The organism is Actinomadura citrea (assembly GCF_013409045.1).
Taxonomy (GTDB): Bacteria; Actinomycetota; Actinomycetes; order Streptosporangiales; family Streptosporangiaceae; genus Spirillospora; species Spirillospora citrea.
This window is the reverse complement of record NZ_JACCBT010000001.1, coordinates 5,007,777-5,064,027: the sequence shown is the minus strand read 5'-3', so window position 1 is coordinate 5,064,027 and position 56,251 is coordinate 5,007,777. Positions and strand designations below refer to the sequence as shown.

The 56,251-nt window shown below is 74.1% G+C and carries 50 protein-coding genes, 1 pseudogene and 1 riboswitch (2 of these 52 only partly in view); of the genes and pseudogenes, 31 read left to right on the top strand and 20 right to left on the bottom strand.

Annotation, left to right across the window (positions count from 1 at the left end; translation table 11 throughout):
- Together BJ999_RS23710 and BJ999_RS23705 are read left to right on the top strand one after the other, a co-directional pair.
- Positions 1–352, top strand: partial view of an AAA family ATPase gene (locus tag BJ999_RS23710; RefSeq protein ID WP_179835323.1) — the 3' portion only. 518 nt of this gene lie to the left of the window's left edge; 352 of the gene's 870 nt are visible here — the last part of the coding sequence; the start codon falls outside the window, past its left edge; its stop codon occupies positions 350–352.
- A 1-nt stretch (position 353) separates the two neighbouring features.
- A complete protein-coding gene (locus tag BJ999_RS23705) occupies positions 354–1,751 on the top strand; it encodes a vWA domain-containing protein (protein ID WP_179835322.1) in 1,398 nt (465 codons plus the stop codon).
- 6 nt (positions 1,752–1,757) lie between these two features.
- Here BJ999_RS23705 and BJ999_RS23700 read toward each other — a convergent pair whose 3' ends face one another.
- The gene (locus tag BJ999_RS23700) at positions 1,758–3,152 is read right to left on the bottom strand and encodes an MFS transporter (RefSeq protein ID WP_179835321.1); all 1,395 of its coding nucleotides are present in this window, start codon (positions 3,150–3,152) and stop codon (positions 1,758–1,760) included.
- Between the two features lie 91 nt (positions 3,153–3,243).
- Between BJ999_RS23700 and BJ999_RS23695 the strand changes: the two genes are divergently transcribed.
- Together BJ999_RS23695 and BJ999_RS23690 are read left to right on the top strand one after the other, a co-directional pair.
- Positions 3,244–3,738, top strand: coding sequence for a winged helix-turn-helix transcriptional regulator (locus BJ999_RS23695; protein ID WP_179835320.1), 495 nt, complete (start codon positions 3,244–3,246; stop codon positions 3,736–3,738).
- Between the two features lie 74 nt (positions 3,739–3,812).
- Positions 3,813–5,414 (top strand): adenylate/guanylate cyclase domain-containing protein, encoded by a 1,602-nt coding sequence (locus BJ999_RS23690; RefSeq protein ID WP_179835319.1) that lies wholly within the window; start codon positions 3,813–3,815, stop codon positions 5,412–5,414.
- A gap of 22 nt (positions 5,415–5,436) precedes the next feature.
- Here BJ999_RS23690 and BJ999_RS23685 read toward each other — a convergent pair whose 3' ends face one another.
- From BJ999_RS23685 to BJ999_RS23675, 3 genes are read right to left on the bottom strand one after another with little or no spacing between them, the layout of a single operon-like run.
- Positions 5,437–6,171: a hypothetical protein gene (locus BJ999_RS23685; protein WP_229810295.1), complete on the bottom strand. Its 735-nt coding sequence runs from the start codon at positions 6,169–6,171 to the stop codon at positions 5,437–5,439.
- A 51-nt stretch (positions 6,172–6,222) separates the two neighbouring features.
- Complete coding sequence (locus BJ999_RS23680; RefSeq protein ID WP_179835318.1) at positions 6,223–6,867, bottom strand: MBL fold metallo-hydrolase; 645 nt, start codon at positions 6,865–6,867, stop codon at positions 6,223–6,225.
- On the bottom strand, positions 6,867–7,952 hold the full coding sequence (locus tag BJ999_RS23675) for an S-(hydroxymethyl)mycothiol dehydrogenase (RefSeq protein ID WP_179835317.1): 1,086 nt from the start codon (positions 7,950–7,952) through the stop codon (positions 6,867–6,869). Before BJ999_RS23675 ends, BJ999_RS23680 begins: the two co-directional genes overlap by 1 nt.
- A gap of 157 nt (positions 7,953–8,109) precedes the next feature.
- Between BJ999_RS23675 and BJ999_RS23670 the strand changes: the two genes are divergently transcribed.
- Positions 8,110–9,381 (top strand): lipase family protein, encoded by a 1,272-nt coding sequence (locus BJ999_RS23670; RefSeq protein ID WP_218935195.1) that lies wholly within the window; start codon positions 8,110–8,112, stop codon positions 9,379–9,381.
- Here BJ999_RS23670 and BJ999_RS23665 read toward each other — a convergent pair.
- The gene (locus BJ999_RS23665; RefSeq protein WP_229810296.1) at positions 9,374–9,907 is read right to left on the bottom strand and encodes an ATP-binding protein; all 534 of its coding nucleotides are present in this window, start codon (positions 9,905–9,907) and stop codon (positions 9,374–9,376) included. The genes BJ999_RS23670 and BJ999_RS23665 overlap by 8 nt on opposite strands.
- Before the next feature lie 142 nt (positions 9,908–10,049).
- Positions 10,050–10,715 carry an MBL fold metallo-hydrolase gene (locus BJ999_RS23660; protein WP_179835316.1) on the bottom strand — a complete coding sequence of 222 codons (666 nt, stop codon included), beginning with the start codon at positions 10,713–10,715 and terminating at the stop codon, positions 10,050–10,052.
- 204 nt (positions 10,716–10,919) lie between these two features.
- On the opposite strand from BJ999_RS23660, the gene BJ999_RS23655 reads away from it, so the two are divergent.
- A complete protein-coding gene (locus BJ999_RS23655; protein ID WP_179835315.1) occupies positions 10,920–14,729 on the top strand; it encodes a tetratricopeptide repeat protein in 3,810 nt (1,269 codons plus the stop codon).
- A gap of 104 nt (positions 14,730–14,833) precedes the next feature.
- Entirely contained in the window at positions 14,834–15,532 is a 699-nt protein-coding gene (locus tag BJ999_RS23650; protein WP_179835314.1) for a Crp/Fnr family transcriptional regulator, read from the top strand.
- 31 nt (positions 15,533–15,563) lie between these two features.
- On the opposite strand, the gene BJ999_RS23645 is transcribed toward BJ999_RS23650, so the two are convergent.
- On the bottom strand, positions 15,564–16,328 hold the full coding sequence (locus BJ999_RS23645; RefSeq protein WP_179835313.1) for a maleylpyruvate isomerase family mycothiol-dependent enzyme: 765 nt from the start codon (positions 16,326–16,328) through the stop codon (positions 15,564–15,566).
- A 70-nt stretch (positions 16,329–16,398) separates the two neighbouring features.
- On the opposite strand from BJ999_RS23645, the gene BJ999_RS23640 reads away from it, so the two are divergent.
- The 4 genes from BJ999_RS23640 to BJ999_RS23625 all read left to right on the top strand — a co-directional run bounded on the left by BJ999_RS23640 (position 16,399) and on the right by BJ999_RS23625 (position 21,392).
- The gene (locus tag BJ999_RS23640; RefSeq protein ID WP_218935194.1) at positions 16,399–17,190 is read left to right on the top strand and encodes an MBL fold metallo-hydrolase; all 792 of its coding nucleotides are present in this window, start codon (positions 16,399–16,401) and stop codon (positions 17,188–17,190) included.
- A 269-nt stretch (positions 17,191–17,459) separates the two neighbouring features.
- The gene (gene uvrA / locus BJ999_RS23635) at positions 17,460–20,297 is read left to right on the top strand and encodes an excinuclease ABC subunit UvrA (protein ID WP_179835312.1); all 2,838 of its coding nucleotides are present in this window, start codon (positions 17,460–17,462) and stop codon (positions 20,295–20,297) included.
- A gap of 56 nt (positions 20,298–20,353) precedes the next feature.
- Complete coding sequence (locus BJ999_RS23630) at positions 20,354–20,794, top strand: Rieske (2Fe-2S) protein (RefSeq protein ID WP_179835311.1); 441 nt, start codon at positions 20,354–20,356, stop codon at positions 20,792–20,794.
- A 94-nt stretch (positions 20,795–20,888) separates the two neighbouring features.
- On the top strand, positions 20,889–21,392 hold the full coding sequence (locus BJ999_RS23625) for a Rieske (2Fe-2S) protein (protein WP_179835310.1): 504 nt from the start codon (positions 20,889–20,891) through the stop codon (positions 21,390–21,392).
- Here BJ999_RS23625 and BJ999_RS23620 read toward each other — a convergent pair.
- Positions 21,379–22,548, bottom strand: coding sequence for a mechanosensitive ion channel family protein (locus BJ999_RS23620; protein ID WP_179835309.1), 1,170 nt, complete (start codon positions 22,546–22,548; stop codon positions 21,379–21,381). The genes BJ999_RS23625 and BJ999_RS23620 overlap by 14 nt on opposite strands.
- A 169-nt stretch (positions 22,549–22,717) precedes the next feature.
- On the opposite strand from BJ999_RS23620, the gene uvrC reads away from it, so the two are divergent.
- From uvrC to whiA, 4 genes are all read left to right on the top strand, one after another.
- Positions 22,718–24,703: an excinuclease ABC subunit UvrC gene (uvrC, locus tag BJ999_RS23615; RefSeq protein ID WP_179835308.1), complete on the top strand. Its 1,986-nt coding sequence runs from the start codon at positions 22,718–22,720 to the stop codon at positions 24,701–24,703.
- Positions 24,700–25,578, top strand: coding sequence for an RNase adapter RapZ (gene rapZ / locus BJ999_RS23610; RefSeq protein ID WP_179835307.1), 879 nt, complete (start codon positions 24,700–24,702; stop codon positions 25,576–25,578). The genes uvrC and rapZ overlap by 4 nt, the downstream gene beginning before the upstream one ends.
- Positions 25,579–25,630: 52 nt before the next feature.
- A complete protein-coding gene (locus BJ999_RS23605; RefSeq protein ID WP_229810297.1) occupies positions 25,631–26,599 on the top strand; it encodes a gluconeogenesis factor YvcK family protein in 969 nt (322 codons plus the stop codon).
- Between the two features lie 61 nt (positions 26,600–26,660).
- A complete protein-coding gene (whiA, locus tag BJ999_RS23600; protein ID WP_179835305.1) occupies positions 26,661–27,641 on the top strand; it encodes a DNA-binding protein WhiA in 981 nt (326 codons plus the stop codon).
- Positions 27,642–27,825: 184 nt separating this feature from the next.
- On the opposite strand, the gene BJ999_RS43685 is transcribed toward whiA, so the two are convergent.
- From BJ999_RS43685 to BJ999_RS23580, 4 genes are all read right to left on the bottom strand, one after another.
- Positions 27,826–29,676 carry a heparinase II/III domain-containing protein gene (locus BJ999_RS43685; protein ID WP_179835304.1) on the bottom strand — a complete coding sequence of 617 codons (1,851 nt, stop codon included), beginning with the start codon at positions 29,674–29,676 and terminating at the stop codon, positions 27,826–27,828.
- A gap of 78 nt (positions 29,677–29,754) precedes the next feature.
- Positions 29,755–30,969 carry a hypothetical protein gene (locus BJ999_RS23590; RefSeq protein WP_179835303.1) on the bottom strand — a complete coding sequence of 405 codons (1,215 nt, stop codon included), beginning with the start codon at positions 30,967–30,969 and terminating at the stop codon, positions 29,755–29,757.
- On the bottom strand, positions 30,959–32,278 hold the full coding sequence (locus BJ999_RS23585) for a hypothetical protein (protein WP_179835302.1): 1,320 nt from the start codon (positions 32,276–32,278) through the stop codon (positions 30,959–30,961). The genes BJ999_RS23590 and BJ999_RS23585 overlap by 11 nt, the downstream gene beginning before the upstream one ends.
- A complete protein-coding gene (locus BJ999_RS23580) occupies positions 32,275–33,027 on the bottom strand; it encodes a hypothetical protein (protein ID WP_179835301.1) in 753 nt (250 codons plus the stop codon). Before BJ999_RS23580 ends, BJ999_RS23585 begins: the two co-directional genes overlap by 4 nt.
- A 223-nt stretch (positions 33,028–33,250) precedes the next feature.
- Here BJ999_RS23580 and gap point away from each other — a divergent pair, with 223 nt between their 5' ends.
- The 10 genes and pseudogenes from gap (at position 33,251) to BJ999_RS23530 (ending at position 42,778) form a co-directional block, all read left to right on the top strand.
- A complete protein-coding gene (gene gap, locus BJ999_RS23575) occupies positions 33,251–34,255 on the top strand; it encodes a type I glyceraldehyde-3-phosphate dehydrogenase (protein WP_179835300.1) in 1,005 nt (334 codons plus the stop codon).
- A gap of 75 nt (positions 34,256–34,330) precedes the next feature.
- Positions 34,331–35,563: a phosphoglycerate kinase gene (locus BJ999_RS23570; protein ID WP_179835299.1), complete on the top strand. Its 1,233-nt coding sequence runs from the start codon at positions 34,331–34,333 to the stop codon at positions 35,561–35,563.
- 3 nt (positions 35,564–35,566) lie between these two features.
- Complete coding sequence (tpiA, locus tag BJ999_RS23565; RefSeq protein WP_179835298.1) at positions 35,567–36,376, top strand: triose-phosphate isomerase; 810 nt, start codon at positions 35,567–35,569, stop codon at positions 36,374–36,376.
- Positions 36,377–36,515: 139 nt separating this feature from the next.
- On the top strand, positions 36,516–36,758 hold the full coding sequence (secG, locus tag BJ999_RS23560; RefSeq protein WP_089313386.1) for a preprotein translocase subunit SecG: 243 nt from the start codon (positions 36,516–36,518) through the stop codon (positions 36,756–36,758).
- Positions 36,759–36,840: 82 nt separating this feature from the next.
- Positions 36,841–37,212, top strand: a complete 372-nt coding sequence (locus BJ999_RS23555) for an RNA polymerase-binding protein RbpA (protein WP_179835297.1) — start codon at positions 36,841–36,843, stop codon at positions 37,210–37,212.
- 379 nt (positions 37,213–37,591) lie between these two features.
- Positions 37,592–38,527 carry a class A beta-lactamase gene (bla, locus tag BJ999_RS23550; RefSeq protein ID WP_179835296.1) on the top strand — a complete coding sequence of 312 codons (936 nt, stop codon included), beginning with the start codon at positions 37,592–37,594 and terminating at the stop codon, positions 38,525–38,527.
- Positions 38,524–39,768, top strand: coding sequence for an MFS transporter (locus BJ999_RS23545; RefSeq protein WP_179835295.1), 1,245 nt, complete (start codon positions 38,524–38,526; stop codon positions 39,766–39,768). Before bla ends, BJ999_RS23545 begins: the two co-directional genes overlap by 4 nt.
- A gap of 77 nt (positions 39,769–39,845) precedes the next feature.
- Positions 39,846–40,337 carry an Lrp/AsnC family transcriptional regulator gene (locus BJ999_RS23540; RefSeq protein WP_179835294.1) on the top strand — a complete coding sequence of 164 codons (492 nt, stop codon included), beginning with the start codon at positions 39,846–39,848 and terminating at the stop codon, positions 40,335–40,337.
- Between the two features lie 109 nt (positions 40,338–40,446).
- Positions 40,447–41,262 (top strand): annotated as a pseudogene (locus BJ999_RS44055) (EamA family transporter); the annotation flags it as partial.
- A gap of 104 nt (positions 41,263–41,366) precedes the next feature.
- Positions 41,367–41,453, top strand: a riboswitch (ZMP/ZTP riboswitch).
- 53 nt (positions 41,454–41,506) lie between these two features.
- A complete protein-coding gene (locus tag BJ999_RS23530) occupies positions 41,507–42,778 on the top strand; it encodes a serine hydroxymethyltransferase (RefSeq protein WP_179835292.1) in 1,272 nt (423 codons plus the stop codon).
- 3 nt (positions 42,779–42,781) lie between these two features.
- On the opposite strand, the gene BJ999_RS23525 is transcribed toward BJ999_RS23530, so the two are convergent.
- Positions 42,782–43,567 (bottom strand): class I SAM-dependent methyltransferase, encoded by a 786-nt coding sequence (locus tag BJ999_RS23525; protein ID WP_179835291.1) that lies wholly within the window; start codon positions 43,565–43,567, stop codon positions 42,782–42,784.
- Complete coding sequence (locus BJ999_RS23520; protein WP_179835290.1) at positions 43,551–44,615, bottom strand: GNAT family N-acetyltransferase; 1,065 nt, start codon at positions 44,613–44,615, stop codon at positions 43,551–43,553. Before BJ999_RS23520 ends, BJ999_RS23525 begins: the two co-directional genes overlap by 17 nt.
- A 161-nt stretch (positions 44,616–44,776) precedes the next feature.
- On the opposite strand from BJ999_RS23520, the gene BJ999_RS23515 reads away from it, so the two are divergent.
- Genes BJ999_RS23515 through BJ999_RS23505 form a run of 3 tightly spaced genes read left to right on the top strand, consistent with a single transcriptional unit; the run spans position 44,777 to position 47,515 of the window.
- Complete coding sequence (locus BJ999_RS23515; protein WP_179835289.1) at positions 44,777–45,448, top strand: carboxymuconolactone decarboxylase family protein; 672 nt, start codon at positions 44,777–44,779, stop codon at positions 45,446–45,448.
- Positions 45,441–46,028: a GNAT family N-acetyltransferase gene (locus BJ999_RS23510; protein WP_179835288.1), complete on the top strand. Its 588-nt coding sequence runs from the start codon at positions 45,441–45,443 to the stop codon at positions 46,026–46,028. The genes BJ999_RS23515 and BJ999_RS23510 overlap by 8 nt, the downstream gene beginning before the upstream one ends.
- A gap of 50 nt (positions 46,029–46,078) precedes the next feature.
- Entirely contained in the window at positions 46,079–47,515 is a 1,437-nt protein-coding gene (locus tag BJ999_RS23505; protein WP_179835287.1) for an NAD(P)/FAD-dependent oxidoreductase, read from the top strand.
- Here BJ999_RS23505 and BJ999_RS23500 read toward each other — a convergent pair.
- A complete protein-coding gene (locus BJ999_RS23500) occupies positions 47,502–48,296 on the bottom strand; it encodes an isocitrate lyase/PEP mutase family protein (protein ID WP_179835286.1) in 795 nt (264 codons plus the stop codon). The two genes, BJ999_RS23505 and BJ999_RS23500, sit on opposite strands and share 14 nt — an antisense overlap.
- Positions 48,297–48,321: 25 nt before the next feature.
- Positions 48,322–49,053 carry an aspartate/glutamate racemase family protein gene (locus tag BJ999_RS23495; protein ID WP_179835285.1) on the bottom strand — a complete coding sequence of 244 codons (732 nt, stop codon included), beginning with the start codon at positions 49,051–49,053 and terminating at the stop codon, positions 48,322–48,324.
- Positions 49,054–49,127: 74 nt separating this feature from the next.
- Between BJ999_RS23495 and BJ999_RS23490 the strand changes: the two genes are divergently transcribed.
- Positions 49,128–49,673 carry a helix-turn-helix domain-containing protein gene (locus BJ999_RS23490; protein WP_229810298.1) on the top strand — a complete coding sequence of 182 codons (546 nt, stop codon included), beginning with the start codon at positions 49,128–49,130 and terminating at the stop codon, positions 49,671–49,673.
- Positions 49,674–49,675: 2 nt separating this feature from the next.
- Here BJ999_RS23490 and BJ999_RS43680 read toward each other — a convergent pair whose 3' ends face one another.
- Genes BJ999_RS43680 through BJ999_RS23470 form a run of 4 tightly spaced genes read right to left on the bottom strand, consistent with a single transcriptional unit; the run spans position 49,676 to position 53,929 of the window.
- Entirely contained in the window at positions 49,676–51,070 is a 1,395-nt protein-coding gene (locus tag BJ999_RS43680) for an MmgE/PrpD family protein (RefSeq protein WP_179835284.1), read from the bottom strand.
- Complete coding sequence (locus BJ999_RS23480; RefSeq protein ID WP_179835283.1) at positions 51,067–51,885, bottom strand: cyclase family protein; 819 nt, start codon at positions 51,883–51,885, stop codon at positions 51,067–51,069. Before BJ999_RS23480 ends, BJ999_RS43680 begins: the two co-directional genes overlap by 4 nt.
- Complete coding sequence (locus tag BJ999_RS23475) at positions 51,882–52,745, bottom strand: HpcH/HpaI aldolase/citrate lyase family protein (protein WP_179835282.1); 864 nt, start codon at positions 52,743–52,745, stop codon at positions 51,882–51,884. Before BJ999_RS23475 ends, BJ999_RS23480 begins: the two co-directional genes overlap by 4 nt.
- Positions 52,742–53,929: a CaiB/BaiF CoA transferase family protein gene (locus BJ999_RS23470; RefSeq protein WP_179835281.1), complete on the bottom strand. Its 1,188-nt coding sequence runs from the start codon at positions 53,927–53,929 to the stop codon at positions 52,742–52,744. Before BJ999_RS23470 ends, BJ999_RS23475 begins: the two co-directional genes overlap by 4 nt.
- Positions 53,930–54,164: 235 nt before the next feature.
- Between BJ999_RS23470 and BJ999_RS23465 the strand changes: the two genes are divergently transcribed.
- Positions 54,165–55,415 carry an ABC transporter substrate-binding protein gene (locus BJ999_RS23465; RefSeq protein ID WP_179835280.1) on the top strand — a complete coding sequence of 417 codons (1,251 nt, stop codon included), beginning with the start codon at positions 54,165–54,167 and terminating at the stop codon, positions 55,413–55,415.
- Positions 55,412–56,251 carry the 5' portion of a branched-chain amino acid ABC transporter permease gene (locus BJ999_RS23460; RefSeq protein WP_179835279.1) on the top strand. The gene runs 177 nt beyond the window's last position, so the window shows 840 of its 1,017 coding nt (coding positions 1–840); it begins with the start codon at positions 55,412–55,414; its stop codon lies off the right edge, out of view. The genes BJ999_RS23465 and BJ999_RS23460 overlap by 4 nt, the downstream gene beginning before the upstream one ends.

Genomic DNA, 56,251 nt, shown 5'->3' with positions numbered 1-56,251 from the left:
GCTGATCACCTCGAACGCGGCGCGGGAGCTGTCGGAGGCGCTCAAGCGCCGCTGCCTCTACCTGTACCTGGGCTACCCGGCGCCGGACCGGGAGCGCGACATCGTCCTCGCGCAGGTGCCGGGCATCGAGGCGGAGCTGGCCGAGCAGCTCGTCCGCACCGTCGGCACCCTGCGCGACCTGGAGATCAAGAAGGCGCCGTCGATCGCGGAGACCGTCGACTGGGCGCGCACCCTGCTGGCCCTCGGCCTGGACGACCTGGACGAGGCCGCCGTGGGCCGCACGCTCGGCGTCGTCCTCAAGCACGTCTCCGACCAGGAGCGCGCCGCCAAGGAACTCGGGCTGAGCGGCTGACATGGCCTCACTCGTCGACCGGCACACCGGGTTCGTCGCGGAGCTGCGGCGGGCCGGGCTGCCGGTGTCGGTCGCCGAGGGGCTCGACGCCGTGCGCGCCGTGCGGGCCGTCGACCTGCTCGACCGAGAGTCGCTGCGCGCCGCCTACGCCGCGACGGTCGTCAAGCGGCCCCAGCACCGCGCGACGTTCGACACGCTCTTCGACCTGTGGTTCCCGGCGGCCGTCGGAGACGGCGCGGGAGCGGCGCGCGACCCCGAGCGCCCGGCGAGGACGCTCGACGACGACGGACGTCCCGTCCCGGCGGCGCTCGACCCGCAGGTGCGGCGGCGCCGGGACGAGCTCGCCGAGCTGCTCCTGTCCGGGGACGACGCCGGGCTGCGCCGGTTCGCCCGGACGGCCGTCGCCGAGTACGGCCGGACGCCGGGGCAGGAGTCCTGGTTCTCCTCCGGCGTGCTGAGCGCGCTGTCGCCCGAGACCCTGATGGCGCGGCTGCTGGAGTCGGTCCTGACGGGGCGGGAGCGGGGCGGCATGGCCGAGCGCGTCGCGCGCCGGACGTTCCGCGACCGCATCGCCCGCTTCTCCGGCCTCGTCGCGGGCGAGGTGCGGCGCCGCATCGCCGAGGACACCGGCGTCGAGCGGACCGCCCGCATCGCGGTCCGCCCCCCGCTGGAACGGCTCGACTTCGCCGGCGCGACCCGCGCCGAGATGGAGGCGCTGCGCCGCGAGGTGTATCCGCTGGCGCGCAAGCTGGCGTCCCGGCTCGTGCAGAAGCAGCGCCACGGGCGGCGGGGCCGGCTCGACTTCCGCCGCACGGTCCGCGCGTCCCTGGCCAGCGGGGGAGTGCCGCTCACCACCCATCACCGGCCGCGGCGCCCGCACCGGCCCGAGCTGGTGGTGCTGTGCGACGCCAGCGACTCGGTGTCGGCGTTCGCGCACTTCACGCTGCTGCTGACGTTCGCGCTGCGGGAGCAGTTCAGCAAGGTCCGCGCGTTCGCGTTCATCGACGCCACCGACGAGATCACCAAGTACTTCGCGCCGGGCGCGGACATCACCGGCGCGATGACCCGCCTCGCCGCCGAGGCCGACCTCGTGTGGATCACGGGCCGGTCCAACTACGGCCACGCCTTCAAGGTGTTCGACGACAGGTACCGCGACGCCGTCACCTCCAGGACGTCCCTGCTGATCCTCGGCGACGCCCGGTCCAACTACGGGGAGCTGTCCCTGCCGATCGTGCGGTCGATGGCGGACCGGGCCCGGCACGCCTACTGGCTCAACCCCGAGCCGCGCGCCCAGTGGGACACCGGCGACTCCGCCGCGTCCCGCTACGGCGAGCTCCTCCCCATGTACGAGTGCCGGAACCTGACCCAGTTGGCCGCCTTCATCGAGGAACTCGCCTGATGGAGTTCAGGAGGTCCGGGCCCGCTCCCGGATCACCAGGGCGAGGACGGCGTAGGCGAGGGCGGTGACGGCCGAGACGACCATCGCGACGTTCGTGCCGTGCGCCAGCGAGGCCGCGTCGTGCCCGGAACCCGTCGCGATCGCCCCGACGATCGCCACGCCCAGCGACGCGCCGATGTAGCGGGCGGTGTTGTTGGCGCCGGCGCCCATGCTCGCGCGGTCGGCGGGGACGCTCTCCACGGCCAGCCGGGCCAGCATCGCGTTGGTCAGGCCGCTCGCGACGCCGGCGGCGGCGAGGCCCGGGGCGAGCCGCCACCAGTGCGCGTCCGGGCTCAGGCCCGCCAGCGTGAGCTCGCTGACGCCGGCGAGCGCGAACCCGGCGGCCAGCAGTCGCCGGACGGGCAGCCGCGCGGGCAGGCGGTGCGCCTGGAAGGCCACGAGGAACGACAGCCCGGACCAGATGGCCAGCACCAGCGCCGCCGCGATCGGGGACAGGCCCATCACCAGGCTCATCATCGTCGCCAGATAGGTCATGACCCCGATCACGGCGAGCCCGGTGACGAGCGCCCCGGTCACCGAGAGCAGGAACGCCGGCCGCCGGAACAGCGCCAGGTCGACCATCGGCTCCCGCCGCCGCGACTCGACGAGGACGAACGCGGACAGCAGGGCCGCCGCGGCGGCGAACAGCGCGAGGACGCCCGGGGCCGTCCAGCCGGTGCGGCCCCAGGTGATCGCGGCCACCAGTGCCGCCACGCCGAGGCTCATGGTGACCAGGCCCGGCACGTCCACGCCGCGCGGGCGCTCGGCCCGGGACTCGGTGAGCGCGCGGGACGCCGCCGCGGCGAGCACCGCGGACGCGGCGACCGTGGCCCAGTACCACAGCCGCCAGCCGCCGGCCGCGGTCAGCCCGGCCGCCGCGATGGGGCCGAGCGCGATGCCGAGGCCGACCATCGCGCCCCACATGCCGGCGGCCCTCGCCCGCCGCGGCCCCGGCGCGAAGGAGGCGCCGATGATGCCGAGCCCGGTCACCAGCAGGGCGGCGCTGGCCGCGCCCTGCGCGACGCGGCCCGCGATGAACACCGCGGCGTTGGGCGCGAGCGCGCAGGCGACGCTGGAGACGGCGAGCGCCACCGCGCCGATCACGAAGGTGCGCCTGCGGCCGTGGTCGTCGGCGAGGCTGCCCGCGGCCATCAGCGCCGCCGCCAGGCCGAGGCTGATCGAGCTCATCAGCCAGATCTGCGCGGTCCCCCCGGCGCGCAGGCCGCGCGCGGTGTCGGCCAGCGTCGCCGCGGGGGCGCAGTAGTTCATCAGGGCCAGCAGGGTGGCCGCGGCCGGCAGCGTCAGCGCGGCGGCGGTGCCCGGCGCGCCGCTCGCGGCGCGGGGGGTCGCCAGAGTCGTCATGCGGTCTCCAAGTTCATTGAACGAACTCAACGTGGTGACGGTAGCACGAGAGAGTTCAATCATTGAACCCTCCAGTGGGTACTGTGGTGGCATGGCACTCGGCAAGGACTACGCGGCGCAGGACTGCTCGCTGGCCCGCGCGCTGGAGGTCGTGGGGGAGCGCTGGACGCTGCTGATCGTCCGGGACGCCTTCTACGGCGTCCGCCGGTTCAGCGACTTCCTCGTCCACCTGGACATCCCCCGCGCGGTGCTGTCGGCGCGGCTCCAGTCGATGGTCGACGCCGGCGTGCTCGTCAAGGACGGGCACGACTACGTGCTGACGGACATGGGCAAGGACCTGTGGCCCGCCGTCCACGCCCTCGCCCGCTGGGCGGAGGCCCACCTGTCCGCCGAGCCGAGCCGCGTCTTCGTCCACCTCGCCTGCGGCACCGAGATCGGGCCGGACGGGCGGTGCGCGGCGTGCGGGCGGCACGTCGCCCCGGAGGAGCTGGAGATCCACGCCGGGCCCGGCGTCCGCCACCGCACCGACCCGGTCAGCATGGTTCTGCGCAACCCGCACCGAGTGCTGGAGCCGATCCGCACCTGAGTGAGCAATCCCTCGGCGAGGTCGCTCACCGGCGGTGGGGCCCGGGGGGATTCGACCGGATAATCTCCTCGCTCATGAAGACCGAAAGGGCCGAGACCGCCCCCCGCCCCCGGCGCCGGCCGGGAAGCGTGCTCGGCCCCCTGTGGCGCCTGATCGACGGCGGCCCGGACGACACCCGGGCCCAGATCGCCCACCGGGCCAGGGTCCTGGTGCGGATCGCCACCGGGCTGGCGAACCTCGGCGGCGCGCTGGTCGTGCTCGCGTTCGCCGTCGTCGTCCCCGATCCCGTCGGCGAGGTGTCCGAGCGGCTCCGGCTCATCAACCTGATCGTCTTCATCCTCTACGTCACCGCCGCGGTCCCGGTCGGCCTCGTCCTCGGCGAGCGGTTCTTCCGCCGCGTCCGGCGCATGGTCGAGCGGCACGACGAGCCCGACCGGCACGAGCGCTCCCTGCTGCTGTACGGGCCGCTGCGGCTGATGGCCCTGCACCTGACGCTGTGGGGGATCGGGACGGTCGGCTGGGTCGTCATCAACGCCCCCTTCTCCGGCCTGCTCGCCGTCAAGCTGGGCCTGACGAGCCTGCTCGGCGGCCTCACCACCTGCACGGTCGTCTACCTGCTGACCGAGCGGCTGCTGCGGCGCGCGGTGACCACCGCGCTGCGCAGCGAGATGCCGCGCCGCACGGGACTGCCCGGCGTCGTCGCCCGGTCCGTGCTGGCCTGGGGCCTCGGCACCGCCATCCCGATCCTCGGGCTGATCACCCTCGCGGTCGGGTCGTTCGTCATCGCCAGGATCACCGTGCGGGAGTTCGCCGTCGCCGTCCTCGCCCTCGGCGGCATCGCGCTGGTCGTCGGGCTCGGCGTGACCTACGGCGCCGCCCGCGCCATCGCCGACCCCGTCGAGTCGGTGCGGCTCGGCCTCGCCCGGATCGAGCGCGGCGACCTGGACGTCGAGGTCCCCGTCTACGACGCAAGCGAGGTCGGGCTGCTGCAGGCGGGGTTCAACCACATGGCCGCCGGGCTGCGCGAGCACGAGCGGCTGCGCGACCTGTTCGGCCGCCAGGTCGGCGCGGACGCCGCGCGCGTCGCGGTGGAGCGCGGCATCGACCTCGGCGGCGAGTCGCGCGAGGTCGCGGTGATCTTCGTGGACATCATCGGCTCCACCCGGCTGGCCGCCGACCGGCCGCCGGCCGAGGTCGTCCGGCTGCTGAACGACTTCTTCGCCGTGGTCGTCGAGGTCATCGGCGCGCACGGCGGCTGGATCAACAAGTTCGAGGGCGACGCCGCGCTGGCGATCTTCGGGGCGCCGCTCGCGCTGGACGGCGCGCCCGCCCGCGCGCTCGCCGCGTCCCGCGAACTGGCCCGCCGGCTGCGCGAGGACGTTCCGGCGCTGAGCGCCGCCGTCGGCGTCTCGGCGGGCGAGGCCGTCGCCGGGCACATCGGCGCCGAGGAGCGGTTCGAGTACACCGTGATCGGCGACCCGGTGAACGAGGCGGCCCGCCTCACCGACATGGCCAAGACCACCACCGAGCGCGTGCTGGCGGCGGGTTCGATCCTCGCCGAGGCGGGGCCGGAGGAGGCGGCGCACTGGTCGCTCGGAGGCGAGGTCACGCTGCGGGGCCGGACGCAGCCGACCCGCCTCGCCTCGCCGTGCCCGGTCGAGCGCGTCACGTCCTAGGCGCGCCCCGTCACCGGACGTCTCAGGACGGCTCGAGCGTGGCGCCGCGCAGCGTCGTGTAGAACGGCGACCCGGCCAGCCGCGAGCCCTTCTCCTCGCCGATGTAGACGTCGGCGTGGTCCTCGCCGCCGTATCCGGGACGGAACAGGTCGGTGACCGTCCAGCGGGCCTTCCGGAACGCCGTGCACACCTCGTCCCCGATGGCGCGGCCGTTGCCGTCCTTGCCGCAGTCGACGATCGCGAACCGCCGGCCCCGCGCCAGGACGGACCTGTCGGCCGCCGCCGACGCCCACGCCCGCAGCGGGCGCCCCCGCGAGTCGCGGGTGGTGTCGTCCAGCCAGAAGCCGACGCTGTGCGACCAGTTCAGGTACCGGCCCCGCTCGGGCCCCTCGGTGAGGCGCCCGCTGCCCTCGGTCTGGACGACCTTGAGGAAGTCCTTCGGGTAGGAGCCGAGCGGGGTCCTCCCGTGCGAGCAGTGGAAGCGGGCACAGCCGCGCACCGCCTTCCGCTCGCCGTGGTAGAGGCTTTCCAGCGCCGTGTAGTACGTGGTGATGCGCCACCCCGCCGCCCGTCCGAGCGGCGCGGGCCTGCCGGTCGCGGGCGTGGGGACCTCGGTCGCGGGAGGCGGGTCCACGGCGGGCGCGGGGGCCGAAGCCGGAGGCGCGGTCGGCGGAGGCACGTCGGCGCCGCGCGCGCTCTGGCCGCAGCCCGCGACGGCCCCGCACAGCAGGAGCGCCAGCGGTGCCCTGCGCCGCATCGCACCCTCCCGGCCCTGGACGGCTGTCCGCCACCGCGGACACTATCCCGGTCAGTGGCCGCGGGCTATCCATTCCTCAAGATGCGGGGCCTCCGCGCCGACGGTGGTGGACTCGCCGTGTCCGGTGCGGACGGTGGTCTCCGGCGGCAGCGTCAGCAGGCGCTCCCGGATCGAGGCGATGATCGTCGGGAAGTGGGAGAACGACCGGCCGGTCGCGCCCGGTCCGCCGCTGAACAGGGTGTCGCCGGAGAAGACCGTCGCCAGGGCGGGCGCGTGGAGGCAGACCGTGCCGGGGCTGTGGCCGGGCGTGTGCAGGACGGTGAGGTCGGTGCCCGCGACCGTGATGACCTGCCCGTCGGACAGCTCGCCGTCGGGCGAGGTGTCCGGGTGCCGCTGCTTCCACAGCATCAGGTCGTCCGGGTGCAGCAGGACGGGCGCGCCCGTGCGGGCCCGCAGGGCGGGCGCCGCGTCGATGTGGTCGTCGTGCCCGTGCGTGGACACGATCGCCACCAGCCGGCGGCCGCCGAGCGCCCCCGCGATCGCCTCGGCGTCGTGCGCGGCGTCGATGACGATCGCCTCGCTGTCGTCCCCGACGATCCAGACGTTGTTGTCGACGTCCCAGGTCCCGCCGTCCAGCGAGAACGTGCCGGAGGTGACGACGTGGTCGACGCGCGGTCCCGCGGATTCGCCGGCCATCAGAGCACCACCACCGAGCGCAGCACGTCGCCCCGGTGCATCTTGGCGAACGCGGCCTCGACGCCGTCCAGCTGGATCGTCTCGGAGACGAACGCGTCCAGGTCCAGGCGCCCCTGCAGGTAGAGGTCGATGAGCATGGGGAAGTCGCGGGAGGGCAGGCAGTCGCCGTACCAGGACGACTTCAGCGACCCGCCCCGCCCGAACACCTCCAGCAGCGGCAGCTCCAGCCTCATCTCCGGGGTCGGCACCCCGACCAGCACCACCGTCCCGGCGAGGTCGCGGGCGTGGAAGGCCTGCTCGTAGGTCTCGGGACGGCCGACCGCGTCGATGACGACGTCCGCGCCGAACCCGCCGGTCAGCTCCCGCACCGTCGCGACGACGTCCTTCTCCGCCCCGTTCACGGTGTGCGTGGCGCCGAGGGAGGACGCGGTGGCGAGCTTGCGCTCGTCCAGGTCCACGGCGATGATCCGGGCGGCCCCGGCCAGCCGGGCGCCCAGCACGGCCGCCGCGCCGACGCCGCCGCAGCCGATGACCGCCACCGAGTCGCCGCGCCCGACCCCGCCGGTGTTGATCGCCGCGCCGAGCCCCGCCATCACCCCGCAGCCGAGCAGCCCGGCGACCTCGGGCCGCGCCGCGGGGTCGACCCTGGTGCACTGCCCTGCCGCCACCAGGGTCTTGTCGGCGAACGCGCCGATGCCGAGCGCGGGCGACAGCTCCGTCCCGTCCTCGAGGGTCATCTTCTGGGCGGCGTTGTGGGTGTCGAAGCAGTACCACGGGCGCCCGCGCGTGCAGGCGCGGCACTGCCCGCACACCGCACGCCAGTTCAGGACCACGAAGTCGCCCGGCGCCACCTCGGTCACACCCTCGCCCACCGACTCCACGACCCCGGCGGCCTCGTGCCCGAGCAGGAACGGGAACTCGTCGTTGATCCCGCCCTCGCGGTAGTGCAGGTCGGTGTGGCAGACCCCGCACGCCTGGACCTGCACGACCGCCTCACCCGGACCCGGGTCCGGCACGACGATCGTCTCGATCCGCACCGGCTGTCCCTTGCCGGGTGCGACGACCCCGCGTACCCGCTGCGCCATGCTGCCGCCTCTCGTCGTCTCGATCTCCCCCCGACCCTACCCACGCCCCGCCCGCCTTCCTCGTCACTTCCGGCCGGGGGACCCTCTCAGGTAGCGGACGCGAGATCACCTGCTGGCGCGATGCGGGTCCGGGCGGGCGGGCACGAGGCTCACCCCCATGACGAACACCATGACCCGCCTGACCGCCGGGATGCTCGCCGCCGCCGCGATCACGGCCGCCGGCGTCGCCGCCGCGTCCGCCGGGGCGTTCGAGCGCCCGGCCTCCGATCGCAAGGCGGGGGCCGTCGCTCAGCAGAGCGCCGCACGCGGACATCTGGTCTCCGCGACCCACCTCACCACCATGTCCGCGGACAAGGTCCGTACCTGGCTGGCGTCCGATGACTTCGACACCGCGTCCGTCCGCCACGGCGTGGACACCTACCGGCTCGTCTACCGGACGGTCGACACCCGGGGCCGCGCGACGACCGCCACGGGTCTGGTCGCGCTGCCTCGCAGCCGGGACCGCCGCCTCGCCACGGTCTCCTACACGCACGGCACCATGAGCTACAAGCCGGACGCCCCCTCGAAGGCGAAGGACGTCTGGGGCCCCGGCGCGGCCGTCACCTATGCCGCGGCCGGGTTCGCGGCGGTCGCGCCCGACTACCTCGGCCTGGGCGAGGGGCCGGGCGTCCATCCCTGGAAGGACGTGCCGTCGGAGACGAGCGCGTCACTCGACATGCTCCGCGCCGCGCGCCACTTCGCCCCGCGCGCGGGCCGCGCCCTGGACGGCCGGGTCTTCGTCACCGGCTTCTCGCAGGGCGCGTCGTCCGCCCTCGGGCTGGCGCGGGTGCTGCAGGGCGGCGCCGACCCGCACTTCCGCCTCCGCGCAGTGGCCCCGATCAGCGGCGGGTACGACTTCCGGGGCGCGGAACTGCCCGCCCTGCTGAGCGGGGAGCTCCCTGCGAAGCTGTCGGTCGTCTACACGTCGTACCTGCTCACCTCCTGGAACCGCATTCACGGAGGCATCTACACGACCCCCTCGGAGCTGTTCCGCAAGCCCTACGCCGACCGCGTCGAGAAGTACTTCGACGGTACGACGCCCGGGGCCGTCATGTTCGACGGCCTGCCGAACAAGCTCAGCGATCTCCTCACTCCCCGTGGACTTGCGGTGCTGCGCCACCCGTCCGGCACGTTCGCCGAGGCCCTGCGCGTGGACGCGGAGGTCTGCACGGCCTGGACCCCGCGCATCCCGGTCCGCCTCTACAAGATGGCCGGGGACGAGCAGGCCGTCACCGCCAACACCGACCACTGCGCCGCGGAGTTCCGCGACCGCGGCGTCACCGTGCCCGTCGTCGAATTGGGCGACCGGCTCTACGGCGGCTCCCGCCACCTCGGATCCAACCTCGCGGGCACCGCCCGGATCGTCCGCTGGTTCGGCGAGCTCAGCTGAAGTGGATGGCCTGCAGCTTGTCGGCGGCGTCGCGGTCGAGGACGGTGACGCCGGTGGCGGGCGGCAAGGGGGCGCCGCCGCGGGCCCGGGCGATCAGGGGGCGCCAGCGGCGGCAGTGGCGGGCCCACGCGGTGGAGGTGACGACGCGGCCGCGCGCGTACTGGCCGGCGCGGGCGGTCTCCGGCGCGACGTCGATGAGGATCAGGTGCAGCCGCCCGCCGCGGCGGTGGGCCAGCCAGGCGAAGCAGTGCAGGATGTGCGGCCAGGTGCCGCGGGTGTGGGCGACGACGCCGTGCCCGGCGACGATCGCGCGGCCGATGCGCCATACGTGGGTGGACTGGACGATCGGGGTCCGCAGCCGGACGGGCAGCGGCCTGAGGAAGCGCGCCCACCAGTTGCGGGACTGGCGGGAGTCGATCACCCGGACGTCCCCGGCGCGCACCGGGGACGTCTCGTCGCCGCGCAGCCCGTACAGGCGGTTGAGCAGGGTGCTCTTGCCGGCGCCGGGCAGGCCGGCGACCAGCACCAGCGAACCCGCCGGGTAGCGCAGCGCAGGTCCCGTGTTCGCTTCGTTGGGTTGGGGAATGACCGACTCCTGGTCTCGAACCGGAAGTGTGTTGGGGCCAACGAACGTCCCCCACCACTTGTTCCGGCCCGAGCAGGAAGTGTCACCAGCCGCGGGCGCGCCACTCCGGGATAGAGGGGCGCTCCCGGCCGAGCGTCGAGTCCTTGCCGTGGCCCGGGTAGAACCAGGTGGCGTCGGGCAGGCGGTCGAAGACGCGCTCCTCCACGTCCGAGAGCAGTTGCCGGAACCGTGTCGGGTCGCCCCAGGTGTTCCCGACGCCGCCCGGGAAAAGGCTGTCGCCGGTGAACAGGTGCGGGCGGTCGGCCAGCTCGCCGCCGGCGTCGTACAGCAGCGCGATCGAGCCGGGCGTGTGGCCGCGCAGGTGGATGACGTCGAGGGACGCCTGCCCGACCGCGACGGTGTCGCCGTGCTCCACGGGCTCGGCGACCGGCTCGGGGAGGGGGGCGGTGTCGCGCGGGTGGGCGACGACCGGCGCGCCGGTCGCCCGCGCCACCTCGCTCAGCGCCATCCAGTGGTCCTCGTGCCGGTGCGTGGTGACGATCCGCGCGAGGGGGCCGTCGCCGATCAGCTCCAGCAGCCGGGGCGCCTCGTTCGCCGCGTCGATCAGCAACTGCTCGCCGGTCGCGGTGCACCGCAGCAGGTAGGCGTTGTTGTCGTACGGACCGACCGAGACCTTCGTCACCCGCAGCCCGGGCAGCTCGCGGACGTCCGGACGCCCGCCGGCCTCGACGTTACCGGTGTAGGTCATGCGTCCTCCCCGTCGATCGTTCGAAGACCATCTTCCATCATCGGCCCCCGCGATCATCCGCGGCCCGGTCGCACGCCTGGAATGAGTCACCAGACGCAGCCGAACCGTGCGCCGCCGGACGGACTCTCCCCCCTTTTCACCGCACCATGAGAACTGGAAGATCAGGTTCGACGGACGTCGGCGGCGACGGCGGGAGGTGACCGGATGATCGGCGACGACCCGGGCGTCCGGCCGGGCAGCTTCTGGGAGCGGCTGGCCCCCACCGACCGCCAGGCACTGCGCGCCATGGGCCGCCGCACCGACATCCCGCCCGGCGGCATGCTGTGCCACCAGGGGACGGTCGCGCCGGCCGTCTACGTCGTGTTCAAGGCGTCGCCGCGGGCCGCGAGCAACGCGGTGGCCAAGGAGTTCGTGGACTCCAGCGACGGCGACGAGTCGATCATCGACCTGTTCGGCGCGGGCGACATGGTCGGGGTCCTCGGTCCGTGGGGGCATCCGCAGCGCGCCACGGTCGCCGCGCTGGACCACGTCACGGCGCTGCGCGTGGACCGCGGCAAGTTCCGCAGCCTGCTGGCGGCGAGCCCGCAGGTCGCCGAGGCGATGATGCACGCCGTCTCCGAGAGCGTCACCTACGGCGGCCGCCGGCACGCGGTGCGGGCCGCCGACCATCCCCAGCGGCTCGCCTACCACCTGCTGGAGCTGGCGTACCGGTTCGGCGAGCCCGCCCCCGGGCAGGGCACGCGGATCCCCCTGCGGCTCAGCCAGGCGGAGCTGGCGAACTGGGCGGGGATCTCCCGCGAGACGCTGGTGCGCTGGTTCCGGGCGTGGCGGGCCAAGGGCATCCTGGACCAGCGGGCCCGCCCGCTGACGGTCCTCGACGTCGAACGGCTCCGCCGCGCCGCGAGCCCCTGGGGCGACGACTGGCCGGCCGCCGAGACCGAGCGCTCGCCCGAGGACGCGCTGGGGCAGGGCGCCGGGATCGCCGCGCGCGAACCGGTGCGCCTGGGAGCGCCGGCCGGGCCGCCCGCCGTACGCCTCCCCGCCGACAACCCCTACTTCGCCGGGCGCGTGGTCAGCCTCGGCAAGCTCGATCTGCTGGTCGGCCAGTCCGTGTGGCCGCGCGCCGTCGTGGTCCAGGGAATGGCGGGCGTCGGCAAGACCACGCTGGCGCTGCACTGGGCGCACCGGGTCGTCGACCGCTTCCCCGACGGCGTCCTGTTCGCCGACCTGCGCGGCACGTCCCGCAGCCCCGTCACCCCGGCGGAGGCGATGGGGCAGGTGCTGCGCTCGGCGGGCGTGCCCGGCGACCAGGTCCCGCGGACGGAGGCGGAGCTGGCGGCGCAGTGCCGGTCCCTGCTCGGCGACCGCCGGATGCTGCTGATCCTCGACAACGCCGCCCGGCCCGAGCAGATCAGGCCGCTGCTGGCGGCGATGGCCTCCGGGCTGGTGGTCGTGACGAGCCGCCGGCGGCTGCCGGCCCTGCTCGAAGACGCCGACGTCCGGACGCTGGAACTGCGGGAGATGGCGACGCAGGAGGCCGTGGACCTCATCTCCAACGTCCTCGGGGCGGGCGACCCCCGTCTCCGGGAGGAGGACAAGGCCGTCGAGCGGCTCGCCCGCGAGTGCGGCCACCTGCCGCTCGCCCTCGGCGTCATGGCCGGGCGGCTGGCCGAGAACCCCGGCGAGTCGATCGCCGGGACCGTCCGGGAGCTGGCCGCCCGGGACGTCCGGGACGCCGCGCCGTACGGGCCGGGCCTCGCGGGGGCGGGCCTGGGCGACGGCGCGGCGCCCGGCACGTCGGGGACGGCGCTGCTGGCCGTTCTCAGCCCGACGTTCGACGTCGCCTACCGGAGCCTGCGCCGCGGGCAGCGCGAGGCGTTCCGCAGGCTCGGCCTGGTCACCGGCCCCGACTTCACGCCCACCGCCCTCGCCGCCTTGCGCGACGGCACGGTCGGCGAGGCGCGCGAGTGCCTGGAGGGACTGCGCCAGGCGTACCTGGTGCACGACGTGGGGCCGGACCGCTACCGGATGCACGACCTGCTGCGCGACTTCGCCCGCGAACGGGGCCTGCGCGAGGACTCCGACGGCGAACTCCAGGCGGCGCAGCGGCGGTTGCTGGCCGGCTACCTCGCCGAGGCGCGCCACGCGGGGGACGCCATGGCGGCGCGGTCCCGTCCCAGGGCGCATCCGGGGGAGGCGCAGGGACGTCCGTCCGCCGCCGCCGAGCGCGCCGCCGGGCTCGCCTGGTTCGAGGCCGAGCGGCGCAACCTGGTCGCCGCGGTGCACCAGGCCGCCCGGCTCGGCCTGCACCGGACGTGCTGGGAGCTCGCCGACGCGCTGTTCGACTTCCAGGAGTTCCGCCGCTACAGCGAGGACAGCATCGCCGTCCACCAGGCGGGCCTGCACGCCGCCCGCACCGAGGAGGACTGGGCGGCCGCGGCCGTCATGCTCCACAACCTGGCGATGGCGCACTTCGAGCTGGGCGACTCCGTCCAGGCCATCGGATACGGGGAGGACGCGCGGCGCGGGTTCCGGGCCGCCGACCCGCCCGACCGCTACGGGGAGGCCGCCACCCTGGCCACCCTGGCCGACGTCCACGTGGCGCTGGGGCGCTACCTGACGGCGATCGACCACGCGCGGCGCTCCCTCGCCGTCCACGGGGAGCTGCAAGACGACGCGGGAACGGCCAAGGGCCACGACATCCTGGCCAGGGCATACCTGGGCCTCGGCGACTACGAGACGGCTCTGGACCACGCCGCCAAGGCGCTCGATGTCCGCCGCCGTACGCAAGACCAACCGGGAGTGGCCGAGACCCTGCTCACCGTGGCCCAGGTACACCGCCGCCAAGGGAACGTCCACGGCGCGGTCTCGCACGCTCTGGAGGCGCTCGCCATCCGGCAGGAACTCGCCGACATGCACGGCGCCGCGCAGGCGCTGACCGAGCTCGCGCGGATGAACGCCGCGCTCGGCCTGCGCGACCTGGCGCAACAGGACGCCGAGCAGGCGCTGCGCACCTACCGCGCCCTCGGCGCCCGCCACGGGGAGGCGCGGGCGCTGACCACGCTCGGCATGCTCATGTGCGACGCGACGCGGTTCGCCGAGGCGTTCACCTACTGCGGGCAGGCGCTGCGGCTGCACCGCGACACCAGCGACCGGCACGGCGAGGCCGAGGCGCTCGCCCAGATCGGGATCGTCCACTGGCGCCTCGGGCGGTACCGCGAGGCGCGCGAGCACCTCCTGCGCGCCCTGGAGATCCGCCGCGAGATCGGCGACCAGCACGGCGAGGCCAACGACCTGGAGCACCTGTCGGTGGTGATGCGGCGCCTCGGCCGCCACCAGGAGGCGTTCGTCCTCGGCCTGGAGGCCCTGGACCTGTGGCACCGGCTCGGCGCGCGGGGCGGGATGGCCGGCACGCTCGGCAGCCTGGCCCGCACGTACTCGCGGCTCGGCCTGCCCGAGGACGCCGAGCGCGCCGCCCGGCAGGCGCTGGGCTTCCGCGAGTCCGGCGGCGACTGGTACGGCCTCGGCGTCGGCATGGACACCCTCGCCGCCGTGCTGCGCCGCGCCGGCCGTCCCGAGGAGGCCCTGGAGCGGGAGCTGGAGGCGCTGCGCATCCTCGGCGAGGTCGGCGACCGGCACAGCGAGGCCGTCGCCCTGGTCCACCTCGCCGCCATCCACCTCGACCTCGGCCGCGCCGGCGAGGCACTCGCGACCGGGCGGCGCGCCCTCGACCTCGCCGCCGAGCTCGGCGCCACCCGCGAGCAGGCCCACGCCCTGCACGGCATGGCCCGCGCGTCCCAGCTGACCGGCGAGCACGCCCGCGCGGTGGAGCACGTCACCGCCGAGATCGCCATCCGCCGCGAGACCGACGACCAGCGGGGCCTGCGGCGGGCGCTGGAGCTGCTGCGCGACTCCCACCTGGCCCTCGGCGACCAGGCCGCGGCCGCGGACTGCCTCCGCCGCGTCCGCGCCCTGGACGGCCTGCTCGCCCCGGAAAGACCGCTCGACGTGTGACCGATGACGTGGTCGGCCGGCCCCGGGGCGCGTTCACTGGACCGCGACGCAAGCGATCATGAAGCCCGGGGCCCGGCCGGATCCGGGTCCGGTGAGGAGGCGAGATGCAGACCCCCCGGTTCTGGGACGCGCTGACCCCCCGCGCCCAGGAGGCCCTGCGGCGGGCGGGCGCCCCGGTGCTGATCAGGCCCGGTGCGTTCCTGACGCGCGAGCACACCCGCGCCGCCCAGGTCTTCGTCCTGCGGTCCGGGGCGGTGAAGGTCTGGGTGGACCGGGACGGCGAGACCGCCATCCTCGACGTCCTCGGCCCCGGCGACCTGGTGGGGGAGCTGGAGGCGGTGGACGGCGGGGCCCGGCACGCCAACGCCGAGGCGCTGACGCGGGTCGAGGCCCTCGTCCTGCCCGCCGCGCGGTTCCGGGGCGTCCTGGACGCCCAGCCCGGCTCGGTGTGGGCCGTCGCCGCCGTCCTCGCCGAACGGCTCCGCGACGCCAACGAGCTGCGCGTCGCGCACTTCCCCGACGATCCCGAGCGCCGCCTCGCCGGCCGGCTCCTGCGCCTGGCGGCGCGGTTCGGCTCGCCGGTCAAGCGGGAGCGCCCGGACGGCGTGACCGAGGAGGGCGTCCTCGTCCAGGTCCCGGTCACCCAGCAGGATCTCGGCCGCTGGGCCGGCATGGGCCGCCGCAAGGTCGCCCAGATCCTGGCGGCCGAGCCGGTGCGCGGCTGCGTGACCGTCGCCCGGAGCGCGATCGCCGTCCGCTCCGCGGACGCCCTGCACCGGCTCGCGGGCGACGACCCTCCCTAGGCCGACGGCCCTTCCCCGGCCCCCGGCCCTCTCACCGGCCCGACTCCTCCGAGAACCGGGAGGGCTCGTGCGGCCAGGGCGGCGGCGCGGGCAGTGGGCCGTCCGGGCGGAGGTGCACGCCCGCTCCGTCCGACCGTCCGCTCAGCCAGCCCAGCAGCGCCCGCCCGGAGCCGGACGCCTCAGGGCCGCCGGGCGTCCAGCCGAGCTCGGCGGTCTCGCCGGAGTCGGTCGCGGTGATCCGCAACCCGGCCAGCTCCCCGAGGAGCCGGTCCGGCAGCGCCGCCATGTCCGCCAGCGTGGCCGCCGCGGACCACCGGACGTAGGGCTCGGGCCAGTCGGCGGGGCCGTACCCGGCGGCGAGGTCGACGTGGTGGGCCTCCACCTCGTTCCAGCGGCGGAACACCGTGTACCAGGCCGGATGGGGCCAGCCCATCATCGCGCGCACCGGCGCGCTGCCGGCGCTCTCGGGCAGTGACCGGGCCTGCTCGGAGAAGCGCGCCTGCGTCGCCCGGACGTCCGCGACCAGCTCGTCCCGGCCGCGCCCCGCGCCCGCGGCGACGTCGGCGTTGCGCCGCTCCAGGCTCGGGTACTGCGGGATCTCCGTCCCCGTTCGCGCCGCTTCGAGCAGGTTCCACAGGGAGTCGGCGTTGCGCGCGATGTGCGTCGCCACGTGCCCGCGGCTCCACCCCGGCAGCGCGGACGCGCCCCGCAGGGCCAGGTCGGACATCCCCTCCAGCGTCGCGGCGATCCGCTCCACGCCCGCGTCCAGCTCGTCGATCACGTCGCGCCAGTCCATGATCCCTCCTCGCCGAAAAGGACGCTCCATCCTGTCGCACCGGCCCGGCCCGCGCCAGACAATGGTGATCATGGAGCTTCCGATCTGCGTGACGTGCGGCGTCCAGTACGCCGGGCCCCGTCCGGACTGCCCGATCTGCGAGGACGAGCGGCAGTACGTCGGCTGGGAGGGCCAGCGGTGGACGACCCTGGAGGAACTGCGCGCCGGCCACCGTGGCCGTGTCGCCGAGGAGGGCCCGGGCGTCGTCGGGATCGGCGCCGAGCCGTCCATCGCCATCGGCCAGCGCGCCCTCCTCCTGCGCGCCCCGTCCGGCAACGTCCTGTGGGACATGGTCACCCACATCGACGACGACCTCGTCCGCCGCGTGAACGACCTCGGCGGCGTCTCCGCGATCGCGATCAGCCACCCGCACTACTACGGCACCATGATCGAGTGGGCGCGGGCGTTCGACGCCCCCGTCCACATCCACGAGGCCGACCGCCGGTGGGTGGCCCGCCCGGACGACGCGGTCTCCTTCTGGTCGGGCGACACCCTCGAACTGGCCGACGGCCTCACGCTGATCAACGCGGGCGTCCACTTCGCGGGCGGCCAGGTCCTGCACTGGCGCGACGCCCGCGCCCTCTTCTCCGGCGACATCGTGCAGGTCGTCAACGACCGCGACTGGGTGAGCTTCATGTACTCCTACCCGAACTACATCCCCGAGCGCCCCCGCGTGGTCCGCCGCGCCCTGCGCCTCCTGGAGCCCTACGACTTCGACCGCGTCTACGGCGCCTGGTGGAAGAAGATCGTCTACAGCGGCGGAAAGGACGCCGTCCGCCGCTCCGCGGAGCGCTACCTCTCGCACGCGCTCGACGACGAGTGACCTGGGCGGGCGCGTCCACGACCGGAGTGCGTTCCGGGTGGTCGGAAGGGGTGCCGCGCTTCCGGCGGTGTTCCGGTGGCGGGCGGCGTTCGAACACGTGTACGGTGCGATGGTGCCGTCCCGACCGCTCGGATCGGCCGGGTAGCGTCATGAAATGCAGCGGCGCTCGCCGCTGTTGAGAAGTCGGGGGATCCTGCCGCACCCCGTGGCTAGCCTTGATACCGAGCCGTATCCGCAGATCGCCGCGCCCAGAAGAGGACCGGAAGAACGTGCATGACCGACTCATCGTGCGTGGAGCACGCGAGCACAACCTGAAGGACGTCTCGCTCGACCTTCCGCGGGACGCCATGATCGTGTTCACCGGTCTGTCGGGTTCGGGGAAGTCCAGCCTGGCCTTCGACACGATCTTCGCCGAGGGGCAGCGCCGGTACGTCGAGTCGCTGTCGGCCTACGCCCGGCAGTTCCTCGGGCAGATGGACAAGCCCGACGTCGACTTCATCGAGGGGCTGTCCCCGGCGGTCTCGATCGACCAGAAGTCGACCAGCAAGAATCCCCGCTCCACGGTCGGGACGATCACCGAGGTCTACGACTACCTGCGGCTGCTCTACGCCCGGATCGGGCACCCGCACTGCCCCGAGTGCGGCCGGCCGATCAGCCGGCAGGCGCCGCAGCAGATCGTCGACCGGGTGCTGGAACTGGAGCAGGGCGCCCGGTTCCAGGTGCTGGCGCCGGTGATCCGCGGTCGCAAGGGCGAGTACCTGGAGCTGTTCCGCGAGCTGCAGTCCAAGGGCTACTCGCGGGCGCTGGTCGACGGGCAGATGATCCGCCTGGACGAGCCGCCCCCGCTGAAGAAGCAGGAGAAGCACGACATCTCCGTCGTGGTCGACCGGCTCTCGGTGAAGGACTCCGCCCGCCAGCGGCTCGCCGACTCGGTCGAGACGGCCCTCGGCCTGGCGGGCGGCACGATCGTCCTCGACTTCGTCGACCTGCCCGAGGACGACGAGCACCGCACCCGGATGTACTCGGAGCACCTCTACTGCCCCTACGACGACCTGTCGTTCGAGGAGCTGGAGCCGCGCTCGTTCTCGTTCAACTCGCCGTACGGAGCCTGCCCCGACTGCACCGGCCTCGGGACGCGCATGGAGGTCGACGCCGAGCTCGTCGTCCCCGACGGGGAGCTGTCGCTCGGCGAGGGCGCGATCCAGCCGTGGTCGGGCGGGCACGTCAGCGAGTACTTCCTGCGGCTGCTGTCGGCGCTGGGCGACGCGATGGGCTTCGACCTGAACACGCCCTGGGACCGGCTGCCCGCCAAGGCGCGCAAGGCGATCCTGAACGGGCACGAGACGCAGGTCCACGTCCGCTACAAGAACCGCTACGGCCGGACGAGGTCGTACTACACGGCCTACGAGGGCGTCGTCCCCTACATCCAGCGGCGCCACGCGGAGTCCGAGAGCGACTCCAGCCGGGAGCGGTTCGAGGGCTACATGCGGGAGATCCCGTGCCCGACCTGCGAGGGCGCCCGGCTGAAGCCGGTCGTGCTCGCCGTCACCATGGGCGGGATGTCGATCGCCGAGGTGGCCGCGATGCCGATCGGCGAGGCCGCGAAGTTCCTGCTGGCGCTCGAACTGAACGAGCGCGAGACGCACATCGCCGAACGCGTCCTGAAGGAGATCAACGCCCGGCTCGGCTTCCTGCTGGACGTCGGCCTCGACTACCTCACCCTCGACCGGGCCTCGGCGACCCTCGCGGGCGGAGAGGCCCAGCGCATCCGGCTGGCGACGCAGATCGGCTCGGGTCTGGTCGGCGTCCTGTACGTGCTGGACGAGCCGTCCATCGGCCTGCACCAGCGCGACAACCACCGGCTGCTGGAGACGCTGCTCCGGCTGCGCGACATGGGCAACACCCTGATCGTCGTCGAGCACGACGAGGACACCATCGCCGCCGCCGACTGGATCGTCGACATCGGGCCGCGCGCGGGCGAGCACGGCGGCGAGATCGTCGTCTCCGGCACGGTCGAGGACCTGAAGAAGTCCGACCGCTCCCTGACCGGCGCCTACCTGGACGGGCGCCGCGAGATCGCCGTCCCGCAGATCCGGCGGCCGCGCACCAGGGGCCGCGAGGTCACCGTCAAGGGCGCGCAGCAGAACAACCTGCGCGACGTCGACGTGTCGTTCCCGCTCGGCGTCCTCACCGCCGTCACCGGTGTCTCGGGGTCCGGCAAGTCGACGCTGGTCAACGACATCCTCTACAACTCGCTCGCGAAGAAGCTGAACGGGGCGAAGACCGTCCCCGGCAAGCACAAGCGCGTCAACGGCGTCGACCAGCTCGACAAGGTCGTGCACGTCGACCAGTCGCCGATCGGCCGCACCCCGCGGTCCAACCCGGCGACCTACACCGGCGTGTTCGACCACATCCGCAAGCTGTTCGCCCAGACCACCGAGGCGAAGGTGCGCGGCTACCAGCCCGGCCGGTTCTCCTTCAACGTCAAGGGCGGCCGCTGCGAGAACTGCTCCGGCGACGGCACCATCAAGATCGAGATGAACTTCCTGCCGGACGTCTACGTCCCGTGCGAGGTCTGCCACGGCGCCCGCTACAACCGGGAGACCCTGGAGGTCCACTACAAGGGCAAGACGATCTCCGAGGTGCTCGACATGCCGATCGAGCAGGCCACCACGTTCTTCGAGCCGATCACGGCGATCCACCGGCACCTGAAGACGCTGAACGACGTCGGCCTCGGCTACGTCCGGCTCGGCCAGCCCGCCCCGACCCTGTCCGGCGGCGAGGCGCAGCGCGTCAAGCTGGCGTCCGAGCTGCAGAAGCGCTCCACCGGCCGCACCATCTACGTGCTGGACGAGCCGACCACCGGCCTGCACTTCGAGGACATCCGCAAGCTCCTCGGCGTGCTGAACGGCCTGGTCGACAAGGGCAACACGGTCCTGGTCATCGAGCACAACCTCGATGTCATCAAGACCGCCGACTGGATCATCGACATGGGCCCCGAGGGCGGCTCGCGCGGCGGCACGGTCGTCGCCACCGGCACCCCCGAGGAGGTCGCCGAGGTCGAGGCCAGCCACACCGGCCAGTTCCTCAAGAAGCTCCTCGTCTGAGCCCCCGTCGGGCGGGTCGGTGCGGGACGGGTGAAGCCGTCCACCAGGATGGAACCATGGGAGACGAAGTGACGCCCGGGGCCGCCGAGGCCGCCGGGAGCGGGGGAGTCGGCCGGCGCGCGGTGCTGTGCGGGGCGGGGGCGCTCGGCGCCGCGGCGCTCGCGGGGTGCGCGTCCGGAGGCGGGGCCAAGCCCGCCGAGGACCTCAAGGGGAAGCAGATCGCGAAAGCCGCCGACATCCCGGTCGGCGGCGGCAAGATCTATGGCGACGAGAAGGTCGTGGTGACCCAGCCGAGCCAGGGCGCGTACAAGGCGTTCACGGCGGTGTGCACCCACCAGGGCTGCACGGTCGGCGGGGTGTCGAACGGGCTGATCAAGTGCCACTGCCACGGCAGCGAATTCAAGATCACCGACGGCTCGGTGGAGCGCGGCCCCGCGAAGGAGCCGCTCAAGGAGTACCCCGTGCAGGTCGAGGGCGGCGGCATCGTCGTCACCTGATCACCGTTTTGGTTCCGCTTTGAACCAACTCGCTCGCGCATCCGTGCTTCCCGGTGACGGACAGGAACCGAGAGAGGTCACCGGAGGGGCGAGAATGCCACACAGGTCCGAGACGCAGGCGGACGGAACGGAGCGCACGCCGGGGGAGGCCGCGCCAGGGGAGTCCCCCGCGGGCGGTACCCGCAGGGGACTTCTGCTCGGCGTCGGACTCGCGGGCGTGGCCGGGCTGGCGGCGGCGTGCGGCGGCGAATCGGGCGACGGCGGCTCCGGCTCCGGCGGCTCCGGGGACGGGAGCGGTGGCGGCGGGACGGGTGCGGCCCTGGCCTCGGTGAGCGAGATCCCGGTCGGCGGCGGCAAGGTGTTCGAGGACGCCAAGGTCGTCGTCTGCCAGCCCCGCCAGGGCGAGTTCACGGCCTTCTCCGCGACCTGCACCCACCGGGGATGCAGCGTCGGATCGGTGTCCGGAGGCACGATCAACTGCCCCTGCCACGGCAGCAAGTTCAAGATCACGGACGGGTCGGTGGCGAGCCCGCCCGCCGACGAGCCGCTGGCGGAGAAGAAGGTCACCGTCCAGGGCGGGAAGATCACGCTCGCCTGAGCGACTTCGCGCGCGCCGGGCCGTCCTCACGGGGGACGGCCCGCGCGCCGTCGGCGTGCCGTCCCTCCGCCACCTCGTCCTCGGTGGCCGGTGCCGGGTCGTCCGCCTCGGCCTCGGCGCCGTCCACGACGGGTTCGGGGCCGACGCGGAGCCGGGGGAGGGCCTCCGGATGGCGGTCGCGGATGTAGGAGACCAGGTACTCGCGAACGTCGCAGCGCAGGTCCCAGGTGCTCGCCGAGTCGGCGGCGCTCATCAGCGCGCGCACCGTGACGAGGCCGCTCGGCAGCACGTCCACCACCTGCAGCATCCACTCCCGCCGGTCCCACAGCGGGTTCTCCTTCAGCGCCGAGTACAGCTCGGCGCGCAGGTCCTCGACCGGGACCGTCCAGTCCACGTGCAGCTCGACCGAGCCGAGCAGGCGGCTGGAGTGCCGGGTCCAGTTCTCGAACGGCTGCTCGGTGAAGTGCGACACCGGGAAGATCATGCGCCGGTCGTCCCACAGCTGCAGGACGACGTACGACAGCGTCAGCTCCTCGACCCGGCCCCAGATGCCCTGCGTGACGACGACGTCGTCCAGGCGCAGGGCGTCGCTGAACGCCAGCTGCAACCCGGCCAGCAGGTTGCCGAGGGTCGGCCGCGCCGCGATGCCGACCACCAGGCCGGCGACGCCCGCCGACGCCAGCACCCCGGCCCCGACCGCCCGCACGGCGGGGAAGGTGAACAGCGCCGCGCCGACGGCGAGCACCACGAGGATGACGGCGGCGATGCGGCGCAGCAGCAGCATCTGCGTGCGGGCCCGCCTGGCCCGCCGGTTGCGCTCGCCCTCGATCCGCATCAGCCGCGCCAGCGGCGGGTCGCTCAGCGCGTAGCCGATCCGCATCACCAGCCATGTGGAGGCGCCGATCGCCGCGATCCGCATCGCGTGCCGGACCACGTCCTCGGCGTGCCCGCCGATGACCTGGTACGGCATCGCGGTGCTGGAGCCGACCACCGCCGCGAACGCGAACGCGGGCGCGGCGCAGCGCCGTGCGACCCGGCCCGCGCCGGGCCATCGGTGCGACAGCCGGCCGGCGACGAGCCGGCGGCCCGCCTCCACGACGACCACGGATGTGCCGACGGCGGCGGCCAGGATGATCCATGCCCAGAGTGCGGACACGTGTGCGATGACCCCCTTCCGGATCCGAGGAACCGTTTGACCCTCCCTTTCCGGAGGATTGGCGAACATCCGGGCGGTAGGGAGAGATCTACGTCACCTTGGGGGCCGCGCGGCGCCGCCGGCCGCGCGGGGGCACGGCGTGTCGGTGCCGCCCATTAGGCTTTCGAGCGTGGCAGATCCGGCGACCTACCGACCCGCACCCGGCTCCATCCCGGAATCCCCGGGGGTGTACCGGTTCCGCGACGAGCACGGCCGGGTCATCTACGTGGGCAAGGCCAAGAACCTGCGCTCGCGGCTGGGCTCCTACTTCGCCGACTTCTCCGCCCTGCACCCCCGCACCCAGACGATGGTGCAGACGGCCGCGCGCGTCGACTGGACGGTCGTCGGCACCGAGGTCGAGGCCCTCCAGCTGGAGTACTCCTGGATCAAGGAGTTCGATCCCAGGTTCAACGTCCGCTACCGCGACGACAAGTCCTACCCCTATCTCGCCGTCACCCTGAACGAGGAGTTCCCGAGGGTGATGGTGATGCGGGGCGCCAAGCGCAAGGGCGTGCGCTATTTCGGGCCGTACTCCCACGCGTGGGCGATCCGGGAGACGGTCGACCTGCTGCTGCGCGTGTTCCCCGTCCGGACGTGCAGCGCCGGCGTGTTCAAACGGCAGCACCAGCTCGACCGGCCCTGCCTGCTCGGCTACATCGGCAAGTGCTCGGCGCCGTGCGTCGGCCGCGTCTCGCCCGACGAGCACCGCCTGCTCGCCGAGGACTTCTGCGACTTCATGGCGGGCAACACCACCCGGTTCATCAAGCGCCTCGAACGCGACATGCGCGAGGCCGCCACGTCCCAGGAGTACGAGCGCGCCGCCCGGCTGCGCGACGACATCCGCGCCCTGGAGCGCGCCCTGGAGAAGCAGGCGGTCGTGCTGCCCGACCGCACCGACTGCGACATGATCGCCTTCGCCGAGGACGAGCTGGAGGCGGCCGTCCAGGTGTTCTACGTGCGCGGCGGCCGCATCCGCGGGCAGCGCGGCTGGGTCGTCGACAAGGTCGAGGACGTCACCACCGCCGACCTGGTCGAGCACTTCCTCATCCAGACCTACGGCGAGAGCGAGTCGGTGCCCCGCGAGGTCTTCGTCCCGGCCCTGCCCCCGGAGGAGGAGGCCATGACCGAGCTGCTGTCGGAGCAGCGGGGCGGGCCCGTCCGGCTGCGCGTCCCGCAGCGCGGCGACAAGCGGACCCTGCTGGAGACGGTGGCGCGCAACGCCCACGAGGCGCTCAAGCAGCACAAGACGCGCCGCGCGTCCGACCTCACCACCCGCAGCCGCGCCCTGCAGGAGCTCCAGGAGGCCCTGGAGCTCGACGACGCGCCCCTGCGGATCGAGTGCTACGACGTGTCCAACCTGCAGGGCACCGACGTGGTCGCGTCCATGGTCGTGTTCGAGGACGGCCTGGCCCGCAAGAGCGAATACCGCCGGTTCACCATCAAGGCCGTGGAGGGGCAGGACGACGTCCGCTCCATCCACGAGGTCATCACCCGCCGGTTCCGGCGCTATCTGGCCGAGAGCGAGAAGACCGGCGAGCTCGACACCCTCGGCGACCCGGAGGAGGAGGGCGCGCACCAGCCGATCGACCCGGAGACCGGCCGGCCGCGCAAGTTCGCCTACCCGCCCAACCTGGTCCTCGTCGACGGAGGCCCCCCGCAGGTCGCGGCCGCGCAGCGCGCCCTCGACGAGCTCGGCGTCGACGACATCGCGGTGTGCGGGATCGCCAAGCGGCTGGAGGAGCTCTGGCTCCCCGGCGAGGCCGACCCGGTCATCCTGCCGCGCAACAGCGAGGGCATGTTCCTCGTCCAGCGGGTCCGCGACGAGGCGCACCGGTTCGCCATCACCTTCCACCGGCAGCGGCGATCCAGGTCCATGACGGTCAGCGAACTCGATAACGTTCCTGGTCTGGGCCCGGCGCGGCGCGCGGCGCTGCTGAAACACTTCGGGTCGCTGAAGCGGCTGAAGGACGCGACGCCCGCGCAGGTCGCCGAGGTCCCGGGAATCGGCATGCGCAGCGCCGAGAGCATCGTCGCGGCGCTGCACGGCGGCGCCGCGCCGGCGGGCGGCGAGGATCCCGGCGGGGACGACGGGGAGCACAGGGGGAGAAGCGCATGACCAGCGATACCAAGATTCCGGACATCGTGATCGTCACCGGCATGTCCGGGGCGGGCCGCAGCACCGCGGCCAAGTCGCTGGAGGACCTCGACTGGTTCGTGGTCGACAACCTGCCGCCCGGGCTGCTGGCCACGATGGCCGACCTCGGCGGCCGGGTGAAGGACGCGGTGCCGCGCATCGCCGTCGTCGTGGACGTCCGCAGCCGCGCGTTCACCGACGACCTGCACTCCTCGATCGCCGAGCTGGAGGCCCGCGGCGTCCACCCGCGCGTGGTGTTCCTGGAGGCCGGCGACGCCGACCTCGTGCGCCGGTTCGAGAGCGTCCGCCGTCCCCACCCGCTGCAGGGCGACGGCCGCCTGGTGGACGGCATCGCCCGCGAGCGCGAGCTGGTCCGCGAGGTCCGCGCCGAGGCCGACCTGGTGATCGACACCAGCGGCCTCAACGTGCACGAGCTGCGCAACAAGATCATCGGCTTCTTCGGCAACGACAGCGGCGAGTCCAGCCTGCGCGCGACCGTCGTGTCCTTCGGCTACAAGTACGGCCTTCCGGTCGACGCCGACCTCGTCGTCGACTGCCGGTTCCTGCCGAACCCGCACTGGGTGCCGGAGCTGCGGCCGATGACGGGCCGCGACCCCGCCGTCCGCGACTACGTCCTGGGGCAGCACGGCGCCAAGGAGTTCCTGGACGCCTACGCCGAGGTGCTGCGGCTCCTCGCCGGCGGGTATGAACGTGAGGGCAAGCACTACGTGACGCTCGCCGTGGGATGTACCGGTGGAAAACACCGTAGTGTTGCCATGGCGGAACAGATTGCCGCCCGGCTGCGGGACGAGGGCATCGAGGTGCAGGTCGCCCATCGTGACCTCGGCCGCGAATGACGGCCCGCGCCGGGACCCGGCGGGGGGCCCGGACGAGGAGAGAAACGGCACGGTGAAGCCCCTCGGCCCGAAGGTCGTCGCGCTCGGCGGGGGCCACGGCCTCTACGCGTCGCTGTCGGCGCTCCGCCGCGTCACCGACCGGCTGACCGCGATCGTCACCGTCGCCGACGACGGCGGCTCCAGCGGGCGGCTGCGCCGCGAGCTCGGCGTACTGCCGCCCGGCGACCTGCGGATGGCGCTCGCCGCCCTCTGCGGCGACGACGAATGGGGCCAGACCTGGCGGGACGTCGTCCAGCACCGCTTCCGCAGCGAGGGCGACCTGCAGGGCCACGCCGTCGGCAACCTGCTCATCGTCGCGCTGTGGGAGCTCCTCCGCGGGGACGGCGCCTCGCCCGGCTCCACCGTCGCCGGGCTCGACTGGGTCGGCCGGCTGCTCGGCGCGCACGGCCGCGTGCTGCCGATGGCGGCCGTCCCGATGGACATCGTCGCCGAGGTCCGCGGCGCCGACCCCGCCAGGCCCGACGAGATCACCCATGTCAAGGGCCAGGTGGCGTGCGCCAGGACGCCCGGCAGCGTGCTCGGCGTGTCGCTGGTGCCGGCCGACCCGCCCGCCTGCCCGGAGACCCTCGCCGCCGTCGACGACGCCGACTGGATCGTGTTCGGCCCCGGCTCGTGGTTCACCAGCGTCCTGCCGCACCTGAAGGTGCCCGCGCTCGCCCGCGCCCTCACCACCGCCCGCGCCCGCCGCGTCGTCGCGCTGAACCTCGCGCAGCAGCCCGGCGAGACCGACGACTTCTCGCCGCAGACCCACCTGGAGGTGCTGCAGGCGCACGCCCCCGACCTGCGCGTGGACGTCGTCCTCGCCGACCGCGCGGTGGTGGACGACCCGGACGCCCTCGACAAGGCCGTCCAGGACCTCGGCGGACGCCTCGTGCTCGCCGACGTCGCCGCCGACGACGGATCACCGCGTCACGAACCCGCCCGTCTGGCCCAAGCCTTCGTACAGATATTCACCGAGTGACGACCGGCGCGGCCGCGATCGGCCAGACTGCTGGAAGTCCGATAGGGGGAGGGTTCATCAGATGGCGATGACCGGTGTGGTCAAGGACGAGCTGAGCAGGCTCACGGTGCTGAAGCCGTGCTGCCGCAAGGCCGAGGTCTCGACGCTGCTGCGGTTCGCGGGCGGCCTGCACCTGGTCAGCGGCCGCATCGTGATCGAGGCCGAGATCGACACCGGTGTGGCGGCCCGGCGGCTGATCAAGGACATCTCGGAGGTCTTCGGGCACACCTCCGAGGTCGTCGTGCTCGCGCCGAGCGGCCTGCGCAAGGGCAACCGCTACGTCGTGCGCGTCTTCCGGGACGGCGAGTCCCTCGCCCGGCAGACCGGCCTCATCGACAACAACGGCCGGCCCGTCCGCGGACTGCCCCGGCACGTCGTCGCGGGCGCCGCCTGCGACGCCGAGTCGGCCTGGCGCGGCGCGTTCCTCGCGCACGGCTCCCTCACCGAACCCGGCCGCTCCATGTCGCTGGAGGTGACCTGCCCCGGCCCCGAGGCCGCGCTGGCCCTCGTCGGCGCCGCCCGCCGCCTGAAGATCCACGCCAAGGCCCGCGAGGTCCGCGGCGTCGACCGCGTCGTCGTCCGCGACGGCGACGCGATCAGCGCCCTGCTCACCCGGCTCGGCGCCCACGACAGCGTCCTGGCCTGGGAGGAGCGCCGGATGCGCCGCGAGGTCCGCGCCACCGCCAACCGCCTCGCCAACTTCGACGACGCCAACCTGCGCCGGTCCGCCCGCGCCGCCGTCGCCGCCGGCGCCCGCGTCGCCCGCGCCCTGGAGATCCTCGGCGACGACGCCCCCGAGCACCTCGTCAACGCCGGCCGCCTCCGCCTGGAGCACAAGCAGGCGTCCCTGGAGGAGCTCGGCCAGCTCGCCGACCCGCCCCTCACCAAGGACGCCATCGCCGGCCGCATCCGCCGGCTCCTCGCCATGGCCGACAAGCGCGCCGGCGACCAGGGCATCCCCGGCACCGAAGCCAACCTCACCGCCGACATGCTCGCGCAGTAGCTTGTCGGGGGCCCCTCATCCCCCCGTCACGAGCCAGGCGATCCTCACGCCACGGCTGAGGTTCTTGTGCCCGTGCGGGTTCGTGGTGTCGCTGCGGTCGCCCGGCTCGGCGGGTCGTGCGGCCTCCAGGCGCTAGGGCGCCCGTGCCTTGGTTGTGCTTCCTGGGCGTGAGGGGCTGGCTTGGTCAGGGGAGGCGACGGAGGGTGCCGTCCGGGGTGGCCTCGAAGGTCAGGTGGTGGGTGGGGAAAGTTGCCTCCACGTGGAGTGTTCCGTCCGGGAGCGTGCGGGTTCGGATTGTTGGGCGGTCGTCGCCGTGGACGGGGGCGATCAGGGTCAGGATGCGGGCCGGCGGGGTTCCGCCGCGTGCGGTGAAGGAGACGACCGGGGCGGGGAGCCTTTGACGGGGGGCGGGGGCGATCCAGCCCTGCGGCGGGGTGAGCGCCCCCCGGACGATCCTGGTGGGTCCGCTCGTCGTGTCGGGGAGCGGGAAACGGATGAAGTGGACGCGGACGGGGCCTGCGGTGGCGATGGCGTTGAGGCCGTCCCGGACCGCGGTGAACGCCGTGGGCAGGTGCCAGAGCTGCTCGACGGGACGGGGGGCGGCGGAGCGCACCTCGTCCAGCACGACGACGGCGTCGGGATCGGACGCGGCGAGCACCGAGCGGGAGCGGGTCGTCCCGGCGAAGGCGGTGTCGGAGAACCGGAAGGTGTCGGCGCCGCGCCGGAACTCGTGCGCGACCAAGGCCGTCGCGGCGTTCTCCCGGAACGGGACGCCCCGCACCACGAGCGTGTTGTGCGCCTCCGGCGAGGCCAGCCACCTCCGCCAGGTCGTTTCGCTGTAGCCGATGTGGCCGCTCGGAACGAGGACGTCCCGGCCGAGCGCATGGAAGGTGAGCGCCATGTGGTCGTTCTGTCCGTGCGCGTACCGGGCCGGGCCGAAGCGCGCCGTGTAGGACATCTCCTCGGTGAACGAGCGGTTCCCTCGTCCCCAACCGGACCTGCCCACCACGTATCCGGCGCGGTAGACGCGGGCCCTCTCCTTCGGCGGGACGCCTTTCGCGCCCTGCGTCGCCGCGTACCTGAGCGGGCCCGTTCCGGGGTCATCGATCTCGGAGGCCCTGGACGCGTACGACTCGCCGATCTGGAGCAGGTCTCCGGCGGGCGTGGTCTGGAAGGCGATGAACTCGTCCAGCAGCCGGTGCCGGCGGACGAGTTCGGCGGGGACCGTGCGGCCGCACTCTCGCATCACCCGGAAGGCGAGCCGCCACCGGTTCCGGTCGTAGACGGCGTAGTGCGTGGACTGCTCGTTGCCTGCGCCCTCGTCGTCGATGGCCGGCCGCGCACCGCCGGGCGGGGCGAGGATCGCGTCGAGCAGGCGCCGGTGGCCGAGCGCGGCGAGGTCCGCCCGGCCGATGCCGCAGCCCGCCGTCATGAGCGTCATCGACTCGTCGGCGCCGTGGTTCCAGGGGCCCGAGTAGTGCTCGGGACGGGCCAGCCACTGCGCGTGAGCGGCGATGGCCTGGTCCAGCCACCGCCCTCCCAGGTGCCTCCGCAGGCAGACGAGGGTGGCCAGGCGGAACTTGGCGGCCTCGCCGATCGCCTCGCGCCGGTGCTCGGAGAACCGTTCCGGCCGGGTGTTGTCGGCGAGCCAGTCCTGGGCGATGCCCGCGGCCGTCCTGAGCGCGGCACGGTCTCCTGTCCGCTCGTACTCCCTGATGAGGCCGCCGAGCCATTCGAGGGAGTGGAACCAGAGCTGCCACGAGCGGTCGCCGAACGGGTCGCGGCCCCAGTCCACGTCCGTCCCGGCGGCGACGCGGACGGGGGCCGCCCTCGGGGTGGCGAACCGGCCCGAGCGAACCCGCGCCGCCGGGTTCACCCTGTCCAGGCCGTTGTAGCCGAGGCAGACGCCCCGCACCGCGGCGCGGGCCGTCACCGGCACGACGGGCGGGGCGGCGCCGTGGCAGCCGCACGACAGCGACAGCAGGAGCGCGGCGCACCCCGCGCCGCGGGCGCCTCCCCAAGATCGATGAGCCACAGTCCCACAACACACGTGGGGCCCCCTACCGGCGGACGGCCACCGGTGAAGGGTCGGTAAACATTCGGGGGCGCGCGGTCAGCGGGGAGTGTTGTCGCCGCGCAGCACGCGCTCGATGAGGTCGTCGCGGAGCTGGCCGTACCCGGTCTCGGCCCACACGCTGCGGGACGGGTCGGCCTCGTAGTAGGGGACCTCCCGGCCGTCGCGGCGGTCGGTGAGGACCTCGGGGGTGCGCTTGTCGCGGGCCGCGCGGGCGCACGGGCGGCAGGTCCGGACGCTCAGGCGCCTGCGGGAGCCGAGGGGCCGCCAGTCGAGCTCGCCGGTCGCGTCGCCGTGGAGCGGGTTGAAGAAGCACAGCGGGACGGGCGGGATCTCGGGCTTGCCCTTCGCGACGGCCTGCGCGGAGGCGAGGGCGTCGCGGCCCTGGTCGAGCAGGACCAGGACGCCGGCCAGGTCGGGGACGCCCCGCGCCGCGTCGAGGGTCTTCCCCGCGGCCTGGTAGGCGTCCAGGGCGCGAGCCACCAGGGTGCGGGGCCGTTCGCCGGAGGTCGGGACGGTGCTGTCGTCCAGCAGTTCCCCGAACGCGATGACCTCGCGGGACGCCTGCTCGCGGAGCTGGTCCTCGGTGGCGCGGTTCGCCGTGGCGAACACCGTGCGGGGCATCAGCAGGCCCTCGCCCTCGCGGCGGACGGAGGCCATCCGGCGCCGCCGCCACAGCAGGAACCCGGCGACTCCGGCCGCGGCCGCGCCCGCCGCGCCCGCGCCGAGGGGCAGCGCGAGCCCGCCCCCGCCCCCGCCCGTGCCGCCCTCGGGCGACGGCGCGCCGTGGCGGGCCTTGTAGCGCTTGTCGATCTCGGCGGAGACCCGGTCGTACTCCTGCTGGCCGGTGCCGGAGACGATCAGGTCGGCGACGCGGGACAGGCGGGCGGCGAGCGGCGCGTCGTCCATGGCGCGGTCCAGGGTGACCGCCCAGGCGGCGCGGTCGGCCCGGTGGTCGCCGCCCCACTCCCGGGCCCTCAGGTCCTGGGAGTCGTCGTCGAAGGTGATGAAGATCCCGTCGCGGCCGAGGCGGTCGTGGACGACGGTCGCGAGCTGCTCGGCGTCCGTCCACGTGCCGCCCTTGACGATGGGGACCAGCACGACGAAGACCGGCGCGGGCGCCTTGCGGAGCTTGGCGATGAGTGCGCGGCGGGCCGCCGCGGGAAGCGCCGACGCCAGGGACGGGTCGACGTGGACGGGGGAGCGGCGCAGGGCGGCGGCCAGCCGTTCGCCGGGGGACGGTTCAGTCAACACCGAGGTACCTCATCACACGGGGGAGGAAGGTCTTGCCGTGGGCGCCCCACGCCGTGTCGCGCCACACGCCCGGGACGAGGGTGTGGGGGCGGTGGCCGTCCGGACCCGGGATCTGCAGGAGGCGCCGCTCGTCGAGTCCCTGCCGCTCGTCGAGGTCCCGGCAGTTCGCGCAGAGCGGGCACGGCCTCGGCAGGGCGCCGCCGTGCTTCTTCTCCAGCTTCCGGACGCGCCTGCGCACGACCGAGCCGCCGTGCAGCGGGTTCACCAGGCACGGGGACGGCGGGGACGCGACGTCCCGGGTCAGGGCGATGCGCCCCTGGCGGGCCAGCACGATCGCGCCGACGAGGTCGGCCGCCTTGCTCTCGTCGTCCTTGGCGTCGTCGTAGAGGATCTGCGCGGCGTCGTAGGCCGAGACGGCGTAGTCGCGTCCCTGCTCGCCGCCGGCCGTGGTGAGCAGGCGGCGGAGCCCCTCCAGATCCTTGGCCCCGTGCCGGCGCAGCCAGTGCATGCTCGGCCTGGTGCGCGCCTCGGCGTGCCGTCCGGCCCTCTGCCGGCTCGGGGAGCGCGGCCGCCCTCCCCGGCGCAGCGCCAGGACACCGAGGCCCAGCCAGTACAGGATCGCGGCCCCCGCGGGCCCGGCGAGCAGGAGGCCGGTCAGCAGCGGCGCCGTGATCTCCGGTTCGTCGGGCCTCAGCGTGTTCTCCTGCCCGAACGGGTCCGGAGTCGAGTACAACCGCGGCATGGTGGGGGACGCCGAGGGCGCCGCCGCGTGGCGGTCGAGCCTCCGGACGATCCGGTCGGCGAGCCCGTCGAACGGACGCTCGGAGTCGGCGGGCGTCGCGGCGCCCGGCTCGTCCTCCTCGTCCAGATCGTCCAGCGAGGAGCGGCCCCGGCGCGGCACGTTGAACGCCTCGGACTCCAGATGGCCGTGCGAGTCGGCCATCACGTAGAGGCCGTCGCGGCGCGAGCGGTCGTGCAGCATGAACAGGAACGCGTCGTCGCGGCCCTGTGACTCCGACTGGCTCGGGTTCGGCATCACCACGACGTACGCCGGCGCGCCGAGCCGCTTCGCCGTCCCGGCGACGGCGGCGCGGAGGCGGGCGCGGTCGGGCGCGCCGAGCGCCTGCGCGAGGTCCGGGTCGACGAACAGCGGATCCTCGGCCAGCGCGGCGCCCACCCGGTCGAGCCGGTGATAGGCGTGCGGGGGCGGCTCGTCGGCTGCGGCGGCGCCGGGGACGACCGCGAGCGCGGAGAGGGCGAGGGCGGCGAGCACCACCGGGAACCGCGGCACGACCGGGAGCCGCCTCATCTGCGCGCCTTCCTGGTGTTCTTCCTGGTTCTCTTCTTCGGCGGCTTCCTCGGCTGCCGCGCCCGTCTCGCCGACAGGACGCGGCGGCCGGCCAGCAGGCCCAGGATCGGGACCCCGCTCAGCGCGGCTCCGCCGCCGAACACGGCCCACTCGATGCGGGACGCCCGCCGGTCGGCCGCGTCGTCGGCGTCCAGGGCCTTGCGGATCTTCGACTTCGGCCTCGGGCGCGGATGGTCGCGGCGCTCCCCGGCGTGCCCCGACAGGGCGATGTCCACGAACCGCGCGATCACCTCCGGAGCGCCGGCGTCGTAGGGGGTCTCGAAGTCCGCGGCCGCCCAGGCGTCGTCGAGCGGGAGGCCGCGGGCGCCGCCGAAGTGGCGGACCTCGCCGCCGCCGCCGGAGGGGGGCACCACGATGTAGACGCCGTCCCTGCGCAGCCGGTCGCGCAGCAGCGAAGCGAGAGAGTCGGACGGGTTCTGCGGGCCGAGGCCCGAGGTCGGTGTCACGGCCACATACGTGGGGACGCCCAGCCGGGCCACGGACGCCTTGATCCGCGCGGCGGCGTCCGGGGGCAGCGCGCGGGGTTCGTGGTCGGTGACGTACACGGGGTCGCGGCGGAGCGCTGCGGCGATGGCGTCCGCGCGGCTCTCCGGTTTGGCGCGCTCCAACATGGGGGCGGCCTCGGCCGGGCGGCCGAGCAGCACGGCCCCCACCAGCCCCGCCAACAGAACCGACCACCCGCGCCACATGGCCCGCGAGTGTAGTGATGATCGTGCTATGTCGTGAAAGCGGGGCGGGGCGGCGCGCTCCCCCTACCGGGGGACGGCGGGCTCACCCCTGATTCCCACGAAACCGGTGTCCGGCTACTCGTGGGTCATTGGATAGGGTCTGAGGTGGGGTAGTACCCCGGATCGACCGTAGGTAAGAGCCCGGTTGGCACCGGGCGATACGACGTACGAGGAGAGCGGTTCCGTGACCATCCGAGTAGGCATCAACGGGTTCGGCCGGATCGGCCGCAACTTCTACCGCGCGGTGAAGGCGTCCGGGGCCGACATCGAGGTCGTGGCGGTCAACGACCTGACCGACAACGCCACGCTCGCCCAGTTGCTCAAGTACGACAGCATCCTCGGCCGCTTCCCCGAGGACGTGCGCGCCACCGAGGACGAGATCGTCGTGGGCGGCAAGGCCATCAAGGCATTCGAGGAGCGCGACCCCGCGAACCTCAAGTGGAGCGAGGTCGGCGCCGACATCGTCGTTGAGTCGACCGGCTTCTTCACCGACGCGAACAAGGCCCGGGTGCACGCCGACAACGGCGCCAAGAAGGTGATCATCTCCGCGCCGGCCAAGAACGAGGACCTCACCGTCGTCCTCGGCGTCAACGAGGACAGGTACGACCCGGCGAACCACACGGTGATCTCCAACGCGTCCTGCACCACCAACTGCCTGGCCCCGCTGGCCAAGGTGCTGCACGACAACTTCGTCATCGAGAAGGGCCTGATGACGACGATCCACGCCTACACGCAGGACCAGAACCTGCAGGACGCGCCGCACAAGGACCTGCGCCGCGCCCGCGCCGCCGCGCTGAACGTGGTCCCCACCTCCACCGGCGCCGCCAAGGCGATCGGCCTGGTGCTGCCGGAACTGAAGGGCAAGCTGGACGGCTACGCCCTGCGCGTCCCGGTGCCGACCGGCTCGGCCACCGACCTCACCGCCGAGCTGTCCCGCGAGGTGACGGTCGAGGAGGTCAACGAGGCGTTCAGGGCCGCCGCCGACGGCCCCCTGAAGGGCTACCTCACCTACACCGAGGACCCGATCGTCTCCAGCGACATCGTCACCGACCCGGCGTCGTGCATCTTCGACTCCGGGCTGACCAAGGTCATCGGTGACCAGGTGAAGGTCGTCGGCTGGTACGACAACGAGTGGGGCTACTCCAACCGCCTCGTCGACCTGGTCAAGCTCGTCGGCTCGCAGCTGTAACCGAAGCCCGTCACCGCCGTGGCCGCGCGACGCGCGGCCACGGCGGGGCCGTGTACGGAAGGACACCGCATCCCGATGCGCACCATTGACGACCTCGACGTCGCCGGACGGCGCGTCCTGCTGCGAGCGGACCTGAACGTCCCGCTGCAGGACTCCGGCCCTCCTCCGGAGGGTGTGGAGGGCCGCCCCTCCACCACGATGCGGATCACCGACGACGGGCGGATCCGGGCCAGCCTGCCGACGATCGAGGCGCTGCGGGCCCGGGGCGCCAAGGTCATCGTCTGCGCCCACCTCGGCCGCCCCAAGGGGGAGGTCAAGCCCGAGCTCTCGCTCGCGCCGGTCGCCGCCCGCCTGGGCGAGCTGCTGGGCACGGAGGTGGCGTTCGCGACCGACGTCGTGGGCGACTCCGCCCGCGCGGCGGTCGGCGGCCTCGCCGACGGCGGCGTCGCGCTGCTGGAGAACCTGCGCTTCGAGCCGGGCGAGACCAGCAAGGACGACGCCGAGCGCGGCGCCTTCGCCGACCGGCTGGCCGCCCTCGCCGAGGTCTACGTGGGGGACGGGTTCGGTGCGGTGCACCGCAGGCACGCGTCGGTCTACGACGTGCCGGAGCGGCTCCCGCACGCCGCGGGCGGGCTGATCGTCGCCGAGGTCGAGGTGCTCAGAAAGCTCACCGAGGACGTCGAGCGGCCCTACGTGGTCGCGCTCGGCGGGTCCAAGGTGTCCGACAAGCTCGGGGTCATCGACAACCTGCTCGGCAAGGCCGACCGCATCCTGATCGGCGGCGGCATGGTGTTCACCTTCCTCAAGGCGCAGGGGCACGAGGTCGGCGGGAGCCTCCTGGAGGAGGACCAGCTCGGCACCGTCCGCGAGTACCTGCGGCGCGCCGAGGAGACCGGCGTCGAGTTCGTGCTGCCGGTCGACATCGTCGCGGCCACCGCGTTCGCCGCGGACGCCGACCACGACGTGGTGCCCGCCGACGCGATCCCGGCCGACCGGCTGGGCCTGGACATCGGGCCCGAGTCCGGCAAGCTGTTCGCCGCGCGCCTCGCCGACGCCAGGACGGTCTTCTGGAACGGCCCCATGGGCGTGTTCGAGATGGAGCCCTACTCGCACGGCACCCGCGCCGTCGCGCAGGGCCTCATCGACTCGGGCGCGTTCACCGTGGTCGGCGGCGGCGACTCGGCCGCGGCCGTCCGGCTGCTCGGCTTCGACGAGGCGGCCTTCTCCCACATCTCGACCGGCGGCGGCGCGAGCCTCGAGTACCTCGAAGGCAAGACGCTGCCCGGCCTGCAAGCCCTGGAGGACTGACCGATGGCCCGCGCGACCCCTGCCGGCGGCCCGAGCGGCCGCAAGCCGCTCATGGCCGGCAACTGGAAGATGAACAACAACCACCTCGAGGCGATCGCGCTCGTCCAGAAGATGGCGTTCGCGCTCAAGGACGCCGACTACGAGGCCGTCGACGTCGCGGTGCTCCCGCCGTTCACCGCGCTCCGCTCGGTGCAGACCCTGATCGAGGCCGACAAGTACGGGATCCAGTACGGCGCGCAGGACGTCTCCCAGCACGCCTCCGGCGCCTACACCGGTGAGATCTCCGCGGCGATGCTGGCCAAGCTCGGCTGCACCTATGCCGTCGTCGGGCACTCCGAGCGGCGCCAGTACCACGCCGAGGACGACGCGGTCGTCAACGCCAAGGCCAAGGCCGCGCTCGCCGCCGACCTCACCCCGATCCTGTGCGTCGGCGAGGGGCTGGAGGTCCGCAAGGCCGGCGGGCACGTCCCGCACGTGCTCGCGCAGATCGACGGCGGGCTGGAGAAGATCACCGCCGACCAGGTGCGGCGCTCCGTGATCGCCTACGAGCCGGTCTGGGCGATCGGCACCGGCGAGGTCGCCACCCCGCAGGACGCGCAGGAGGTCTGTTCGGCCATCCGCACGCGGCTCGCCGAGCTGTACGACGGCGGAGTGGCCGACGAGGCGCGTATCCTGTACGGCGGTTCGGTCAAGGGCGGCAACGTGGCCGGGATCATGGCGCAGACCGACGTGGACGGCGCTTTGGTCGGTGGTGCCAGCCTGGACCCGGGAGAGTTCGTCAAAATCTGCCGGTACCGGGATCTGCCGGTCTGATCAAAACTGATCAATTCCGCGTGAACCAGGGGTTCTTGCCGAACCAGCGGGGACTTCGTCGTACCCTTCGTATCTGACGGGTAAACGCCCGCTCCGGCTCGAGCTCCGTCCTGAACTACAGACAAGGCGCTGAAGAAACGTGATCATCGCAACGTCCATCGTGCTCATCGTCACGAGCCTGCTGATGGTGGTCCTCGTCCTGATGCACAAGGGCAAGGGCGGCGGCCTGTCCGACATGTTCGGCGGCGGCGTCTCGTCCTCCCTCGGAGGGTCGTCGGTGGTCGAGCGCAACCTCGACCGGCTGACCATCGGCGTCGGGGTGGTCTGGTTCGCCTCGATCGTCGTTCTCGGGCTGCTGTTCAAGCACAAGGGCGTCGGCTGAGCCGTCCCGTTCAACACATGCGAGCGCCGCGCCGTCCTCGAAGGTCACGGGCGGCGGCGGATCACCAAGCGAGGAGTATTCCGTGGGTAGTGGCAACGCGATTCGGGGCAGCCGCGTCGGGGCCGGTCCGATGGGAGAGGCGGAGCGCGGCGACGCCGCCCCCCGCGTCTGGGTGACCTTCTACTGCGCCAACCGGCACGAGACCCGCCCCAGCTTCGCGACGGACGTCGCGGTCCCCGAGACGTGGGACTGCCCGCGCTGCGGGTTCCCCGCCGGCCAGGACTCCAACAACCCCCCGGCCCCGCCGAAGACGGAGCCGTACAAGACCCACCTCGCGTACGTGAAGGAGCGGCGCAGCGACGAGGACGGCGAGGCCATCCTGGAGGAGGCGCTCGCCAAGCTCCGGCAGAAGCGCGCCGCCGTCAAGCAGGCCATGGAGGCCGCGGCCCGCTGACGCCCGCCGAAGCCGCACCGTGTGGCCCGGACCCGACCAGGGGCCGGGCCACACGCCTTTCCCGGCCGGTTCCGCGGTCGGGCGCGGGCGGCGTTTGGCAGTCGGGGCGCAGAGGCTGCGGGCGGGGCCTGCCTCACGATCGACGACCGCTCCGCTCATGCCGCCGCCTTCCGCGAGCCGCCGGGCGTCGGACCGACGGGACACGCCGGCATCGGCGCAATCGCCGGATCTCCGCGACGGTGCCTCGGCGGGGGCTGACCAGGTCTGATATGCGCATGAGTATGGCGGTACGAGTGATATCCATATTGGACGTCACGCGTGCGGCTCTGGTCTGCTGAGCCGCGTCCGCCCTCCGCCCCGGGAAAGCAGGTGCCTCCGCATGCCGTTCGAGCAGTCCGGCTCCTCCCGGCGGGCGCTGCTGGCCGCCGCGGCTCTCCTGCCGCTTGCGGGATGCGGTGAGAAGGAGCGCCCGTCCGCCGCGGCGTCGTCGCCGTCCGCCCGGCCCTCGGCCGCGCCGCCGGACCTGTCGCGGTTCGCGGCGCTCGAACGCCGGCACGGCGCCCGCCTCGGCGTGTACGCCGTGGCGACCCGGACCGGAGCCGAGGTGGCCTACCGCGCCGACGAGCGCTTCGCGTTCTGCTCCACCTTCAAGGCGCTCGCCGCGGCGGCGGTCCTGCACGGCAATCCGATCGGCCACCTCGACAGGCGGATCACCTACACCCGGGCCGATGTGAACTCCATCTCACCGATCACCAAGGACCGCGTCGCCACCGGGATGACCATCCGGGAGCTGTGCGACGCCGCCATCCGCCACAGCGACGGCACGGCGGGGAACCTGCTGATGCGCGACGTCGGCGGCCCGGCGGGGCTGACCGCCTACCTGCGCGTGCTCGGCGACGCCGTCAGCCGCATGGACGACTACGAGCCCGAGCTGAACAGGATCCGTCCGGGCGACCCGCGGGACACCACCAGCCCCCGGGCGATCGCCGCCGACCTTCGCGCGATCGTCCTCGGGGACGCGCTGGAGCCTGGCAGACGCGCCCTGGTCCGCGGCTGGCTCGAACGCAGCGCCACGAGCGTCGGAGCCGAGCGCATCAAGGCCGGGCTGCCCCGGGGGTGGAGGACGGCGAGCAAGACCGGGACCGGCGACTACGGCAGGGCCAACGACATCGCCGTGGTGTGGCCGCCCCAGGGCGCTCCGCTCGTGGTGGCCGTCATGTCCGACCGTCCGGGATACGGCACCCCGCCCAGGAACGCCCTGATCGCGGAGGCCACGGAGCTGGTCGTCTCCGACCTGTCCCGGGCAGGGCTGTGACGGTCTCCGTCCCCGCGCCGGCCTCCGCGGCCTCCGGCCCGCGGCCCGCGCCCGCCGCGGACCCGTCCGGCCGCCGGGTGATCGTGACGGTGGTGGCGATCCAGCTCGCCGCCAGCCTCGGCTTCTTCTCGGTGATGGCGCACCTCGTCGCCCACCTCCGGCACGACCTCGGGCTGCTGGCCGGCACCGTCGGGCTGGTCCTCGGCGTGCGGGTGGGCCTGCAGTTCGCGCTGCTCCTGCCGGTCGGCACGGTCACCGACCTGCTCGGGGCGCGCCGGACCGGGATGATCTCCTGCGCCGTCCGCGCGCTGGGGTTCGTGATGCTCGGGGCCGCCGAGAGCGTGGGCGCGCTGCTCTGCGCCGCCGTCGTCCTCGCGGTCGGCGGCGCGCTCTACAATCCCGCGGGCCACAGCCTGCTCGCGTCCGTCGGCCCCGGCAGCAGGTCCGGCGGATTCGCCGCCTACGTCGTCGCCCAGCACCTGGCGACGGTCGCGGGCCCGCCGATGGGGCTTCTCCTGCTGGGCGCGGGGCCCGGGTTCGCGCTCCTGACGGGGACGGCCGCCGCCCTGTGGACGGTCGCCGGTGTCCTGTTCCTGTTCGTGCCCCGGCCGGGCGGGAAGAGCGCGCCCACGCGTTTCCGCGACGTCCTCGCCGGTGTGCGGGCGGTGCTCGGCGACCGCGCGTTCCTGGTCTTCGCGCTGCTGACCGCGCCCACGACGCTGCTCGCCAACCACATCATGACGGCCGTACCCCTCCTCGGCTTCAAGCCCGCGGTGGCGACGCTGTGCTTCTCCCTCCTGGCCATGGTCGCGGCGGCGGTCCAGCCCTTCGTCGCCGTCCGGCGCCGCGGCGAGCGGCCGTGGGTGCTGCGGAGCGGCCTGCTGTGCGCCGCGGCGGGGTTCTTCGTCCTCGCGGCGCTGGACGGCACGCAGCCGGGTCCGCTGATGCTCGCCGCCGTCCTCAACGGCGCCGCGAACGGCCTCGTCCAGCCGTCGGTCTTCCAGCGCACCGCGCGGCGCGCTCCGCCGGAGCGCTTCGGCTCGTACTACGGCGTCCTGGCGTTCTGCGCCGGAATGTTCTCCTTCGCGGGCGACCTGGTGATCGGCCGCCTCTTCGACCTGGGCCCGGCGGGCGCGGCGTGGGCCCTCACCGGGGTCGGGGCCTGCGCGCTCCTGGCCGTGGCGGGCACGATGGCCGGCCCTGCCGCGGGCCCGGTGGCGGGCCCGGCCCGGGGCGAATAATCTTCGGGGAACGGGACGTCCGGGCGCGATTCCCGCGCGGGAGTTCGGCGTCCGCCGGGCAGTTCGGGAGGAACCCTATGGACGCGGTCGACCAGGCGATCCTGCGGCGCCTGCAGCGGGACGGGCGGCAGACCAACCGCGAACTGGCGGAGGCGGTGGGGATCGCGCCGTCGACGGCCCTGGAGCGGACGCGGGCGCTGCGCTCGCGGGGCGTCATCACCGGGTTCCACGCGGCGGCCGACCTGGAGCGGCTGGGACGCGGCGTGCAGGCATTGATATCGATCAGGATCCGGCCGCAGTCGCGCGAGGCGATCGAGTCCGCCCGCGACAGCATGGCCTCGATGCCCGAGACGATCGGGGTCTTCGTGGTGACGGGGAACGAGGATCTGCTCGTCCACGTGGCCGTGCCGAGCACCGCCTACCTCCGCGACTTCGTGCTCGACCGGCTGGCGCGCCGCAAGGAGTACGTGGACGTCCGCACCATCGTCGTGTACGACTACGTGCAGCCGGTGGAGCAGTCCGAACTTCCGTCGGCCCACCGGCCCGACGGGCGAACGCCCTACATCTGACGCCCGGGGTCGCCCGGCTGGAGCGAAGGAATGACGACGCGAGCCCAGTGGACCGAACGAATGACGGCCCAGAGAACCGAACTCCGCATGTTCGCCTAGCTTCGGCGGCATGAACCGATGGAACAACTCAGCCGGTGCGCTGCTGGTGCTCGCCGCCGGTGTGCTCTGGGGGACGGTCGGGCCGGCGCAGGTGCTGGCCGGGCCGTCCGCGGGCCCGGTCGCGGTCGGCGGCGCCCGGATCCTCTCGGGCGGGCTCGTCCTCGCCGTCCTCGTGCTCGTGGCGGACCGCCGCGCGTTCCTGGCGCTGACCCGGCGGACCTGGCCGCCCCTCGTGGCGGCCTCGGCCGCGACCGGTACCTTCCAGGCGTCGTTCTTCAGCGCGGTCGACCGGACGGGCGCCGCCGTCGCGACCGCCGTCGTGTTCGGGCTCGCGCCCGTCTCCACCGGGCTCTGCGAGCGGGTCGTCCTGGGCGCCCGGCTCGGCCGCCGCTGGTGGGCCGGGACGGCCTGCGCGGTCGGCGGCGTGGCCCTGCTGATGGTGCCGGGGGAGGCCGTCCACGTCGACCCGGCCGGGATCGCTCTGAGCCTGGTCGCCGGCACGTGCTTCGGCGTCTACACGGTGTCGGCCAAGATCCTGACGGGTCTCGGTGCCGGGATGAAGGGGATCGGCATGGCCGGCGCGGTATCGGTGACGCTGCTGGCCGGGGGAGCGGCCCTGCTGCCCTGGACGCTGCCGGAGCTGCCCGCCCTCGCCGCGCCGCGCTCGGCGGCCCTGGTGGCCTGGCTGGGGATCGCCGCCACCGCCGCCGCGTACATGTTCTTCGTCACCGGCCTCGGGCGGGTGGCGGCCGCGACCGCCGGGACGCTCAGCCTCGCCGAGCCGCTCGTCGCCACCGGCCTGGCCGTGGTCGTCCTCGGTGAGCGGATGTCGGCGCCGGTCGCGGCGGGGTCCCTGCTGCTGATGGGCGGACTGTTCCTGGTCTCGGTCCCCGCGCGTGCGCCGCGCGGGCGCGGGACGGCCCGGTATGATGGCGTCCACGCGACTGGCGCAGTCAAGGTGGAGACGACCACCGGGGAGCGAAAGTAGTCCGCACACCGCGCGCCTGGGTGTACGGGTCCCCTTCGCCGGGGTGCCCGAAGCCCCGGCGCGAGCAGCGCGGAGGCTCACGATGCACGAACCGGCCGTACCCCATCTGCAGGGCCAGGACCCCGAGATCGCCGCGCTGGTGGAGGCCGAGGCCCGCCGCCAGTACGAGAAGATCCGGTTGATCGCCTCGGAGAACTACGTCTCGGAGGCGGTGCTGGAGGCCGCCGGCACGGTCCTGACCAACAAGTACTCCGAGGGCTACGCGGGCAAGCGCTACTACGAGGGCCAGCAGAACGTCGACCCCATCGAGCTGCTCGCCATCGAGCGCGCGAAGGGCGTCTTCGGCGCCGAGCACGCCAACGTCCAGCCCTACTCCGGCTCGCCCGCCAACCTTGCCGTCTACATGGCGTTCCTGGAGCCCGGCGACCCGGTCATGGGCCTGTCGCTGCCGATGGGCGGCCACCTCACGCACGGCTGGTCGGTGTCGGCCACCGGCAAGTGGTTCCGGCCCGTCCGCTACGACGTGCGCGCCGACACGGGCCGGGTCGACATGGACCAGGTGCGCGACCTCGCCCTCAAGGAGCGGCCGAAGCTGATCTGGTGCGGCGGCACCGCGGTCCCGCGGACGATCGACTTCCCGGCGTTCGCCGAGATCGCCCGGGAGGCCGGCGCGGTCCTGGCCGCCGACATCGCGCACATCGCGGGCCTGGTCGCCGGCGGCGCGCACCCGTCCCCGATCGGGCACGCCGACGTCGTCACGACCACCACGCACAAGACGCTGCGCGGTCCCCGCGGCGCCATGATCCTTTCGACGGCGGAACACGCGAAGGCGGTCGACAAGGCCGTGTTCCCCGGCCTTCAGGGCGGGCCGCACAACCACACGACGGCCGCGATCGCCGTCGCGCTGAAGGAGGCGGCGCGCCCGGACTTCGCCGGGTACGCGCGGCAGGTCGTCGCGAACGCCAAGGTGCTGGCCGCCGCGCTGCTGGACCGCGGCTACGACCTGATCTCCGGCGGCACCGACAACCACCTCATCCTCATCGACCTGACCGGCAAGGGAGTGGCGGGCAAGCCCGCCGCGCAGGCCCTCGACCGCGCCGGCATCGAGCTGAACTACAACGCCGTCCCGTTCGACCCGCGCAAGCCCTTCGACCCGTCCGGGCTGCGGCTCGGCACCGCCGCGATCACCACCCGGGGGATCGGCGAGGAGCACATGCCGCAGCTCGCGGCGTGGATCGACGAGGTCGTGCAGGCCACGGCCAAGCGGGGCGAGGCGGTCCTGGACCGGGTCGCCGGGCAGGTCCGCGACCTGCTCGCGTCCTACCCGATGCCCGGCTGGCGGTCCGTGCCCTGACGCTCAGCGCGGGCGCAGCAGCGTGATCATGCGCCAGGCCCCGGGGTCGGCGAGGGGCACCGCGTCCTCGCCGGCCCCGAAGTCGCCGTACTGCGCGACCGCCTCCAGCCCGCCCGCGAGGCGGATCGCGGCGTCCAGCTCGGTGGCCGTCCAGAACCGGTAGGGCACGACGTCGCGGACGACCCGCGGCTCCGCGCCCTCCCCGGTGATGGTCATCGTCACGCGGTCGTCGGCGATCTGGGTGACCGGGTCCAGCCGGTCGGACGGCTCGCCCCAGCGCACGCTCGCCCGGACGCCGTCCCGCTCGACCGTCCAGCCGGTGCTGACGCTCGGATCGTCGCCCAGCCGGTCCCGGGGATGCGACATCTCGATGACGTAGAGGCCGCCGGGGGACAGGTGCGCGGCGGCGCACCGCAGGTGCGCCACGAACGCGTCCAGCGTCATGAGGTGGGACGTGGAGTCCAGCATGGTCGCGACGAGGTCGAACCGGCGGCCCAGCGCGAACCGCGTCATGTCGCCCTCGACCACCTCCAGGCCGACGCCGGCGCGTTCGGCCTCGCGGGCCGCGTGGGCGCACATGCGCGGGTTCAGGTCGAGCGCCGTCGCGGCCAGCCCGCGGCGGGCGAACTCGCGGGCGTGCTCGGCGGGCCCGGCGGCCAGCTCCAGCGCCGTGCCGGGCGCGAGGCCCTGCTCGGCGCACCACCCGAGCAGGACGTCCACCTCGGCCGGCACGTCGCGGAACGAGCACGCCAGCTCGTACGCCCAGGGGTCGTCATATACGCCGCTCACCCGCCCATCCTGCCAGCGCCCCCGGCTCGGCGGGACGGCCGTCCAGCCGCAGCCTGATCTCCACGATCGCGGTGTCCTCGGTGCGCCGCGTCCGCCCGCCGAGCGAGGTCAGCAGCCGCCGCATCCGGGCGTTCTCGCTCAGCGCGGTCGCGCGCACCTCCACCAGGCCGCGGTCCCTGGCCAGCGCGAGGAGCAGCTCGGCGAGGCCGCGGCCGAGCCCGCGGCCCTGCCAGGCGTCCTCGACCAGGAACGCGACCTCGGCGGCGCCCGGGTCGCGGACGAGGACCAGGTGCGCCAGCGCCAGCAGCGACCCGTCCGGGCCCTCGGCGACCAGCGTCAGGCCCCGCGAGGGATCGCAGAACCGCTCGAACGACCGGCGCGGCGGGTACGGCTTGGGGCTGAAGTAGCGCATCCGGCGGCTGTCCAGCGAGCAGCGCTCGTGCAGCGCCCGCACGGCGTCGCCGTCGCGGGGCTCGACCGGCCGGACGACCGCCTGCGTGCCGTCGCGCAGCGCGATCCGCCGGAACGCCGACGGGGGCGGCACCGTCGGGAGCGCGGCCCGCACCAGCGCGTCCGCGCGCGCCGCCTCCGTCGCGGTGAAGGGCAGCCCGGCGCGCCGGAGCCGGACCGAGCGCCCGCGCACCGGGATCAGGAGGTCGCAGCGGTCGGGTTCCTCGCCGCCCGGGGCGTCCCAACGGGCCTCGTCGGCGCGCAGCAGCTCCCCGAGGATCTCGGGGACCGCGTTCGGCCGGGCCCGGAGCCGGGCCGCCAGGGCCAGGGCGCGGGTCGGCTCGTCGACCAGGTCGTGGGGGCGCGCGGGGAGCACCGCGGTCCGGGTCCCGCCCGCCGCGCCCAGCGCCTCGGCGAGGGCGCGTGCGTCCGGGCCGCCGCGCGGGACGTCGACGATGAACTCGTCCACCACCCCGTCGGCGTCGAGCTGGACCGACAGCCCGAGGATGTTGGCGCCGCGCCGGGCCAGCGCGGCCGTGAGGGAGGCGAGGCGGCCCGGGCCGTCCTCGATCTCGGTGCGGATGCGCAGCAGCGGCATGGGACGTTCCCTCCGGGGGCCGGGGCCCCGTTCGTGTCCGGTGCGGTCGCCGACAAGGTTCGCCGACGCGTGTTACGCGGTCGCTACGTCATCGTGTGCCAGGGGTTTCACATTCCGGACGGGGGTTGAGCCGACCGCTTCGAGCGCCTAGCGTGCGGTGAGTGATCGACCCCGTGACCGGTGAGCGTGTCAACGACCGACCGCGGCGCGGCCCGTCCCCGACGAGGCTTCCGCTGCTCCTCCCCGGTTCGCTCAGCGAGGAGCAGCGAGCCGTCTACGAGGCGGTGACGGGCGGGCCCCGCGCCGGCGACCGCAACCCTCCCTTCCCCCTGGCCGATGACATCGGGCGCCTCCAGGGCCCGTTCAACGCGATGCTCTACAGCCCTCCCGTCGGGCTGCCGCTGCAGGACCTCGGCGCCGCGCTGCGCTTCCGCACGGGGTTCACCAGGCGCGAGCGGGAGATCGCGACCCTCGTCGTGGCGGCGCACCTGCGCTCCGACTTCGAGTGGTACGCCCATGAGCGGATCGGGCGCCGGCAGGGGCTCGCCGACGAGGAGACGGACGCGCTGCGCGAGGGCCGCGCGCCGATGCTCGCCGACGTCCGCGAGCGGGTCGTGTACGAGGCGGCGCACCAGCTCGTGGCCGAGGGCGACCTCGCCGACGCCGTGTACACCGAGGCGGTGGCCACGCTCGGCCGCACCGCCCTCGTCGAGCTGGTCACACTCGTCGGTTACTACCAGGTGCTCGCGCTGCAGTTGCGCGTGTTCCGCGTCGGCGTCCCCGACGGCGAGGCCGCGCCCGAGTGGCCCGCCGCGGAGGACGGGTATGAGTGAGGTGCTGCGCACGGTGCGGCTCGTCCTGCACCCGGTGTCGATGCGCGACCACGGCGCCCTGCTGACGCACTGGACGGGCCCCCTCGTGCGGCGCCACCTGTTCGACGACCGGGTGATCACTCCGGTGCAGGTCAGTGAGATCATCGAGGCCAGCGAGCGGGACTTCGCCACCGAGGGCTACGGGCTGTGGGCGCTGCGCTCCGCCCCCTCGTCCCCGGGCGGAGGCGCGGCGGCGCGCGGCGGCCCGCTGGCCGGCGTGGCCGGGCTCAGCCACCACGAGGGGCCGCTCGGCCACGGCGTGGACGTGGAGATCCTCTACAGCCTGGAGCCCGACCACTGGGGGCGCGGGCTGGCCGCCGAGGCGTCCCGTGCCGTCCTCGACTACGCGTTCGGGGTGGTCGGCGTGCACCGGATCACCGCCGAGATCGACACGGCCAACCCCGCGTCGTCGGAGATCGCGCTCCAGCTCGGGATGCGCCGGTGGCGGGAAGGCCCCGCCGGTCCCGACGGTGCCGCGTACTATGCCGCCGAACGCTCCCGCTGGATCGGATCCGGTCGAATCGCCGACGCCGTACCCTAGAATCCGTTGCCGACTGTTGATTTTGCTGCGGAATGCAGCAGGATGAGCGCATGAGCTCCTCCCCGGGCCGGGCGCCCCTGGCTTCCGGCTTCGCCAACGGTGGCGTCTCCCACTGGTACCGGGCGGCCGGGCGTCCCGTCCCCGGCCCCCGCCTGCCGGGCCCGTGCACCGCCGACGTGTGCGTCGTCGGCGCGGGCTACACCGGGCTCTGGACCGCCTACTACCTCAAGCGCGACAGTCCCGACCTGCGGATCGTCGTGCTGGAGCGCGAGTTCGCGGGGTTCGGCGCGTCCGGCCGCAACGGCGGCTGGGTGCTGGGGGAGATCGCGGGGTCCCGGGAGCGCTACGCCGCCCGGCACGGCCGTCCCGCCGCGATCGCGCTTCAGCACGCCATGTTCCGGGCGGTGGACGAGGTCGTCCGCGTCGCGGGCGCCGAGGGCATCGACGCCGGCCTGGTCAAGGGCGGCGTCCTGCACGTGGCCCGGAACGCGGCCCAGCGCGCCCGCCTCGCCGCCCTGGTCGACGAGGCGCGCGAGTGGGGCTGGAGCGACGACGACCTCGTCCCGCTTCCCGCCGTCGAACGCGACGAGCGGCTGCGTGTCGAGGGCGCGACCGGCGCCGCGTGGAGCCCGCACGCCGCGCGCGTGCAGCCCGCCGCGCTCGTCCGGGGCCTCGCCGCGGCGGTCCGGCGGCTCGGCGTGCAGATCTACGAGCGGACGCCGGTCGTGCGGATCGACCCGCGCAGGCCGGGCGGGCCGGCCGCCGCCGTCACGCCGTTCGGGACCGTCACCGCCGAGCACGTGCTGCGGGCCACCGAGGGCTTCACCGCGGCGCTGCCCGGCCACCGCCGCGACTGGCTCCCGATGAACAGCTCGATGATCGTCACGACGCCGCTGCCCGCCCGCACCTGGAAGGCGATCGGGTGGGAGCGCCGGGAGCTGCTCGGCGACATGGCGCACTACTACATGTACGCGCAGCGCACCGCCGACGACCGCATCGCCTTCGGCGGCCGGGGCCGCCCCTACCGGTACGGGTCGCGCGTCGACGACGGCGGGCGGACGGAGCCGGCCACCGTCGATGCGCTCTGGACGATGCTCACCGGCATGCTCCCCGCCGTCGCCGACGAGGGTGCGGTGGAGCACGCCTGGTCGGGCGTCCTCGGCGTCCCCCGCGACTGGTGCGCGACGGTCGTCCTCGACCGTGTGACGGGGCTCGGCCACGCCGGCGGCTACACCGGCCACGGCGTCGCCACCGCGAACCTCGCCGGCCGCACCCTCCGCGACCTCGTCCTGGGCCACGACACCGACCTGACGGCGCTGCCGTGGGTGGACCGCCGCGTCCGCCGGTGGGAGCCCGAACCCCTGCGCTGGCTCGGCGTCCACGCGATGTACGCCCTCTACCGCGCGGCCGACGCCCGCGAGTCGTCCGCGCCGTCCGCGCGCACCTCGGGCCTGGCACGCCTCGCCGACCGGATCACCGGTCACTGACGTGCCGCTGGACGTCCCCGTACGACGGCACGGAAGGGGCGCCGCCCTCTCCGGTGACGCCGAGGGCCGCGGCGACCGTCGCGCCCAGCGCCGTGCGGAACAGCAGCGACCCGGTGCTCACCCGGTGCACGCCGAGCCGGGCGAGCCGCGGGTACTCGCTCTTTCCCGGCAGGTACAGCACGTTCAGCGGCAGGTCGACGGCGTCCAGGACGGCGCGGATGCCGGCGTCGCCGGCGATCCCGGGGACGAAGATCCCGTCCGCTCCCGCCTCCGCGTACGCCCGTGCCCGCCGCAGCGTCTCGTCCAGGTCCGGCGTGCCGAGCCAGAACGTGTCGGTGCGGGCGTTGAGGAACAGTCGCGGCGCGGCCTCCTTGACGGCGGCGATGACGGCCGCCTGGTCGCCGGCGGGCGCGAGGGTCCCGTCTGCGCGGCCGTCCTCCAGGTTGACCCCGGCGATCCCGAACGAGGCGAGTTCGGCGGCGAGTTCGGCCACGTCGCCGGGGTGGTCGGAGAACCCGCCCTCGATGTCGACGGTCACCGGGACGGGCAGCCGCGCCAGCGTCCGGGCGAGCGCCACCGTCTCGGCGCGCGTGCCGCCGGCCGCGTCGGCCTTCCCGGCCGCCGCGGCGACGCCGAGGCTGGTCGTGCCGATCGCCGGGAAGCCCGCCTCGGCCAGCGCCGCGCCGCTCGCGAAGTCCCACGCGTTCGGCAGCACCAGCGGACGGTCGCCGTGGTGGAGCCGCCGGAACAGGCCCGCCTTCTCTGCGTCCCCGAAGTCCATGCCGCCAATCTAGGGGCTGGTCGTTTCACCTTCCGTCGAAGCGTCCGCCGCGCCAGGTGGGGAGGGGCCGGCGGTCCGCGGCCACGTCGAAGGCGGCGCGGGCCAGCAGGCGGGTGGAGTCGAGCGTGGGCAGCGGCGAGGCCTCGGGCGTGACCAGGAGCGGGATCTCGGTGCACACCAGGGCGACGGCGTCGCACCCGCGCCCGGCGAGGCGCTCGATGATCCGGACGTACTCGCGGCGCGACTCCTCGGTGAAGACCCCGTTGACCAGCTCGTCGAAGATGATCCGGTGGACGGTCTCCCGGTCGGACGGGTCCGGGGCCTCGGCGGCGATGCCGCGTGCGGCCAGCTCGCGCGGGTAGAGCGGGCCGTCCATGGTGTAGCGGGTGCCGAGCACGCCGACCCGCGTCCGGCCGTCGCGGGCGGCCTGGTCGGCGACGACCTGGACGAGGTGCAGGCCGGGGAGCGCCAGTTCGTCGCCGGGGTGTTCGAGGGCCAGGTGCGCGGTGTTGTCGGGGCAGACGAAGAAGTCCGCGCCGGCCGCGGCGAGCCGCCGGGCGCTCTCGGCCAGGATCTCCCTGATCGGGGCGTGGTCCCCGGCGTCCCACGCGGGCATGCTGCGCGCGAGCGCGATGAGGTCGAGCGTCACGTCCGGGTGGTCGTCGGGGCCCAGCTCACGGAAGCCCTCATGGCAGAAGGTCCGGAAGCACAGCGCGGCGCCTTCCGCGCTGTGGGCGAGGATGCCGAGGTGCCTCATGCTCAGTCCTGTTCGTTGTGGCGAACAATCGTCCAGTACAGTGAACACTACCCTCGGAGGACGGGAGCGGGCGAGTGGATGTGATCGCGGTGATCGCGGCGTCGATCCGGCGGGAGCGCGAGCGCGCCGGGATGTCCCAGACGGAGCTGGCCCGGCGCGCGGGCCTGGCCAAGTCGACGCTCTCCCAGCTGGAGTCCGGCGCCGGCAACCCGAGCGTCGAGACGCTCTGGGCTCTGGGGACGGCGCTGAACGTCCCCTTCAGCCGGCTGGTGGACCCGCCGCGCCCGGCCGTCCGGGTGATCCGGGCGGGGGAGGGGCCGGCCGCGCACTCCGACCGGGCCGACTACACCGCGACGCTGCTGGCGTCGTCCCCGCCGCACGCGCGCCGCGACCTCTACCGCGTCACGGCGGAGCCCGGCGACGCCAGGGTCTCCGACCCCCACCCGCCGGGCACGACCGAGCACGTCGTCCTCAGCGCAGGCCGCGCCACGGCCGGGCCCGCGTCCGGGCCGGTGGAACTGGGCCCCGGCGACTACCTCACCTACCCCGGCGACGCCCCGCACGTCTTCGAGGCCCTGGTGCCCGGCACGGCCGCGATCTTCGTGATGGAGCACCTCTAGCGTCAGGCGAGCAGGGAGGTGAGCCGGCCGAGGTCCGCCAGGTCGGCCAGGCCGTGGACGAGGTCGGTGATCTGGTCGGCCCGGGCCTCCGGGACGCGGCGGGCGGCGTTGAGGCGGAACTTCGTCGCGAGCTCCTCGGCCGAGAGGGGGTTGCCCGGGCCGCCCCGGTTGGCGTCCACGCGCTCCTCCAGGAGCGCGCCGTCGCGGGTGCGGACGCGCAGGACGGCCGGGAACTGGTGCGGGAAGATCTCGTCGCAGCGTGCGTCCGGGACGCAGCCGACCCGGGCGGCCAGCGCCAGCCGGGCGGGGTCGGCGGCGGCCTCGTCGGTGAAGTCCTCGTGGAAGACGCCGAGGCCGCCGCCGCCGAGCAGGGCCGCCGCGACGGTGTAGGGCCCGGAGAACGCGGCGTGGTACCCCGACCGGGGACGGATCTTGTCCTCGTGCGGCTCGCCGATCGTCCGCAGCACGGGGGTCGGCGCGCCGAGCTCGATCGTGTCGACGTCGGCCGGGTCCAGCCCGCGGGAGCGCAGCCGGAGGGCGGCGTCGATGCCGGCGTGCGTGAAGTGGTTGCACGGGTACGGCTTGAAGAAGATGCCGGGCAGCTCCCAGCGCTCGCCGAGGTCCGAGGTGAGGGCGTCGAGGTCGACCCGGTCGCCGCAGAACGCCTGGAGCATCCCGAAGCGGCCTTCGAGGACGGTCGGCGGGCCGGTGATCCCGGTGCGGGCGAGCCCGGCGGCGGTGACGGCGGCGTGCGCGGCCCAGCCGCAGTGGATCCGCTTGACGGTGCCGCCGGTGCGGTTGGCCTCCAGGATCCCCGAGCCCATGCTCGCGGCGATGCCCATGGCGTCGGCGATCCCGGCGGCGTCCAGGCCGGACAGCATCGCGGCGGACGCGGCGGCGCCGACGGCGCCGCAGATGGCGGTGGCGTGCTGGCCGCGCTCGAAGAACACCGAGTTGCCGAGCTCGCGGTCGTACCCGGCCATGCCGAGCCGGACGGTGATCTCGACGCCGACGCCCACCGCGTCCAGCAGCCGGGCGCCGCCGGCGCCGTGCGCCTCGGCCGCGGCGAGCGCGGCGGGCACGACCGACGCCGACGGATGCAGCACGGACGGCAGATGCGTGTCGTCGAAGTCCAGGGAGTGGGCGAGCGTCCCGTTGAGCAGGGCGGCGCTCGGCTCGGGCAGGCGCGTGCCGGTGCCGATCGCGGTGGCGCGGCCCTGCCCGCCCCATTCGGCGACGAGCTCTCCGACGGCCCGCGCCGGCCGCTCACCGGTCGCGGCCAGGCTGTTGCCCAGGGCGTCCAGGACGCGCCGCGCCGCGTCGGCGCGCAGCTCCGGGGGCAGCCCGCGGGAGGCGACGGTGGCCGCCAGGCCGGCGAGCCGCTGGACGGGGGTCACGCCGCCACCGCCGCGAGGGGGCGGACGGGGGATCCGGTGCCGCCGGTGATCCGCAGCGGCGCCAGCACGAACACGAACTCGTGCAGCCCGGCCTCGGCGAGCGCCTCCAGGGCGAGGTGCTCCAGGATGAAGATCCCCGACTCCACCAGCAGGATGCGGTGCACGGGCAGGACGCTGTGCCCCGCGCCCGCCGGGATCTGCTCGTAGGCGGTCGTGTCGGCGCCCGTCGCGGCCACGCCGCGGCCGGCCAGCCAGCGGGCGGCGGACGGCGTCGCGCCCGGGACGCCGGTCTCCCGGCCCAGGTAGGCGGTCGCGTCCGCGAAGTTGCGCGACCACCCGGTGCGGATCAGCGCCACGTCGCCGGCGCCCGGCTCGGTCCCGGCGCGCGCGGCGGCCAGGTCCAGGTCCTCGGCGGTCACGCCGTAGCCGGGCGGCAGCGTCGCCATGCCGTGGACCGCCGCCACGTCCAGCAGCACCCCCCGGCGCAGCAGGCCCGGCAGGTTCTCGGCGCCGTGGCTGGTGAAGGCGCCGCCGCGCTGGGCGTCGGCGGCGGAGATCCCGCCGTGCAGCTCCCCGTCGTGGCTGACGTGGGAGAGCGCGTCGATGTGGGTGCCGACGTGCCCGCCGGTCACGATGATCTCGTTGGCCGCCGAGCCGCCGTCGGGGCGCTCCATGTCGCCGTGCCTGCGGATCAGCGTCATGCGGAACCCGGGGTGGTTGGGCGAGCAGGGCATGCCGGTGAAGAACGGCTGGCCCAGCTCGATCAGCCGGACCCCTCCGGCGACGGCCGCGAGCAGCGGGTCCTGCGAGTTCATCGGTGGCCTTCCTTGACGGGCGGGGCGGTGGAGTCGGCGGACGCGGCGGCGTCGAGCAGCCATGCGGCGCGCTCGACGACCGCCTTGTCCACGAATCGGCCGGCGGAGTCGATCCATGCGGCCCGGCGAGCCGGGTCCCCGCGTTCGGCGAGCCGGCTCATCAGGTCCCGCGCCCACGCGACCTCGTCCGGGTCGGGTGCGGACGCCTCGTGCACGACGGGGATCTGCGCGGGGTGGATGACCGAGCGTCCGAAGAACCCGGCCCGCCGCCCGGCGAGCGTGTCGGCGCGCAGGCCGTCCAGGTCGCGGACGGCCGTCCAGACGCTCTGCGGCGGGGACGGGAGCCCGGCGGCGCGGGCGGCCACGACGACGCGGGAGCGCGGCCACGCCAGCGCGTCGCCCCCCGCCACCCGCAGGTCGGCGGACAGGTCGGCCTCGCCCAGCGATATCCCGGCGACGAGCGGGTGCGCGGTGGCGAGCACGAAGGCGTTCTCCACGCCGAGCGCCGACTCCAGGACGGGGAACACCGGGACGCCGAGCGCGTCGGCGGCGCGGCGCAGTTCGGCCGGGTGCTCGCACTTGGGGATCCGTACCCCGGCGAGGCCGCTCGGAGCGGCCGCGAGGAGCGCGATGTCGTCGGCGCCGTCCGGGGTGGCGGGCGCGTTGATCCGCACGTGGGCGGTGCGTCCGGCGTCCAGCGCGCCCAGGGCGTCCAGGACGGCGCGCCGGGCGGCCTGCTTGGCCGGCGGCGCGACCGCGTCCTCCAGGTCGAGGATCACCGCGTCGGCCGCCGAGGCCAGTGCCTTGGCCATCCGGTCCGGGCGGTCGCCCGGGACGTAGAGCCAGGTCCGCGGCGTCACCTGATCACGCCCTTGGCCCGCAGGTCCTCCAGCCCGGCCCCGTCCACGCCGTAGCGGGCGAGGATCTCGGCGGTGTGCGCGCCGAGCGGCGGCCCGGCCGAGGTGATCCGGCCCGGCGTCCCCGACAGCCGGAACAGCACGTTCTGCATCCGCACCGGGCCGAGCTCGTCGTCGGGGACGGAGGCGATGGTGCCGAGCGCCTCGAACTGCGGGTCGGCCATCACGTCGGCGGCGGTGTAGACGGGGGCCACGGCGGCCTGCGCCTCCTCGAACGCCTTGACGACCTCGTCGCGGTCGCGCCCGGCGATCCACGACCCGACCGCCTCGTCCAGCACGTCGGCGTGCCGGGCGCGCTGCGCCCCCGTCGCGAACCAGGGCTCGTCGATCAGCTCGGGGCGGCCGACCAGCCGCATCACCCGCTCGGCGATCGACTGGGCGCTGGTGGAGATCGCGACCCAGCCGCCGTCGCGGGTCCGGTAGGTGTTGCGCGGCGCGTTGTTGTGCGAGCGGTTCCCGGTGCGGGCCTGCAGCTCGCCCAGCTGGTCGTAGGTGATGATCTGCGGGCCGAGCAGGGTGAGGATCGGCTCGATGATGGCCAGGTCGACCACCTGGCCCTCGCCGGTCGCCTCCCGCGCCCGCAGCGCGGTCATCACCGCGAACGCGGTGGTCAGCGCCGCGATCCCGTCGGCGAGGCCGAAGGGCGGCAGGGTCGGCGGGCCGTCCGGCTCGCCGGTGATCGCGGCGAATCCGCTCATCGCCTCGGCGAGCGTGCCGAACCCGGGCCGCCGGGCGTAGGGGCCGGTCTGCCCGAACCCGGTGACCCGGGCAAGCACGAGCCGCGGGTTGATCCTGCGCAGTTCGTCCGGGCCGATGCCCCAGCGCTCCAGCGTCCCGGGACGGAAGTTCTCGATCACCACGTCGGCGTCGGCGGCAAGCCGCCGGAACAGCTCCTGGCCCTCGGGCGAGCCGAGGTAGAGCGTCATCGCCTTCTTGTTGCGGCCGAGCATCTTCCACCACAGGCCGACGCCGTCGCGCTGCGCTCCGTGGCTGCGCACCGGGTCCCCCGCCGGATGCTCGATCTTGATGACCTCGGCCCCGAAGTCGCCCAGCAGCGTCGCGGCGAGCGGGCCGGCGAACAGCGTGGCCGTGTCGAGGACCCGGACTCCGGACAGGGCGTCGGTCATGGGACGGCACCGCCTTCGCTGGTTGTTTCTCTTAGAGAAACGTCAATGGAGTGTGCGACCGGCTCGCGAGGCGACCCGGGGTCTTCAAGTTGGCACTGCGGATCGAGTTTCGTCAAGTTTCACCTAGATATTGACCCGATGGCGTGACGGATGCCACCATGACGCAACACTGACCTGCTGTTCCTCTAAGCGGAACACTCATCAGAGGGCAGGAGCCTACGGGCAGGAGAGATGAATGTCGGCTCGCAAGCTCGCCGCCGGGCTCGGCGCGTGCGCGGTCCTGCTGGCCGCGGCCGGCTGCGGCGGCTCGGCGCCGTCCGGCGCGGCCGGGGTGGCGGCCGGGCGCGACGAGGGCCCGGTCAAGATCGGCGCGCTGCACCCGGTCAGCGGCGCCAACGCCGTCGACGGCCAGCAGATGCGGCGCGGCGCGCGGATGGCGGTGGAGGCGATCAACGCCGCCGGCGGCATCCGGTCCCTCGGCGGACGCAAGGTGGAACTGGAGACGGGCGACACCCAGGGCAAGGCGGAGGTCGGCCAGAGCGAGGCCCAGCGCCTCATCTCCGCGGGCGCGGTCGGGCTCGTCGGCACCTACCAGAGCGCCGTCAGCACGAACGTCGCGGTCGTCGCCGAGCGCAACCGGGTGCCGTTCGTCATGGACGTCACCGCCTCGGACGCGATCTTCGCCCACGGCTACCGGTACGCCTTCCGGGTCCAGCCGGGCAGCGCCGCGATCGCGGGCGCCGCCGCCCGCTACCTCAAGGAGGTCTCGGAGCGGGCGGGCAAGCCCGTCCGCAGGGTCGCGTTCCTGCACGAGCAGACGGACTTCGGCAGCGGCGCCGCCGAGGCGTTCTCCGCGGCGGCGAAGCGGCTCGGCATCGAGGTCGGCCCGGACATCAGCTACGACGCGCTCACCGTGTCCGACCTCACCGCGCAGATCACGCAGGTCAAGGCGTCCGGCGCGGACGTCCTCGCCGTCGCCGGCTACTACCGCGACAGCCTGCTCGCGGCCAAGGCCGTCGCCGCGGTCAAGCCCGCCCTGAACGCGATCTGGGGCGTGTCCAACGGCGCCTACGACCAGCCCAAGTTCGTCACCGACGGCGGCGCCGCCGCAGAGCGGATCTTCAGCACCAACTACCACTTCGACGCCCGGAGCCCGCAGACGGAGAAGCTGCGGGCCGACTACCAGCGGCGCTACGGCGCCCCCATGCGCACGGGCGCGGTCCTCGCCTACGACGCGGTCCAGGTGATCGCACAGGGCGTGGAGCGCGCGGGCACCACCGACGCGGAGAAGGTGCGCGACGCGATCGCGACCTCGAAGGTCGAGCCCCTCACGGTCGGCACCGGCCCGATCTCCTTCGCCCCGAACGGGGACAACCGCAACGCCCTGCCCGTCCTCATGCAGGTGCAGGGCGGCGGGGTCAAGCAGGTCTACCCGCCGGAGAAGGCCGAATCCCAGCCCAACTACTCGGTGACGTGGCGGTCATGAGCGACATCGGAACCAAGGCCCAGTCCCCTCCCACCCCCGCCGTCCGGCGCCGTCTTCCCGGCGGCGTGACGGCGGCCGTCCTCAAGCGCGCCGCCGTCACCGGCGGCCTGGTGGCGGCCGCGATCGCGGTCGCCCTGATCAAGTCCGGCAGCGGCCTCGTCGTCTGGCAGTCGGTGGTCACCGGCCTGCTGATGGGCGGGCTGTACGGGCTCATCGCGATGGGCCTCACGCTCATCTTCGGCGTGCTCGACATCGTGAACTTCGCGCACGGGGCGCTGCTCGCCATCGCGATGTTCATCGCGTTCGGCGTCGTGCAGGGCACCGGCCTGCACCCCTACCTGACGCTGCTGGTCGCCGTCCCCGCGCTGTTCCTGATCGGGGCGGCCGTGCACCGCGGCCTGCTCGGCGGGACGGGAGGCGCGTCGCTGGAGAACCAGCTGCTCATCACGCTCGGCCTGTCGCTGCTGCTGGAGAACGGCCTGCTGATGTTCTTCGGCGCCGAGCCCAAGAACGTCGCGCTGCCCGGCGACTTCCAGTTCTCGCTGTTCGGCGCGGTCGTGTCGGGCGCCCGGCTGTACGCCTTCCTCGGCGCCGTCCTGATCGGCGCGGCGCTGTTCTGGATGCTGCGCCGCACCCGGTTCGGCACGGCGATCCGCGCGGTGGCCGCGAACCGGCCTGGTGCGGAACTGGTCGGCGTGAACGTCCGCCGCGTCCACACGCTGACGTTCGCTATCGGCACCGCCTGCGCCGGAGCGGCGGCCGTGCTGGCCGCGCCGCTCGTCACGGTGACGCCCACGCTCGGCGAGCAGTTCAACATCACCGCCTTCGTCGTGGTG

Excerpts from the sequence above, each read along its gene's own strand:
- BJ999_RS23690 (WP_179835319.1), top strand. The coding sequence starts at position 3,813 with ATGAAGACCGAAAGGGCCGAGACCGCCCCCCGCCCCCGGCGCCGGCCG.
- BJ999_RS23675 (WP_179835317.1), bottom strand. The coding sequence starts at position 7,952 with ATGGCGCAGCGGGTACGCGGGGTCGTCGCACCCGGCAAGGGACAGCCG.
- BJ999_RS23685 (WP_229810295.1), bottom strand. The coding sequence starts at position 6,171 with ATGCGGCGCAGGGCACCGCTGGCGCTCCTGCTGTGCGGGGCCGTCGCG.
- BJ999_RS23655 (WP_179835315.1), top strand. The coding sequence starts at position 10,920 with ATGATCGGCGACGACCCGGGCGTCCGGCCGGGCAGCTTCTGGGAGCGG.
- BJ999_RS23470 (WP_179835281.1), bottom strand. The coding sequence starts at position 53,929 with ATGACCGACGCCCTGTCCGGAGTCCGGGTCCTCGACACGGCCACGCTG.
- BJ999_RS23705 (WP_179835322.1), top strand. The coding sequence starts at position 354 with ATGGCCTCACTCGTCGACCGGCACACCGGGTTCGTCGCGGAGCTGCGG.
- BJ999_RS23465 (WP_179835280.1), top strand. The coding sequence starts at position 54,165 with ATGTCGGCTCGCAAGCTCGCCGCCGGGCTCGGCGCGTGCGCGGTCCTG.
- BJ999_RS23695 (WP_179835320.1), top strand. The coding sequence starts at position 3,244 with ATGGCACTCGGCAAGGACTACGCGGCGCAGGACTGCTCGCTGGCCCGC.
- BJ999_RS23640 (WP_218935194.1), top strand. The coding sequence starts at position 16,399 with ATGGAGCTTCCGATCTGCGTGACGTGCGGCGTCCAGTACGCCGGGCCC.
- BJ999_RS23580 (WP_179835301.1), bottom strand. The coding sequence starts at position 33,027 with ATGTGGCGCGGGTGGTCGGTTCTGTTGGCGGGGCTGGTGGGGGCCGTG.
- BJ999_RS23510 (WP_179835288.1), top strand. The coding sequence starts at position 45,441 with ATGAGTGAGGTGCTGCGCACGGTGCGGCTCGTCCTGCACCCGGTGTCG.
- BJ999_RS23495 (WP_179835285.1), bottom strand. The coding sequence starts at position 49,053 with ATGAGGCACCTCGGCATCCTCGCCCACAGCGCGGAAGGCGCCGCGCTG.
- BJ999_RS23680 (WP_179835318.1), bottom strand. The coding sequence starts at position 6,867 with ATGGCCGGCGAATCCGCGGGACCGCGCGTCGACCACGTCGTCACCTCC.
- BJ999_RS23480 (WP_179835283.1), bottom strand. The coding sequence starts at position 51,885 with ATGAACTCGCAGGACCCGCTGCTCGCGGCCGTCGCCGGAGGGGTCCGG.
- BJ999_RS23630 (WP_179835311.1), top strand. The coding sequence starts at position 20,354 with ATGGGAGACGAAGTGACGCCCGGGGCCGCCGAGGCCGCCGGGAGCGGG.
- BJ999_RS23505 (WP_179835287.1), top strand. The coding sequence starts at position 46,079 with ATGAGCTCCTCCCCGGGCCGGGCGCCCCTGGCTTCCGGCTTCGCCAAC.
- BJ999_RS23650 (WP_179835314.1), top strand. The coding sequence starts at position 14,834 with ATGCAGACCCCCCGGTTCTGGGACGCGCTGACCCCCCGCGCCCAGGAG.
- BJ999_RS23500 (WP_179835286.1), bottom strand. The coding sequence starts at position 48,296 with ATGGACTTCGGGGACGCAGAGAAGGCGGGCCTGTTCCGGCGGCTCCAC.
- bla (WP_179835296.1), top strand. The coding sequence starts at position 37,592 with ATGCCGTTCGAGCAGTCCGGCTCCTCCCGGCGGGCGCTGCTGGCCGCC.
- BJ999_RS23540 (WP_179835294.1), top strand. The coding sequence starts at position 39,846 with ATGGACGCGGTCGACCAGGCGATCCTGCGGCGCCTGCAGCGGGACGGG.
- BJ999_RS23645 (WP_179835313.1), bottom strand. The coding sequence starts at position 16,328 with ATGGACTGGCGCGACGTGATCGACGAGCTGGACGCGGGCGTGGAGCGG.
- BJ999_RS23530 (WP_179835292.1), top strand. The coding sequence starts at position 41,507 with ATGCACGAACCGGCCGTACCCCATCTGCAGGGCCAGGACCCCGAGATC.
- BJ999_RS23570 (WP_179835299.1), top strand. The coding sequence starts at position 34,331 with ATGCGCACCATTGACGACCTCGACGTCGCCGGACGGCGCGTCCTGCTG.
- whiA (WP_179835305.1), top strand. The coding sequence starts at position 26,661 with ATGGCGATGACCGGTGTGGTCAAGGACGAGCTGAGCAGGCTCACGGTG.
- tpiA (WP_179835298.1), top strand. The coding sequence starts at position 35,567 with ATGGCCCGCGCGACCCCTGCCGGCGGCCCGAGCGGCCGCAAGCCGCTC.
- BJ999_RS23585 (WP_179835302.1), bottom strand. The coding sequence starts at position 32,278 with ATGAGGCGGCTCCCGGTCGTGCCGCGGTTCCCGGTGGTGCTCGCCGCC.
- BJ999_RS23625 (WP_179835310.1), top strand. The coding sequence starts at position 20,889 with ATGCCACACAGGTCCGAGACGCAGGCGGACGGAACGGAGCGCACGCCG.
- rapZ (WP_179835307.1), top strand. The coding sequence starts at position 24,700 with ATGACCAGCGATACCAAGATTCCGGACATCGTGATCGTCACCGGCATG.
- BJ999_RS23670 (WP_218935195.1), top strand. The coding sequence starts at position 8,110 with ATGACGAACACCATGACCCGCCTGACCGCCGGGATGCTCGCCGCCGCC.
- BJ999_RS23700 (WP_179835321.1), bottom strand. The coding sequence starts at position 3,152 with ATGACGACTCTGGCGACCCCCCGCGCCGCGAGCGGCGCGCCGGGCACC.
- BJ999_RS23520 (WP_179835290.1), bottom strand. The coding sequence starts at position 44,615 with ATGCCGCTGCTGCGCATCCGCACCGAGATCGAGGACGGCCCGGGCCGC.
- BJ999_RS23660 (WP_179835316.1), bottom strand. The coding sequence starts at position 10,715 with ATGACCTACACCGGTAACGTCGAGGCCGGCGGGCGTCCGGACGTCCGC.